Origin of the sequence: Tepidimonas aquatica, from assembly GCF_007556585.1 — a bacterium.
Lineage (GTDB): Bacteria > Pseudomonadota > Gammaproteobacteria > Burkholderiales > Burkholderiaceae_C > Tepidimonas > Tepidimonas aquatica.
Genome location: NZ_VJNA01000001.1, coordinates 1 through 55,410 on the forward strand (window position 1 = coordinate 1; position 55,410 = coordinate 55,410).

Sequence of the window (55,410 nt, forward strand, 5' to 3'; positions counted from 1 at the left end):
CTGTTCCGCCGTCTGAAAGGGTTCCGCCGCATCTTCAGCCGCTTCGACAAGCTCGACGTCATGTTCGCGGCCTTCATCCACTTCGCACTGATCGTCGAATCGTTGCGATAGTGTTAACAGGCCCTAGGCGATGGCTATGTGGACGCCGTGCGCGCCACCTGGCCGGAAGTACCCGAATCCGCCGACTTCGTCATGTACTGGTGGCACATCGCCGCCGAAACCGTGCGCGCAGGTCAGGCCAAACGCTTTGGCTTCATCACCACCAACAGCATCAAGCAGACCTTCAACCGCCGCGTGCTCGAAGCCCAGCTTGGGGCGAAACAAAACCCGCTGGCGCTGGCCTTTGCCATCCCCGACCACCCCTGGGTGGACGCCGCCGACGGCGCTGCCGTGCGCATCGCCATGACCGTGGGGGTACAAGCCCCTCCCCCGCTTGCGGGGGAGGTTGGGAGGGGGACCCTCCTCACCGTCACCGCCGAGCGCGAAACCGGCGAAGACGCCCACGAAGTCACCCTTGCCGAACGCGAAGGCACCATTCATGCGGATTTGACCATCGGTGCGAATGTGGCGGGGGCGGTGGCCTTGTGGGCCAATGCCAATATCGCTTCTCGTGGTGTTCAACTAATAGGCGCGGGCTTTATTGTCACTCCGGAAGACCTGCCTGCGCTTTCCCCCTCTCCCCAACCCTCCCCCGCGAGGGGGGAGGGGGCAGGCCGTGTTCCGTTACTGGATGCGTCACAACTAACTGCCGGCAGTTTTCTCCCCTCCCCCCTCGCGGGGGAGGGGCTGGGGGAGAGGGGGCTGAACCTATCCAACCACAGCGTCATCCGCGCTTACCGCAATGGCCGTGACCTGACCGACAAACCCCGTGGCGTACTGGTCATTGACCTCTTTGGCCTGACCGAAGACGAGGTACGCCGCTGCCATCCGGCCATCTACCAATGGGTACTGGAGCGAGTCAAACCGGAACGCGACCAGAACAAGCGCGCCAGCTACCGCAATAACTGGTGGATTTTTGGTGAACCCCGTCGCGAATGGCGCTCAATGTCTGCCGGCCTGCCCCGCTATATCGCCACGGTGGAAACTGCCAAGCACCGCCTATTCCAGTTTCTTGAGGCCGACATCCTGCCGGATAACATGCTGGTCAATATCGCCATAACCGATGCCTACCACCTGGGCGTGCTCTCCTCCCGAATCCATGTCGCATGGGCGCTGGCGGTGGGCGGCACGCTTGAAGATCGTCCGCGCTACAACAAAACCCGCTGCTTTGAAACCTTCCCCTTCCCCGACGAAGACACCGGCCTGAGCCCCGAGCTTCGCCAGCGCATTGCCGAGCTGGCCGAACAGATCGACGCCCATCGCAAGCGCCAGCAGGCCGCCCATCCGGAACTCACCCTCACCGGCCTCTACAACGTGCTGGAAAAACTGCGCATAGGTGAACCCTTGAGCGCCAAGGACAAGGCCATCCACGAGGCCGGGCTGGTGAGCGTGCTCAAGGCCCTGCACGACGACCTCGACCGCGCCGTGTTTGCCGCCTATGGCTGGGATGATCTGGCCGCTTTGCTCATCGGCCGCCCCGGCGCCACCACGCCGCTGACCGACAAAGCCCCCGAACAGGCGGCGGCAGAAGAAGAGCTGCTGTCCCGCCTGGTCGCCCTCAATGCGCGCCGCGCCGCCGAGGAGGCACAGGGCAAAATCCGCTGGCTGCGCCCGGAGTATCAGAACCCTGCGGCAGCGGAGCCTGCTACGACTACGTCCACCCCTGTGCAGACCGAGGTCGACCTGGGCGAGGACGAGGCAACCGCCAAGGCCGCTCCAACCACCGGCGCGAAGAACTGGCCCAAGGACCTGCGCGAGCAGATTCAGACCGTGCGCGACCTGCTCACCAACCAGCCGCAGCCGCTGGAGGTGTTGGCCGCGCACTTTAAGCGCCAACCGGCGCGCGCGGTGGAAGCGGTACTGCATGCGCTTCAGGCGCTGGGGCTGGCCAGCCACGGCCCGGCCGGCTGGAGCACGTGGCAAGGGTCAGGGGAGGCAGCCCCGCCATGAACCGCACCGAGCGCTTCTACAAAATCGACCAACTGCTGCACGAGCGGCGGGTGGTGTCCTTCGCGACGCTGCTGGAAGAACTTGGCGTGTCGCGCGCGACGCTGAAGCGCGACCTCGAATATCTGCGCGAGCGGCTGCATGCCCCCATCGTCTGGGACCGGCAAGCCGGCGGTTATCGTTTTGACGGCGCGCCGGCCACGGGTCCCGCTTACGAACTGCCGGGGCTGTGGTTCTCGGCAGGCGAGCTGTATGCGCTGCTGGCCGCGCAAAAACTCCTGGCCGACATCGAGCCTGGGGTGCTGGCCGCCCATGTGGCCCCGCTGACGGCGCGGTTGGCGGCATTGCTCGAAGCAGGCGGCCACAGCGCCGAAGCGATCGCGCGGCGCGTGCGGCTGCTATCCGTGGCGCGGCGGGCGGTGGAGCCACGCTTTTTCGTCGAGGTGAGCCAGGCGCTCTTTGAGCGACGGCGGCTGGAGATCGCCGCCTACAGCCGTGCGCGGGATGAGACCAACACGCGCATCATTTCGCCCCAGCGGCTGGTGCACTACCGCGACAACTGGTATCTGGACGCCTGGTGCCACTGGCGGCGGGGGCTGCGCACCTTTGCGCTGGACACGCTGCAGCGGGTCAAGCCCTTGCGGCCAGCCGCCAAGGAGATCCCCGACGCCCAGCTCGATGCGCATCTGGCCAGTGCCTACGGCATTTTTGCTGGCAAGCCCAAAGCGAAAGCCGTGCTGCGCTTTTCTCCCGAGCGCGCACGCTGGGTGCGGGAGGAGCGCTGGCATAAGGATCAGGTCGGCACGACGCTGCCCGATGGCAGCTATCGCCTCGAAGTGCCCTATGCCGACGAGCGCGAGCTCATCATGGACATCCTGCGCCATGGGCGGCATGTGGTGGTGGAGCGCCCCAAGGTGCTTCGCCGCCGCGTGGCCGAGGAGGCGGCGGCGGTGGCCCGGCTTTACGCCAAAAGTAGCCGTGCATAGGCTCATGATTTGAGCCTGTCCCCCGCGCACAATGGGCCGGTCTGCAGAGGAGGCCCCATGATCACCGATCTCTTCCTTGCCCTCATCGCCGGCATCGCCACGGAAAGCTTCGTTATCTTCGGGCTGGTTTTGCTGCTGGGTGTCTTCTTCTGGCGCGCCGACCGGCCGTTTTCCAGCGGCGTTTTCAAGTTCGCTTTCATCGCGTTGGGGATTTCCGCGCTGTTTTCGCTCTTCGGTGGCGGGGACGACTGCGATTGCGATTGGTAGGTGGCAACGGTTCAAGTCGGCAGGATAGACAGACACATCGGGGTGATCCCGCTCTGCTACGTAAAAAAGCCTTTATGCGGTGGCATGCTCAACCTCCGGTGTCACGGTGGCCGCCTGCACCACAAACTCCACCCGCGCCCAAGGGTCGGCGGCGCGGTCAACGGCGATAATGCGCGCTTGCAGGCGCTCACCACGCGCCAGCCGCGCGGCTATATCGGCATTTTTCCGCCGCGGCACGTAGCCGAGTTTGTGGTCATGCCAGTCAATGCGCACCGCCTGCCGGTCGTGCGGGTTGTCAGGCTCGCGCACCAGATCAAGCGGCTGGCCGGGGGCAAGCTCATCCTCGAGCTTGGGGCCTTCGTGATACTGGAAGCCGGCAATGAAGTCGGCAAGGATGACATCCTGCGGCACCGGGGTGGTGCCGAACCAGGCGAGCACCGCGGCCAACTGGCGCTCGGTCTTGGCATCGAGCACGGCAGCCTCTTGGCGGGCATCGCGCCAAACATGATTCAGCGCCAGGCTTGCATCGTAGGCTTGCGCGCGGGCATCGGCGCGCTGCGGGGCATTGAGCTCTGTTAGGATGCGCGCCGCCCAGGCCTGCATGGCCCGGCTCACCTGCCGGTTGAAAGGCCCGCGCAACTGCACCAGCTCGTAGCGCGTTCCCTCGTCGGGCGCATACGGCGGATCCACGGCATACTGCGCCGTGGCCCGCTCGCCATCGGAAAGTTGCAGCGCAAACAGCCGATCTCCGTTCACCACCTCCGGCCAATAGTTTGCCACGCAGTGATGCATGGCCGCGCCTTCCTCGGCGAGCGCCTGCGGGGTGAGGAGTTCGCGCGCGCTGTGCCCGTCGGCCGTGTATTCGCCCAGGATCGCCGGCAGGCGGAAGCCCTCCGGCACACGCCAGCGTGGATCGCGCGCGGGCTGATACCGGTGCCAGCGTTGGGAGGCCTCAAGCAGCCCCAGCAGGCCATGGCAGGCCAGCCAGCCGGCGGTCAGCCGCCCGCTGGAGGGGCCATAGGGTCGGCGCAATAGCGCCGCCGCCCGGTTGCGCACGGCGGCGAGGAAGTCGCGGCAATCGGCCAAGGCCGGGTGCAGGTTGCCATAGCGCCGCGCCGCCGTCTCCCAGGTGCGCGTCCAGCCCAGGCGAAACGCGCCGCGATGCACCGCCGGCGGCTGCGGCAGCGGATCGCCCCTCTCCGTCTCGCCCAGCAGCGCAAAGTAATTGGCCAGATACAACTGCCAGCGCTCGAACTCGACCACATCCGGGCGCTGGTTGGCCGGCAGCGCATCGAGCATCGCCAGATACCCGCGCCGGGCGACATGGCTGGGCGCCGGCCACAGCAGGGTGTTGACCGGCGCGCGCACCAGCCCCCGCGAAATCCCGTAGTGCTGCGCCAGCGCGCCGGTGAGGTCGCGCCCCTGGTCGATCACTGCCTCCATCGCCTCGTCCTTCTCGCGCCAGGCGTGGCGCTTGCCACCCTGCACATTGGGCGAATGGTGGAAGGTGAGCAGAATCGGTGCCACCAGCGCTGGAAAGCGCCGCAAGGCCTGCATGCGCCGCTCGCGCAGCACAGGCGGCAGCGTGGCGAGCCGGTTGTAATTGCGCACCGAGACGAGAAAGCGGAAAGGCACCGGGTGCGGCGCCTCACCAGGTCCTGGCGCCACGGCCGACGGCGTAGGCGCGCGTTCCAGCCACAGCAGCAGCCGCATCACCTCGGCATCAAGCTGGGTGACAAAACGCTGGTAGTCGGCATCGAACACAAAGCCCGCATGCGTGCGCGAAGGCAGCGGCAGCACCGGCGCGGCATAGAGCACGGCCACCGGCCCCAGGCCCGCAATCTCCACCTCCCAGCGCGCGCCGCGCAGATCATCGGCCAATGCCGCCACGATAGGCGCAATCAGCGCGTCATCCGGCTGCGCGCCGTAGGGCAGGCGCAAGGCCAGCACGCGCCCATCGGCGAGCAGCAGCCACAACCGAAAGAAGCGGTCCTCGGGCGCAAAGGCGTACCCCGGCAGCCACAGCCGCGCGCGTATCGAGGGCGCAGCGCAGCCCGGCGCAGGCGAGACGACGGCAGAAATGTTGGCGACGAAATCCTCCATGCCGCCGATGATGCGGCAGGAGGTGGCTCATGGGGTGAGCCCGGTGGAGACCAGCGGCTGACTGTTCATTCATCCTTCCCCCACGCCTGCCCGATCCACAGCCCCAACAGCAACGGCCAGACCCAGTGGATGGGCTGGCTGGGGGGAGGCGGCGTGTGGGCCTGGGCCGTGTGGACAGGCATGGCGCGCTGCGCCTGCCACCGTGCCACAGCCGCCTGCCGCGCAAGCGGCGTCATCCCCGCGCCAACAAGCAGTGTCGTAGCGAGCGCCAGCACCGCAGCGGCAAGCGGTATCACCAGCAGCAGGTTACCGACAAACGACAAAATCAGGGTGAGGAACAGCGCGACCAGAAATGTTTGATCCGCGATCAGCCACAACCACAACAGGATCCACAGCGGTGCGCTGATCATCCACAACGTCCAGTGATCCCCGAAAGCCTCGACAACGTAGGTGAACAGCCCGTCGGCCGACCAGGCTGGCTGACAGGGTGCGCGGGTGAACTCGCGTGCCTGTGCCTTGGGCACCGCCGCACGCGGAAAAGGAATGACAGAGGCCGCAGGCCGCCCCGTTTTTCGGGGTCGGCGCAGGCGGCTCAACCGCCGTCGTTGCCACCACGCAAACGGATTGCTCAGCCAGCGCTCGCGCGGCTGCGGTCGGCGCCGCCAGGGGCGGTGTAAAAGCTGCCGCAGCGCCCATTCCACGGCCATCGAAGCCAGGGTCAACGGCATCCACAGCCACCAGGGCAAGCGCAGCAGCGCCGAAAGCGCCACCACAAGACTCACCACGAACAGCGCACTCAGGAACGAAGCCGGCCAGGCCAGCCACGGCGGCTCGTTGGGCAGCGTGCCCACATAGGCCACTGTAATCGCCCCGACGGATGCGAGCAGCCAGCCCTGTACATGGGCGCGGTAGCGGTGGCGCAGGAATGCGGCCAGAGGGGAGCGGACAGCGCGCTGCATGGTTCATCGGCAACTGTGCAGGGCCCGCACGGCGGGCGTGGACACATTGTCCGCCGCCATCAGGCTCAACAGGTGAGCCCGATGCCGCTGGCCGGCTCCGCGCACGCTGCTGGCCCAGCCGGGGCCGGCGCCGCCTGCCAAGCGCGGGGGCCATAATCGGGTGATGGATCGCACTGCCCCCGAACTGTTGCTGCCCGCTGGGTCGCTGGCGCACCTGCGTGCCGCGTTTGATTTTGGCGCCGACGCCGTCTATGCCGGTCAGCCGCGCTACTCCTTGCGGGCGCGCAACAACGCGTTTCGGCTCGAGCAGCTGGCTCAGGGCATTGCCGAGGCGCATGCGCGAGGCAAGCGTTTCTTTGTCACCAGCAACCTGATCGCCCACAACGACAAGGTGCGCACCTACCTGCGCGACCTGGCGCCGGTGGTCGAGCTGCACCCGGATGCCCTCATCATGGCCGATGCCGGCCTCATCATGCTGGTGCGCGAGGAGATGGAGCGCGGCCGCTGGCCCGAGATACCGATCCACCTGTCGGTGCAGGCCAACACCACCAACTGGGCGGCGGTCAAGTTCTGGCAGCGTGCAGGCGTGGCGCGCATCATCCTGAGCCGGGAGCTGAGCCTGGAGGAGATTGCCCAGATCCGCGAGGCTTGCCCCGACGTCGAGCTGGAGGTGTTTGTGCATGGCGCGCTGTGCATCGCGTACTCGGGGCGCTGCCTGCTGAGCGGCTACTTCAACCGCCGCGACCCCAACCAAGGCACCTGCACCAACGCATGCCGCTGGCGCTACCGCACCCATGCGGCGGATGAGACCGAGACCGGCAATGTCGAGCCGCTTGCCGGCGCGGGTTGCGGCAGCGGCTGCGGCGGGGCGCAGGCACCCGACGACGATACCACGGCGGGCCGATTGAGCGCCGATTTTGACTTTGCCTACGAGCAGGCGCAGGCCGAGGCGATGCGGGCCACCACCGGCGACGGCCGGCGCCACCCGTTGGCCGACCGCGTGTGGCTGCTGGAGGAGGCGTCGCGCCCCGGCGAGCTAATGCCGGTGATGGAAGACGAGCACGGCACCTACATCCTCAACAGCCGCGACCTGCGCGCGGTGGAGTATGTGCAGGATTTGGTGCGCATCGGCGTCGATTCGCTCAAGATCGAGGGGCGGACCAAGAGCGTGTACTACGTGGCGCGCACCGCCCAGGTGTACCGTCAGGCGATCGATGACGCAGTGGCGGGCCGGCCGTTTGACCCGGCGCTGCTGCACGCCTTGGAGGGCTTGGCCAGCCGGGGCTACACCAGCGGCTTGCTGGTGCGCCGTCCCGCGCAGGCCTACCAGAACTACGACCAGGGGCATTCGACCCCGACGCGCAGCCAATACGTGGGCGATGTGCTCGACGTGCGCGCCGACGGCTGGGCGCTGGTCGAAACCAAAAACCGCTTTGCCGTGGGGGACGAGCTGGAGGTGATCCACCCCGCTGGCAACCGCTGCGTGCGGGTGGAGCGCATGCAAAACGCCGATGGCGAGCCCATCACCGTGGCCGCCGGTAACCCACTGCGGGTTTGGGTGCCGCTGGGCGAGCCGGTGCGCGGTGCCCTGCTGGCACGCCGGTTGGTGCCGCAGGGCGCCGAAGCGTAAGGGCTGTCGGTGCTGGTGCCGGTGTGCGTCAGGTCAGCTCGGCCAGCACGGCGCGGGCCGCGGTCAGCGTCGCTTCGATATCGGCGTCGGTGTGCGCGGCGCTCACAAAGCCGGCCTCGTACAACGCCGGGGCCAGGTACACACCGCGCTGCAGCATGCCATGGAAAAAGCGGTTGAAGCGCGCTGCGTCGCTGGCCATGACCTGGACGTAGTTGCGCGGCAGCTCGGACAAGAAGAAAAACCCGAACATACCGCCCTCGCAGTCGGCGCTGAATGGCACCCCTGCGCGGTTGGCTTCGGCTTGCAGCCCTTGCACCAGCGCGCGTGTGCGTGCTGCCAGGGCGTCGAAGAAACCCGGCTGTTGGATCAGGCGCAGCGTGGCCAGCCCGCACGCGGTGGCCACCGGGTTGCCCGAGAGGGTGCCGGCCTGGTACACCGGCCCTAGCGGCGCGAGTTGCTCCATCACCGCACGCTTGCCACCAAAGGCAGCCAGCGGCATGCCGCCGCCGATAACCTTGCCCAGCACCGTCATGTCGGGCGCAAAGCCCGGGATGGCCTGCGCATACAGGCTTTGCGCGCCGCCCAACGCCACGCGAAAGCCCGTCATCACCTCATCGAACACCAGCAGCGCGCCGTGCTGGCTGCACAGCTCGCGGCAACGCCGCATGAACGGCACGCTGGCGCGCACAAAGTTCATATTGCCCGCGATGGGCTCGATCATCAGCGCGGCGATCTGCGCGCCGTGCTCGGCAAACGCCGCTTCCAGCTGCTCGACGTTGTTGTACTCCAGCACCAGCGTGTGCTGCACCACCTCGGGCGGCACCCCGGCGCTGGTGGGGTGCCCAAAGGTGGCCAGGCCCGAGCCGGCCTTGACCAGCAGCGCGTCGGCGTGGCCGTGGTAGCAGCCTTCGAACTTGATGATTTTGGGCCGCCCGGTGGCGCCTCGGGCCAGGCGGATGGCGCTCATGCCCGCCTCGGTGCCGGAGTTGACCAGCCGCACCATCTCCAGGCTGGGCACCAGCCGCAGGATTTCCTCCACCAGCTCGATTTCCCGCTCGGTGGGGGCTCCAAAGGACAAGCCTTCCTGCACCGCGGCCTGCACCGCACGCAGCACCTCCGGGTGGCCGTGGCCCAGGATCATCGGCCCCCACGAGCCGATGTAGTCGATATAGCGCTGGCCGTTGGCGTCCCACAGGTAGGCGCCTTGCGCACGGGTGATGAAGCGCGGTGTGCCACCGACGGCCTTGAAGGCACGCACAGGCGAGTTGACGCCACCGGGAATGACGGCCTTGGCACGGTCGAACAGGGTCAGGTTGCGGTCGCTCATGGGTTGTCGTCGTGGTCGTCGTCACTGGGCGCATCGGCCCAAAACAGGCGCTGCGGCACGGCGCCGCCCATGCCGGGCACAAAGCCGTGCGCCAGCGCTTGGTCCAGGTACGCCAGCGCCTGCGTGGCCGCCTCGCCAAGTTCGGCCTCGTGCGCGAGCAAGCCCGCCAGTGCCGCGGCCAGCGTGTCGCCCGCACCCACAAAGCCGACGTCGATGCGCTCAAACGGCGCGCTGGCCAGCACGACCTCGGGCGTGGCCAGCTGGTTGTCGATGCGCTCGCCGCTGGCCAGGCCGGTGACCAAGGTGGCCGCTACGCCGTGGGCCGCTGCTGCCCGTGCGATATCACGCGGGCCGGGGGCGCGGTCATCGTCCCAGTCGGGCAGCAGCCAGCGCGCCAGGGTGTGGTGGTTGCCCACCAGCACGTCGGTTTGCGGCAGCACCAGTTCGGTGCCGGCTTCCAGCAGCGCTTCACGGCTGGGGTCATCCAGCGCCGCCAGCTCCGGCACGTAGGTCACCACGGGCAGCTCGTCGTAGTCGCTCAAAATGGCGCTGATGGCCGCCATGCCCTGGGCACTGCCGGCCAGTGTCAATTTGACGGCGTGCACGGGCATATCCTCGAGCACCCCGCGGGCTTGCTCGTCGATCCAGTCGGCGTCCAGCGGCAGCAGGTGGGTGCGCTGGCGCGTGTCGCCCAGCCACACGGCCGTCAGCACCGGCAAGGCGTGGCACGAGGCACTGGCCAAAGCCGTGATGTCGGCAGCCACACCCGCCGCACCACACGGATCGTTGGCGTTGAAGCACAGCACGCAAGGCATGCCGGGGGCGTTGTCGTGGTCGGCGGTGGTCATGGGCGGCACTACAATGCCCGCCATTCTATCGACAACCCCTTGCGAGCTTGCTGGTGGCCATGACGACCCCTTACCGTACCTGGATGTGCCTGATCTGCGGCTGGATTTATGACGAAGCCGCGGGTGACCCCGAGCACGGCCTGGCGCCCGGCACCCGCTGGGAAGATGTGCCCGTCAACTGGACGTGCCCGGAGTGCGGCGCGCGCAAGGAAGATTTCGAGATGGTGCCGCTGTGACGGCGGTGCCGCTTCAGCCGGCTGCCTTGATCACCGCGTAGCGCTGAAGGGTGCGCTGGCGTGCCTCGGTGTGGTCCACGATGGGCCGCGGGTAGGTTTTGTCCAGCGTCACGCCGGCAGCAGCCAGCACGCCCGGGCTGCACAACCAGGGGGCGTGGATGGCCTCGTCGTCCAGGCCGGCCAGCTCTGGCACGTAGCGCCGAATAAATTTGCCGTGGGGGTCGAACTTGCGGCTTTGCGTCACTGGATTGAAGATGCGGAAATACGGTTGCGCATCGCAGCCGCTGGACGCCGCCCACTGCCAGCCGCCGTTGTTGGCGGCGAGGTCGAAGTCCAGCAGGTGGTCGGCAAAATACTGCTCGCCGCGGCGCCAGTCCAGCCCCAAATCCTTGGTTAAAAAGCTCGCCACCATCATGCGTAGCCGGTTGTGCATGTAGCCGGTTTGGTTCAGTTGGCGCATCGCGGCGTCCACCAGCGGGTAGCCGGTGCGCCCCTCGCACCACGCGGCCCACAGCGCGTCGGCGTGGCGGCCGCGCTCCCAGCGGATGCGGTCGTACTCGGGCTTGAACGCATGCCCCACCACATGGGGAAAGTTGGCCAGGATCTGGTGGTAAAAGTCGCGCCAGATCAGCTCGTTCAACCACGCGCTGCCGCCCGCTTGCCCCTGCGTGTGCAGCGCGTGGGCGGTCGCCGCCACGGTGCGGATGCTGAGCGTGCCAAAGCGCAGGTGGGTGCTAAGGTAACTCGGGCCTTTGACGCCGGGGTAGTCGCGCGTCAGGTGGTAGCGCTCGATGCGGCCTAAAAAATCCTCCCACATGGCGTACGCGCCGCGTGTGCCGGTGCGCATCGGCAACTGACGCAGGTTGGTGGCGGCAAAGCCCAACGCGGCCAGCGTGGGCAACGACTGCGCCAGGTGCGCGGGTACCGGCGCCAGCGCCGCGCCGTAGCGCTCTACCGGGTAGGCCTTCAGATGAAACGGCGTCAGCTGCCGCAGCCAGGCGTTTTTGTACGGGGTGAAGACGGTGAACGGGCGCCCGTTGGCGGTGAGCACCTCGCGCCGCTCGAAGATCACGTGGTCCTTGTAGGTGTGCAGCACCGCGCCCTGGTGCGCCAGCGTGCCCAACACGCGCGCGTCGCGCTGCAGCGCGTAAGGGTCGTCGTCGTGGTTGGCAAACACCGCCTGCACGCCCAACTCCGCCGCCAGGCGCGGAATGGCCTCGGCCGCGGCCGCGTGCCGCACGATCAGGCCCACCCCCTCGGTGCCGTGCGCGCGGCCCAGCGCGCGCAGCTGCTCGTCCAGGTCCAGCAGGCTTTCGTGGATGAACTCCACGCGCCGGTCGGCGTTCAGGCCGCGCTGGCGCAGCGGCTCCAAAATCGCCGTGTCAAAGACAAACGCGCACCACACCTTGCGGCACTGGCGCAGCGCGTGGTACAGGGCGGCGTTGTCCTCGACGCGCAAGTCGCGCCGAAACCACATCAGGCCGCTGTCGTAACGTGGGGTGTGCTGCATGGGGTGGACCGTACAATCGGACGCCTATGAGTTCGGATTCTGCCCCCATCAACCTCACGCATCATTTTTTGATCGCCATGCCCGGGCTCAACGACGAACTGTTTGGCCGCAGCGTGGTGTACGTGTGCGAGCATTCGCCGCAGGGGGCGCTGGGGCTGATCATCAACAAACCCGCTGGCGTGACGCTGGGGGAGCTGTTCGAGCGGCTGGAGCTGCCGCTGGGCCGTCCCGACTGGGCCGACATGCCGGTGCTGCGTGGCGGCCCGCTGCAAACCGAGCGCGGCTTCGTGCTGCACGAAGCTATCGGCGAGCCGGTACCGCTGGCCGGCGCTGCGGATGACGACGCCGGGCAGGAGGGGACCGCGCCCCCCACCGCCTACGCGTCCACGCTGCGGGTGGCTGGCACCCGGCTGGAGCTGACCACCTCGCGCGACGTGCTGGAAGCCGTCTCGGTGGGCGCCGGGCCGCGCCAGATGCTGCTGGCGCTGGGTTACTCGTCGTGGGGCGAGGGGCAGCTGGAGTCTGAGTTGGGCGACAACGCATGGCTGACCGTGCCGGCCGACGAGTCGCTGCTGTTTGATGTGCCGCTGGCGCAGCGTTACGAGCGCGCGCTGGCCCTGCTGGGGCTGCAGCCGTGGATGCTGACGCCAAACGCAGGGCGGGCCTGACCGTGTGGGGCGTGGTGCCCGCGCGGGCGCAAACCTTCCTTGGCTTCGACTGGGGGCTGCGCCGCATCGGCGTGGCCAGCGGCAACCGCATCACACGCACCGCCAGCCCACTGTCGACGCTGCACGAGCAAGGCGACGCGCGTTGGCAGCGCGTGCAGGCGTTGCTGCGGCAGTGGCAGCCGGACGCGCTGGTGGTGGGGGTGCCGTACCATCCCGACGGCGCCGGGCACGACAACACCCGCGCCGCGCAGCGGTTTGCACGCCAGTTGCATGGGCGCTTTGGCCTGCCGGTGGTCGAGGTGGACGAACGCTACAGCACCACGCAGGCCCACGCACTGGGCGCGCACGATGCCGACGCCGCCGCCGCCTGCATCATCTTGGAACAATACCTGAGGAGCCTGCCATGACCGCCCCGCCGACATCGGGCACCCTGGCGCTGGACGCCGAGTCGCTGTACGCCGAGCTCAAGCGCGCCGTGCAAGGCTTGTTGGCCACGGGGCCGCAGCCCACGCACTTGGTGGGCGTGGCCTCGGGCGGCGCCTGGCTGGCCGAGCGGCTGCAGCGCGAGCTGGGCCTGCCCGGCCAGGCGGGCGTGGTCGCCTCCACGCTGCACCGCGACGACTACGCCCAGCGCGGGCTGGCGCCGGCCGGTGCGCGCACGCAGTTGCCGTTCGACGTCGAAGGCGCGCACATCCTGCTGATCGACGACGTGCTGTACACCGGCCGCACGCTGCGCGCCGTGCTCAACGAACTGTTCGACCACGGCCGCCCGGCCAGCGTGCGCCTGGCGGTGCTGGTGGACCGCGGTGGGCGCGAGCTGCCGGTGGCCGCCGATGCGGCCGCCGTGCGCCTGCCGCTGCCGCCCGAGCAGTCGTTCGAGCTCACCCGCAGCGTCGACGGCCGCTTTGGCTTTGCTCTGCTGCCGCGCCGCGCGCAAGGAGCGCCCCGATGAACCGCCGCAACCCGCAGCTCAACCGCCACGGCGAGCTGATCCACCTGCTGTCCACCGAAGGGCTGCCGCGCGACATCCTGCTGCATATCCTCGATACCGCGCAGCAGTTCGTCAGCGTCAACGACCGCGAGGTCAAAAAAGTCCCGTTGCTGCGTGGCAAAAGCGTGTTCAACCTGTTTTTTGAAAACAGCACGCGCACGCGCACCACGTTCGAAATCGCCGCCACGCGCCTGTCGGCCGACGTGTTCAACCTCGACATCGCGCGCTCGTCCACCGCCAAGGGCGAAACGCTGCTGGACACGATCGCCAACCTGTCGGCCATGGCGGCCGATATTTTTGTCGTGCGCCACAGCGAATCCGGCGCGCCGTACCTGATCGCGCAGCACGTCGCGCCACACGTGCACGTCATCAACGCCGGCGACGGACGCCACGCTCACCCCACCCAGGGCCTGCTGGACATGTACACCATCCGCCACTACAAGGGTGACTTCCGCAACCTGTCGGTGGCCATCGTGGGCGACGTGCTGCACTCGCGTGTGGCGCGCTCCGACATCCATGCGCTGACCACCCTGGGCTGCCCGGACGTGCGGGTGGTGGGGCCGCGCACGCTGGTGCCGTCCGACCTGGCGCAGCTGGGCGTGCGCGTGTGCCACTCGCTGCAAGAAGGCATCCGCGACTGCGACGTCGTCATCGCGCTGCGGCTGCAAAACGAACGCATGAGCGGCGCGCTGCTGCCTTCCAGCCAGGAATTCCACCAAAGCTTTGGCCTGACGCCGCAGCGCCTGCGCTGGGCCAAGCCCGACGCCATCGTCATGCACCCGGGGCCCGTCAACCGCGGGGTGGAAATCGACTCCAGCGTCGTCGACGGCGCGCAAAGCGTGGTGCTGCCGCAGGTCACCTTTGGCATTGCGGTGCGCATGGCGGTCATGGGCATCATCGCGGGCAACGAAGCATGAAGCTGCTGATTCGCAACGGACGTGTCATCGACCCCGCCAGCGGCACCGACCGCGTGGCCGACGTGGCCATCGCCGCGGGGCGCATCATCGGCATCGGCAGCGCACCGGCCGACTTCGCCCCCAACCGCGTGCTGGACGCCAGCGGCTGCTGGGTGTTGCCGGGCCTGGTGGACCTGTGCGCGCGCCTGCGCGAGCCCGGCGGCGAGCACGCCGGGCTGCTGGAAAGCGAAACCGCCGCCGCCGTGGCCGGTGGCGTCACCAGCCTGGTGTGCCCGCCGGACACCGACCCCGTGCTGGACGAGCCGGGCCTGGTGGACATGCTGCGCCAACGCGCCGAAGCCCTGCACCGCTGCCGTGTGCTGCCACTGGGGGCGCTCACGCGCGGGCTGGCCGGCGAGGTGCTGGCCGAAATGGTGCAGCTCAGCGACCGTGGCTGCGTCGGCTTTGGCCAAGCCGACCGCCCCATCGTCAACACCCAGGTGCTGCTGCGTGCGCTGCAGTACGCCGCCACCTTTGGCTACACCGTCTGGCTGCGGCCCGACGAGCCGTGGCTCGGTAAAGGCGTCATGGCCAGCGGACCGCTGGCCACACGGCTGGGGCTGCCGGGCGTGCCTGCGGCGGCCGAAGTCATCGCCCTGCACACGGTGCTGGAGCTGCTGCGCAGCGTCGTTGGCCAACCGCCCAGCGCCACCGTGCGGCTGCACATCGCGCGCCTGAGCACCGCCGCCGGCGTCGAGTTGGTGCGCCGCGCCAAAGCCGAAGGTCTGCCGGTCACCGCCGACGTCAGCATCCACAACCTGATGCTGACCGACACCGACATCGGCTACTACGACACCCGGCTGCGCCTGCAGCCGCCGCTGCGCCAGCAGCGCGACCGGGAGGCGCTGCGCCAAGGCCTGGCCGACGGTACGCTGGACGCGCTGGTGTCCGACCACACCCCGGTGTCGGCCGACGACAAGCTGCTGCCCTTTGGCGAGGCCACGCCCGGCGCCACCGCGGTGGAGCTGCTGGCGGCGGTGGCCCTCAAGTGGGCCGAGCAAGACCGGGTGCCGCTGGCGCGCGTGGTCGAGGTGCTCACCCTCGGCCCGGCGCGTGTGCTGGGCGCGCGCCTGGGCACGCTGGGCGCCAGCCTGGGGCGGCTCGCCGTGGGCGGCGTGGCCGACGTCTGCGTGCTGGCGCCGCAGGACCCGTGGCGGGTCGAGCCCGCCGCGCTCGTCAGCCAGGGCCGCCACACGCCGTTCGAAGGGCACGAGCTGCCGGCGCGCGTGCGTGCCACGCTCGTGGGCGGCCACCTGGCTTATGAGGTCCAGCCATGATCCGTCACTTTGGGTTTTCGTTGGCGTTTTCGGCGCTGTGCCTGGCGCTGGCCGCGTGGTGGGGCCTGAGCACACCGCAGGGGCTGTGGACGGCGCTGTGGATCACCGCCGTGCTGGCCGTGCTGGAGGTGAGCCTGTCGTTCGACAACGCGGTGGTCAACGCCAGCGTGCTGCGCACGATGAGCCCGCTGTGGCAAAAGCTGTTCCTCACGGTGGGCATTCTGATCGCCGTCTTTGGCATGCGGCTGGTCTTTCCCATCGTCATCGTCGCCGTGTCCGCCGACCTGGGTTGGCTCGACACCGTGTGGCTGGCGCTGCGCGAGCCGGACGCCTACGCCCGTGTGCTCACCGACGCCTACCCGGTCATTTCGGCCTTCGGCGGCACGTTTTTGCTGCTGGTGTTTCTCAATTTTCTTTTCGACGCCGACAAAGAAACGCACTGGCTCGGGCCGCTGGAGCGGCGCATGGTGCGTGCGGCCAAGTTCGATGAAATCAGCGTCTTCATCGCGATGCTGGTGGTGTTCTCGACGCGCTGGTGGGTGCCCGACGCGGAGCAGATGCGGGTTTTCGTCGCCGGCATCGGTGGCATCGTGCTGTACCTGGCGGTGGACGCGGTGGGGGCGCTGTTCGAAAGCGAAGAGCAGGGCGACGCCGCCGTGGCCACCGTGCAGCGCAGCGGCGCGGCCAGCTTTTTGTATCTGGAAGTGCTGGATGCGTCGTTTTCGTTCGACGGTGTCATCGGCGCCTTCGCCATCACCAAGGACGTCGTCGTCATCATGCTGGGACTGGCCATCGGCGCCATCTTCGTGCGCTCGATGACCGTGTACCTGGTGCAGCGCGGCACGCTGCAAGCGTACCGCTACCTGGAACACGGTGCGCACTACGCCATCGGCGCGTTGGCGGCTATCATGCTGATGGGCACCGTCGTGCACGTGCCCGAAGTCGTCACCGGCCTGGTCGGCGTGGCGTTGATCGTGGCGTCGGTGTGGTCGTCGGTGCGCGAGCGTCAGCGCGGCGCCTGAGCGGCGGCGCCATCGGCCGCCATCCCGTCCGACAGCGCCACCGCAGCCCCTTGGGCGCCAGCCCTGGCCGTGCTGCGCGAGCGTGCCTTGACTTTGGGTTTGGCCGGCGCGGTGGCCGGCAGCCGGTCCAGTTGACCTTCGGTCAACGTGTCCAGCTGGAAGCGCCCGCTCTTGTCCCACAACCACGTGTCGGTGTACACCACGCTGCCCAGCCGCCGCGCCGCCGGAAACGGCGCCGCCGCCTGCACCATGCGCTCGATTTCGGCCTTGACGTGCGGCACGTGGTCCGGCGCACGCATCCACTCCAGGCGCTGCAGCTCACCCTGGGAGCCGATCGTCAGCCGCATCACCCCCACCGCCTGCAGCAGCGGCGGCAACTTGCCGCGGTAGATGCGGTTGGCATAACGCTCATACAGATGGGCGGCACCGTCGCGGCGGTATTCACGCTCGGTGCTGGCCAGCGACACCTTGCCGGTGAATTCCGGCACTGGGGCAGGCAGCGGTGCGGGCGGCGCCACCACCACCGGCGCGGGCGCCTGCGCCGCCGGTTTGGGCGGCGTGCTGCACCCCGCCAACGCCAAAGCCAGCCCCAGCGTCGCCCAGGCGGCGCACGTTGCCCCGTGCCGTACTGTCATCATGGGTCGCATTGTGGCGCAAAGGACGGGACGTGGCAATAGGACTGTCCCACGCTTTGGGTTGATATCAATGTGTGCGCGGGTTTTGGTTTTATGCTCTGGTGGGTCCTGTAGGATTCGAACCTACGACCTACGGATTAAGAGTCCGCTGCTCTACCAACTGAGCTAAGAACCCACGTGGTGGACCGAAGGAGGATCGAACTCCCGACCTCCGCATTGCGAACGCGGCGCTCTCCCAGCTGAGCTATCGGCCCGTGAGGTGCGCATTATAGCTCAGGTTTCGGTGCTTTTGACGTCCATGACGCGCAGGCTGACGCCGCCCGCCTGGCGCGCGGCTTTGTCGCCGATGACGGGTTTGTTGGCCCACGACTGGTAGCGTGTGCGCAGTGGCTGCAGCCGCGCGGCCAGCGCCTCGGCGTCGTCGATGCAGGCTTGGTAGCGTTTGAGGGTGCCCCAGGCGGACTCGATGATTTTGGCGTTGCAGGTGGCGTGGCCGTGGGCGAGCAGCTCCAGCACCGCGGCGCGCGGGTTGCCCGCCAGGCTGTGGCGCATGGCGCCTTCGATGAGGCTGAGCACGTCGTTGTACAGGGCGCTGAGCCGCTCGGCGTAGGGCGGGTGGGCGCTGGCCGCCTGGGCCAGCAGGGCCGTCAGCGCCTTGGAGGTGCAAAAGCGCCGCCCCAGCACGGTCAGGCGCTCTTCGACTTCGTCGATCTGGATGGCGCGTGCCGCGGTGTACGCCAGCAGCGTGGCGAGGTTGCAGGCGGCTTCGAAGTCGAAGCCTTCGTCCAACAGTTGCGCCATCATGGCGCGCAAGCCCTGCAGCACGCGCGCGACTTGCGCTTCCAGCAGCAACTGGGCGATGTGCAGCACCTGCACCAGCCGTTGCAGGCGCTGCGATTCGGGGTGGCGCTCCAGGATGCGGCCGGCGTCGTCGATGCAGCGCTGCAGGCCCTTGCGGTCGCTGGCTTCGAAGCGCATGAAGCCCAGCAGCACCAGCGTCTGGGCGTCGAACATTTTGGAGTCCAGCCCCAGGCGCACGCTGCGCGCCAGCATCTGTTCGGCCAGCTCGCACTGGCCGCAGTAGTGCGCCAGCATGCCGTGGCGTTGCAGCCGGCTGATCGAGTACGGCGTGAGCTCGGTGGCCATGCGGTAAGCGGCCAACGCGGCGTCGAAGTTGCCCAGCTCGATTTGCGCGCGGCCCATGACGTCGTAGGCGTCGGCGTAGCCGGAATCGCTGTCCAGCAGGGCCTGCAGCGTGCCGCTGGCTTTTTGCGGTTGCCCCGCATCCAGTTGCGCGCGCGCCACGCCCAGCCGGGCCCACGGCAGGGCTTTGGCCTCGACGACGGCTTCGTACAGGTGCTGCGCTTCGTCGTAGCGGTGCAGCCGCAGCAGCAGCTCGGCACCCACGCGCGCGGCGTAGAGCCAGTAGTCCTGCCGGGCGTGGAAGCGTTGCAGGCACAGCTCGGCGGCGCGCTCGAAGTCCTGCGCTTCGACGGCGCTGAAGATGTCGCGCAGCACGGTTTTGCGGTGGCGGGCGTACCCGATGCGCTCGGCCAGCTGACGCGCCGTGAACGGCTTGAGCAGGTACGAGTCCAGCGCCGATTCGGCGGCTTCGGCCACGCGGGCGTACGTGGCCTCGGCCGTGACCATGATGAACACGGTGGCAAAGGGCAGCAGCCCGGCGCGGCGCAGGTCGTCCAGCAGCTCCTGCCCGGTGCCGTGGTCGTTGGGGAAATTTTGCTCGCACACCACGATGTCGAAGGTGCGAAATTCGAGCTGGCGGCGCGCGTCGGCGATGCGCGGCGCCTGGGCCACGGTGGCCGCGCCCAGGTCGCGCAGTTGCGCCACCAGGATGGAGCGCGAGGTGGGGTTGCCATCGACCACCAGGGCCGTGGCGCCGTACAAGTCCCAAGGGTTCATGCGGGCTGGTCAGGGCGTGGGGGCAGGGGGCGGCGGTCCAGCGGCCCCAGGGCGATGCCGCCGGCGGGGCGCAGCCGGGGGTCGCCCAGCGCAGCGCGGTGGCGCGCGGTGCCGTAGGCGGCGCGCAGCGTGGTAACCTGCTGGTGCCAGCGCTCGCCGTTGGGCAGTTGGTTGCGGTGGCGCTGCAGCACCAGCCAGGCCGATTCCACCGCGCGGGCGTTGTAGGTCTGCTGCGCCAGGGTCACCAGCTCCGCCAGGCCCATGACGGGGTCACCGTCGCCAACGCGGCGCAGCGCCGCCTCGATGCGCTGCACCATGGTGGTTTCGCACTGGCGCAACTGCTCGGCGTAGGGGGTGTGGTGGCGCGCGGCGCTGGCCAGCAGTTCGCCCATCGCCTTGGAGGTGACCCAGCGCAGGCCGACACGCTCCACCAGCGCCGGCTGCGGCGCGAGCTGGCCGCGGTGCGTCAGCGCCGCCAGCGCCGCCAGGAGGTTGCAGGCGGCTTCCATCGTGAAGCCGGGCGTGGCAGCGTCGTCGTGCCAGCGCGCAACGTCGTCGTCCAGCGCGTGGCCGGTCTGGGCACGCTGCAGCGCGTCGGCCAGCTGGACGAAACGCTGCAGGCGGGCGTCGTCGGGGTCGGCGGCGGCGCGCTTGTGCAGCTCGGCGCGGTGGCGCTGCAGCTCGTCGGCGTCGTCGCGCTCGTAGGCAGCGATGGCCAGCAGCACCAGGCTTTCGGCGTCGAACATCTTGGAGTCCAGCCCCAGTGTGGCGGCGCGTTGCAGCAACTCCACCGCCTTGTCGCGGTTGCCGATCAAAAACGCCAGCATGCCCAGCCGCTGCTGGCGGCCGATGGCCAGCGGCGTAGCCTCCAGCGCCCGCTCCAGGCTGTCCAGCGCCTGGGTGAACTGCCCCAGCTCCGTTTGCACGCGCGCCAGCACGTCCAGCGCGTCGGGGTCGTCGGGGTGCAGCTCCAGCAGTTGGCGCAGGGTTTGTTCGGCCGCCGCGGGGGCGCCGTCGTCGAGCTGGCAGCGCGCCACGCCCAGCAGCGCCCACGGCTTGGGATCGGCGTCCCAAATCGATTGGAACAGCGCTTGCGCCTGCCCTAGCCGCCCCAGGCGCAGCAGGATTTCGGCGCCCCAGCGCGCCGCCTGCAGCCACTGCGGGCCCCGGCTGGCGAAGCGTTGCAGGCACAGCTCGACGGCATCGTCGTGCCGGCCTTCTTCCAGCGCGCGGTGGATGTCCCACAGGGCGACTTTGCGCCGTTGCGCCTGCTCGATGCGGTCGTACAGGCTGCCGGCGGAGTACGGACGCACGATGTAGCTGTCCACCGACGATTCGGCAGCCTCGGCCACCTTGAGGTAGGTGGCCTCGTCGGTGATCAGGATGAACACGGTGCCAAACGGCAGCAGGCCGCTGCGGCGCAGGTCGTCCAGCAGCGCCTGGCCGGAGCCGCCGCGCGGGAAGTTGTCGCCGCAGACCACGACGTCGAACGGGTGGCGCTCGATTTCGCGCCGCGCATCGGCGATGCGGCCGACCTGGGTGATGGAGCTGAAGCCCAACGCGCGCAGCTGGCCGGCCACCGTCATGCGGGCGGTGGGGTTGGCGTCCACCACCAGCGCGGCGCTGCGCCGCATGTCCGGCGGCAGCGGCGCGACGGTCCCGCCAGCGACGGCTGTGGTCACACGACGGCCCCGAGTTTGAAAATCGGCAGGTACATCGCCACCACGATGCCACCGATGATGGTGCCCAGGATGACGATGATGATGGGCTCCATCAGGCTCGAGAGGCCCGCGACCATGTCGTTGACCTCCTGCTCATAAAAGTCGGCGGCTTTGCCGAGCATATGGTCGATGGCGCCCGACTCTTCGCCGATGGCGCACATTTGCAGCACCATCGACGGAAACACCCCGGTGTTGGTCATGGCCTGGGTCAGCGCCGTGCCGGTGGCGACTTCTTGCTGGATTTTTTCGGTGGCTTCGGCGTACAGCGAGTTGCCGGCGGCGCCCCCCACGGAGTCCAGCGCCTCCACCAGCGGCACGCCGGCGGCGAACATCGTGGCCAGCGTGCGCGTCCAGCGCGCGATGGCGGACTTTTCGACCAGCGGCCCAAAGATGGGCAGCCGCAGCAGCAGCCTGTCCATGAAGCGCTGCACTTTCTCGCTGCGCCGCCAGGCCTGGAAGAAAAAGTACAGTCCGCCGCCCAGTACGCCAAAAATCAGCCACCAGTAGGCGACGAAAAATTCGCTCATCGCGATGACGGCCAACGTGGGCGCGGGCAGGTCGGCACCGAACGAGGTGAACACCTCCTTGAACGCGGGCACGACAAAGATCATGATGACCGACACGACGATGAAGGCCACCACCAGCACCGCGGTGGGGTACATCAGCGCCGACTTGACCTTGCTTTTGATGGCTTCGGTTTTTTCCAGGTAGCTGGCCAGACGGTCGAGGATTTCTTCCAGGATACCGGCCGCCTCGCCCGCTTCGACCAGGTTGCAGTACAGGGCGTTGAAGTACATCGGGTGCTTGCGAAACGCCGCCGACAGCGAGGTGCCCGTCTCGACGTCGGTGCGAATGTCGTACAGCAGCCGTGCCACGCTGGGGTTGGGGTTGCCGCGGCCGACGATGTCGAACGCCTGCAGCAGCGGCACGCCGGCTTTCATCATCGTCGCCAGCTGCCGCGTAAAGATGGCGATGTCCTTGGGCTTGATGCGCTTGGCCGAGGCCAGGCGGCGTTTTTTGACCTTGCTGACCACGATGCCCTGACGGCGCAGCTGCGCCTGCACCTGGGCTTCGCCAACGGCGCGCATTTCGCCTTTGACCGCTTTGCCGTTGCGGTCCTTGCCCTCCCACTCGAAGATGTGTTCGCGGGCGGTTTGGGTTGCCGTGGCCATGCGCGTTCCCCGATGGTGTGTGGCGGTGGGTGGTGGTGCCGCTGGGAGCCCTGAGGCTAGTCGTTGGTGACCGACAGCACCTCTTCCAGCGAGGTGATGCCCATCTTAACCTTGCGCAGCCCGCTCTCGCGCAGCGTGCGCACGCCTTCGCGGCGCGCCTGTAGCGCGATGTCCACAGCGCTGGCGCCGCGCAGGATCAGCTGCTGGATGGCTTCGGACACCGGCATTACTTGGTAGATGCCGACGCGGCCTTTGTAGCCGTCGTGGCAGGCCGAGCAGCCGACCGGCTTGTACGGCTGCCAATCGCCGGCCAGGTCGTCTTCGGTGAAGCCGGCGTCCAGCAGCGCCTGGCGGGGGATGTCGTGGTGCGGTGCTTTGCATTTGGGGCACAGCCGCCGCGCCAGCCGCTGGGCGGTGATGAGGTTGACGCTGGCGGCGATGTTGAACGGCGCCACGCCCATGTTGACCAGGCGCGTCAGCGTCGAGGGCGCGTCGTTGGTGTGCAGCGTGGACAGCACCAGGTGGCCGGTTTGCGCAGCCTTGATGGCGATGTCGGCGGTTTCCAGGTCGCGGATTTCGCCGACCATGATGATGTCGGGGTCCTGGCGCAGGAAGGCGCGCAGCGCGGCCGCGAAGGTCAGCCCCGCCTTTTCGTTGACGTTGACCTGGTTGACACCGGGCAGGTTGATTTCGGCCGGGTCTTCGGCGGTGGAGATGTTGACGCCGGGTTCGTTGAGGAGGTTGAGGCAGCTGTACAGCGACACCGTCTTGCCCGAACCGGTGGGGCCGGTGACCAGCACCATGCCGTAAGGGCGGCGGATGGCGGCCAGCAGTTTTTCTTTTTCGTCGGGCTCGTAGCCCAGCGCGTCGATGCCCATTTGCGCGCTGCTGGGGTCGAGGATGCGGATGACGACCTTTTCGCCAAAGAGGGTGGGCAGGGTGCTGACGCGAAAGTCGATCACCTTGTCCGGCCCGACCTTGAGCTTCATGCGGCCGTCCTGCGGCACGCGCTTTTCCGATATGTCCAGCCGCGAGATGACCTTGATGCGCGAGGCGAGCTTTTCCTTGACGGCGATCGGGGGCGTGGCCACCTCGCGCAGCTGGCCGTCGATGCGAAAGCGCACGCGGTAAAAATGCTCGTACGGCTCGAAGTGCAGGTCCGACGCGCGCATGGCGTAGGCGTCGAGCAGCATTTTGTGCAAAAAGCGCACGATCGGGGCGTCTTCCACCTCCGAGGGCGTGTCCTGCTCCTGCTCGGCGGGCGCCATTTCGATGCCGGCGGCGGCAAAGTCGAACTCGGTGCCAACGATGTGTTGCAACGCTTGGCCGGCGCCGGTGGTGTAGGACTGCACCAGGTGGTCGAGCTTGTCGACCTCGGCCACGATCCAGTCGACGGTGAGCTGGGTTTCGAACTTGACCTTTTCGGCCGCTTGCAGGTCCGACGGGTCGGCGGTGGCCAGGCTGAGCCGGTTGCCGCGCCGCGCCAGCGGCACGATGCGAAACTGCTGGCAGGTGCGCGCCGACAGCACGCCCTGTGGCAGGCGCTGCGGGTCGACGGCGTCGAGGTCGATCAGCGGCGCGGCAAACGCCTGCGACATGGTGTGCGCCAGCTCGCGCGGCGACACGGTGCGGCTGTCGATCAGCTCGGCGATGAAGCCCGTGCGCTTGCGCTGCGCTTCGGCGTAGAGGTGCTGCGCCTGCTGCTGGGTCAACTGGCCCTGCGCGATGAGGGCGCGTGCCAGCCCGGGCAGCGCCATCGTCGGCACGGCGTCAGCGGCTTCGATCATCGAGTCCTCCGTTCAGGGGGGTGGTGTGGGTGGGGTCGGCTTCGTGTATATTGCGCCCTCCTTGCGCGCCGTTGCCGGCGCGATGCCTGCCAGTTCGGAGCATATACGGAGTCACCATGGATCTGCGCAAGCTCAAAACGCTCATCGACCTGGTCTCGGAGTCCAACATCTCCGAACTCGAAATCACCGAGGCCGAAGGCAAGGTGCGCATCGTCAAGGGCGCACCAGCCGCCCAAGCCGTGGTTGCGGCCCCCGTGGCCATGCCCGCGCCCGCCGTGTTGACGGTGCCGGCGCCGGCCGAACCCGCGGCGCCCGCCACCGCCCCGACCGCCGCACCCGTGCCGCAGGGCCATGTGATCAAGTCGCCCATGGTGGGCACCTTCTACCGCGCCCCCAGCCCCGGTGCCAAGCCCTTTGTCGAAGTGGGCCAGGCGGTCAAGGAGGGCGAGCCGGTGTGCATCATCGAAGCCATGAAGATTCTCAACGAGATCGAGGCCGATCGGGCGGGCATCATCAAAGAGATTCTGGTCGAAAACGGCCAGGCCGTGGAATACGGGCAACCCCTGTTCGTGCTCGAGTGAGTCGCTGCGGCCATGTTCAAGAAGATTCTGATCGCCAACCGCGGGGAGATCGCGCTGCGCGTGCAGCGCGCCTGCCGAGAGCTCGGCATCAAGGCCGTGGTGGTGTACTCCGAAGCCGACCGCGAGGCCAAGTACGTCAAGCTGGCTGACGAAGCGGTCTGCATTGGCCCGGCGCCGTCGGCGCAAAGCTACCTCAACATGCCGGCCATCATCTCGGCCGCCGAGGTCACCGACGCCGAAGCCATCCACCCGGGTTACGGCTTCCTGAGTGAAAACGCCGACTTTGCCGAGCGGGTGGAAAAGAGCGGCTTTGTCTTCATCGGACCGACGCCGGAGTCGATCCGCCTGATGGGCGACAAGGTGTCGGCCAAACAGGCCATGATCAGGGCCGGGGTGCCCACCGTGCCGGGGTCCGATGGGGCGCTGCCCGACGACCCGGCCGAGATCAAGCGCATCGCGCGCAGCATCGGCTACCCCGTCATCATCAAGGCCGCCGGCGGCGGTGGTGGGCGTGGCATGCGCGTCGTGCACACCGAGGCGGCCCTGCTGCACGCGGTGCAGACGACCAAGAGCGAGGCCGCGGTCGCCTTCAACAACCCCGAGGTGTACATGGAGAAATTCCTCCAAAACCCTCGGCACATCGAGATCCAGGTGCTGGCCGACCAGCACCGCAACGCGGTGTACCTGTTCGAGCGCGACTGCTCGATGCAGCGCCGCCACCAGAAGGTCATCGAGGAGGCGCCCGCGCCCGGCATTCCGCGACGGCTGATCGCGCGCATCGGCGAGCGCTGCGCCGCCGCGTGCAAAAAAATCGGCTACCGGGGCGCGGGCACCTTCGAGTTCCTGTACGAAAACGGTGAGTTCTACTTCATCGAGATGAACACGCGCGTGCAGGTCGAGCACCCGGTGACCGAAATGATCACCGGCATCGACATCGTGCGCCAGCAGATCCTGATCGCCGCGGGCGAGAAGCTGCCGTTCACGCAACGCCAAATCGAGCTGCGGGGGCACGCCATCGAGTGCCGCATCAACGCCGAAGACCCGTACAAGTTCACGCCGTCGCCCGGGCGCATCACCGCCTGGCACGCGCCGGGTGGCCCCGGGGTGCGGGTGGACTCGCACATCTACACCGGCTACAGCGTGCCGCCCAACTACGACTCGATGATCGGCAAGATCATCGTGCACGGCGACACGCGCGAACAGGCGCTGGCGCGCATGCGCGGCGCGCTGGCCGAGGTGGTGGTCGAGGGCATCAAGACCAACGTGCCGCTGCACCGCGAGCTGATGGTGGACGCCAATTTCGAGGCCGGCGGCACCAACATCCACTACCTCGAGAGCTGGTTGGCCCAACGTGAGCGTGCCTGAACCCACCGCCGGCGCGGCAGCGCGCTGGTTCGAGCTGGTGCTGCGCGTGCCCGAGCCGCGCGTGGAAGACGTGTGCGACGCGCTGGAAGCGTTGGACGCGCTCAGCGTCAGCGTGGAAGACGCCGACGCCGACACACCGGCGGAGCGGGCGCTGTTTGGCGAGCCGGGGCTGCCACCACCGGCGGCGGGCTGGCAGCATTCACGCGTGGTGGCGCTGTTCGACACCGAAGCGCAGGCGCGCGAAGCGGCGGCGCTGCTGGCGCCGCAGGACTTTTTTGCCGAGTGCGCGGTGCTGGGCGTGCGGCCGGTGGCCGACACCGACTGGGTGCGCCTGACGCAGACCCAGTTCGACCCGGTGCCGATCACGCCGGCGTTCTGGATCGTGCCGAGCTGGCACGAGCCGCCGGCGCAGGCGCGCACCGTGATCCGGCTCGACCCCGGGCTGGCGTTTGGCACCGGCACGCACCCCACGACGCACATGTGCCTGCGCTGGATCGCCACCCACGGGGTGACGGGCTGCAGGGTGCTGGACTACGGCTGCGGGTCGGGCATTTTGGCCATCGCCGCGGCCAAGCATGGCGCGGCGGCGGTGGACGCGGTGGACATCGACCCCGCGGCGGTGCAGGCCACCGAAGCCAACGCCGCGGCCAACGGCGTGACGCTGCGCGCGGGACTGCCCGAGCGTGCCCAAGGCCCCTACGACGTGGTGCTGGCCAACATCCTGGCCACGCCGCTGAAGGTGCTGGCGCCGCTGCTGAGCAGCCTGGTGGCGCCGGGTGGCCATCTGGTGCTGGCCGGCATCTTGCAGCGCCAGGCTGACGAGCTGCGCGACGCCTACGCGCCCTGGCTGGCGTTGCAGGTGCACGACGCCCTGGACGGCTGGATCCTGATGACGGGCACACGAACCGCGGCCGCGTGAGCGCGCGCGCCGGCACGCCACCGCGTGCGGGCACCGTCATAATCGCGCCATGCGCTTCGTCACCCGCTGCCCCTCGTGCGGCACGTCGTTTCGCGTCGTCGTCGATCAACTCAAGATCGCCGACGGGTGGGTGCGCTGCGGCTGGTGCCAGCACGTGTTCGACGCCACGCAGGATTTGCAGCCGGAGCCAGCCCCGGCGCCGAGTCAGCCGCCCGACGCGCGGGTGCTGCCCGAGACCGCGGCAACGCCAGCCCCCACGGCGGCGCAGCACCTGGTCGAACCGCCGCCCGCGGGGGCGCCGGCCGAACCCGGGCCCCAGCCACAGTCCGTGGCGGCGCCTGCGCAGCCCGAGGCGGCACCCCAGCCGCCGGCGCCTGCCTGGGCGCCTGAGCCTGAGCCGGCGTCGCGGCCGGACGAGCCCGTTTCGCAGCCTGAGCCTGAGCCGGCGTTTGTGCGCCAGGCGCGTCGCCGCGCGCGCTGGCAGCACCCGCTGGTGCGCGCGGTGCTGGCGGCGGTGGCGCTGGGGCTGACCGGTCTGTTGCTGGCGCAACTGGCCTGGCTGGGGCGGGCGGCGGTGCTGGCGCGTTGGCCGCAAGCCCTGCCGTGGTACGAACTGGCCTGCCAGCCGCTTGGCTGCACGGTGGGGCGGCAGCGCCCGGCCGGGGCGGTGGTGGTCGAGGGGTCGGTGCTGCTGCGCCGTGCCCCCGACCGCTACAGCTTCCACCTGGTGCTGCGCAACCAGGCCGACGCCGAGGTGGAGGCCCCGGCGCTGGAGTTGACGCTGGTCGACGCGCAGGGCGAACCGCTGGCGCGCCGGGTATGGTTGCCGCCGCAGTGGCCGCAACCGACCGAACGGCTGGCCGCCGCGACCGAGTGGCCCTTGCAGTTCGAGCTGGCCTTCGACCACCCCCAAGCCAGCCGCATGAACGGCTACCGGGTGGTGCTGTTTTACCCCTGATCCCCTGACACCATGACCATTCTTGTTTGCGGCTCGCTGGCGTTTGACACCATCATGGACTTCGAAGGCCGCTTTGCCGACCACATCCTGCCCGATCAGCTGCACATCCTCAACGTGGCCTTCGTGGTGCCGGCGCTGCGGCGCGAGTTCGGCGGCTGCGCTGGCAACATCGCGTATGGGCTGCGCCAGTTGGGCGCCGCCGTGCGGCCCGTGGCCACGCTGGGCGAGGACGGCCGGCACTACCTGCAGCGGCTGCGCGCGCTGGGTGTGGACACCGGCGCGATCCGGGTGCTGGGCGAGCACTACACCGCCCAGGCCATGATCATGACCGACCGCGACAACAACCAGATCACGGCCTTCCACCCCGGCGCGATGGCGCTGGCGCACACCAATCCCGTGGCCGACACCTCGGGCGTGCCGCTGGCCATCCTGTCGCCCGACGGCAAGCAAGCCACCTGGGAGCACGCCCACCAACTGCACGCGGCGGGCGTGCCGTTCGTGTTCGACCCCGGGCAGGGGCTGCCGATGTTCAGTGGCGAGGAGCTGCTACGCCTGGTGGAGCTGGCCGACTGGGCGGCGCTGAACGACTACGAAGCGCGGCTGCTGTGCGACCGCACGGGGCTGACGCTGGCGCAACTGTCACGCCACCTGCGTGCCCTGGTGGTCACGTTGGGCGAGCTCGGCTGCGACGTGTGGGTCGAGGGCACAGCCACGCGCGTGCCGGGTGAGCCGGCCAGCGCCATCGTCGACCCCACCGGCTGTGGCGACGCTTTCCGCGCCGCGTTGCTGTACGGCTTGGCCCAGGGCTGGCCGGTGCTGCGCGCGGCCCGGCTGGGCAACCGCATCGGGGCCATCAAAATCGCCACCCGTGGTGGCCAGAACTGGAGCCTGCCGCCCGGCTTTGACGTGCAGGCCTGACGCGGCGGGCGGGGCGGGTGCCGCGCCAGCCGCGCGGCGGCCTCAGGGCCGTGGACCGGTCGGGAAAGGCCACGCCGCCGTCGGCGCAAGTTTGGTCTGCGCCGCCGGTGCAGGGGCAGCGGACTTTTGGGCGGCGGTTTTGGCGCCGCTGCCAGCCTTCGACGGGGCGGCCTTCTTGGCCGGCGCCGCTGCGGCCGTGGTGGCCTTGGCAGACTTGGCGGGAGCGGCCGCCTTCTTGGTCGCCGCCGCCTTGGCCCGGGCCGCTGGGGGCTTGCTGGCTGCGGCCTTGGCCGGCGTAGGCTGGGCGGCACCGGTCTTGGCCTTGCTGGTGGCGGCCGCGGCTTCGGCGGTCACTTTCTCGGTTGGCGAGGTCTTGGCCGTGGTCTTCGGGCTGGCAGACTTCTTCGCGCTCGCGGGGGCCGCCGCGGCTGTCTTGGTGGCGGTCTTTGCGGTGGCTTGGGTGTCGCCCACCGCCGACGTGCGGGCCTTGGCGGCCACGGCCTTCTTGGCTGGCGCCGCTGCGGCCTTGGTGGCCTTGGTGGCCGCGGCGGGGGCTGGGGTGGCGGCGCTGGCCGCCTTGCTGGTGCGCTTCTTCGTCGGCGCGGCTGCTGTGGCGGGCTCGGCGGTGGGCTGCGCTGCCGTCTTCGTGGTGGCCGTCTTTTTCTTGGCGGGCTCGGTGGCCGCAGCGGCGGCCTTCTTCGCGGTTGCCATGAGGTTCTCCTGTCTCAGGTTGGCGGGTGGGAACACGGTGACGGCGGCGCAGCGCTGCGGCGGACCTGGCTCAGGGGCCGGGTCTCAATCCCACGACAAGGCGCCGCCGGACTGGTACTCGATGACGCGGGTCTCGAAGAAATTGCGCTCCTTTTTCAGGTCGATCATCTCGCTCATCCACGGGAACGGGTTGTCCTCGTTGGGGAACAGCGGCTCCAGACCGATTTGCGTGGCGCGACGGTTGGCGATGTAGCGCAGGTAGCCCTTGAACATGCTGGCGTTGAGGCCCAGCACCCCGCGCGGCATCGTATCTTCGGCGTAGCGGTATTCCAGGTCCACCGCGGTGAGGAACAGCTCCTTGATCTCGCGCTTGAACTCCGGCGTCCACAGGTGCGGGTTCTCCAGCTTGAGCTGGTTGATCATGTCGATGCCGAAGTTGCAGTGCATCGACTCGTCACGCAGGATGTACTGGTACTGCTCGGCCGCGCCGGTCATTTTGTTTTGACGGCCCAGCGCCAGGATTTGCGTAAAGCCGACGTAGAAAAACAGCCCCTCCATCAGGCAGGCAAAAACGATCAAGCTCTTGAGCAGCTTTTGGTCGTTTTCCGGCGTACCGGTTTTGAACGCCGGGTCCATGATCGCGTCGATGAACGGGATCAGGAACTCGTCCTTGTCGCGGATCGATGGGATTTCGTGGTAGGCGTTGAAGATTTCGCCTTCGTCCAGTCCCAGCGACTCCACGATGTACTGGTAGGCGTGGGTGTGGATGGCTTCTTCGAACGCTTGGCGCAGCAGGAACTGGCGGCATTCCGGCGCGGTGATGTGGCGGTAGGTGCCCAGCGTGATGTTGTTGGCCGCCAGCGAGTCGGCGGTGACAAAGAAGCCGAGGTTGCGCTTGACGATGCGGCGCTCATCCTCGGTCAAGCCGTTGGGGTCTTTCCACAGCGCAATGTCGCGCGACATGTTGATTTCCTGCGGCATCCAGTGGTTGGCGCAGGAGGCGAGGTATTTTTCCCAGGCCCACTTGTATTTGAACGGCACGAGCTGGTTGACGTCGGTCTGGCCGTTGATGATGCGTTTGTCGGCCACGTTGACGCGGCGAAAACTGGCCGCCTGCGCGCGCGACGCCTGCGTGGGGCCGCTGGCGGGCGGCGTGGCGGTTGCGCTGGCGGCCACATGGGCCGCGACGGGGGAGACGTAGTCCAAGCCCGCGGCGGCCGCTGCGGGTTGCACGCCCAACACCCCGCCGGCATTCGGGGGGGTGCCGGCACCGCCAGCAGCGTGGCGCGTGGGGTTGGTTGTCACGGTCGGGGTGGTGTCGTCCCAGGTCAACATGGTCGATTCCGTTTCGTTTCCATTATTCAAAGATGGCTGTGCCTTGACAAGGGAAGGCCGGCAAAAACGCTGCGCGGGCGGCTGCAGCAGTGTGGCCGAGGCGGCGTTGTTGGATCGACCTTCCCTTGGACGTACAGACCGGCTGCTTATTGGCAGGCTTCGCAGCCGGGGTCGTCGATGGCGCAAAACTTGATGTCGGTGGCCGGCTCGACCGCGGCCGCCACAGGCGGCGCGCCGGTGGCGGTGGGCACGGCGTTGAGCGCGCCGCTGCGCACGGTGGACTTTTCGGCGTGGGTGGCGCCGGTGGTGCGCAGGTAGTAGGTGGTCTTGAGCCCGCGAATCCACGCGAGTTTGTAGGTTTCGTCGAGCTTTTTGCCCGAGGCGCCAGCCATGTAGATGTTGAGGCTTTGCGCCTGGTCGATCCATTTCTGGCGCCGCGCGGCCGCTTCCACCAGCCACACCGGTTCGATTTCGAACGCGGTGCGGTACAGCTCCTTGAGCTCGCGCGGCACGCGGTCGATCGGCCACAGCGAGCCGTCGAAGTGCTTGAGGTCCATGATCATGACCTCGTCCCACAGGCCCAGGCGCTTGAGGTCACGCACCAGGTAGTGGTTGATGACGGTGAATTCGCCCGACAGGTTGGACTTGACCGACAGGTTGCCAAAGCACGGCTCGATCGAGGCGTCCACGCCGACGATGTTGGAGATGGTGGCGGTGGGGGCGATGGCGATGCAGTTGGAGTTGCGCATGCCGTCGCGCTGGATTTTGGCGCGCAGCGCGTCCCAGTCCAGCGTGCGCGAGCGGTCCACTTCCAGATAGCCACCGCGCTGCTCGGCCAGCAGATCCAGCGAGTCGATCGGCAGGATGCCGCGGTCCCACAGCGAGCCTTTGTAGGTGGAGTAGCGCCCACGCTCCACCGCCAGGTCGCTGCTGGCCCAGTAGGCGTAGTAGCAGATCGCCTCCATCGAGCGGTCGGCGAATTCGATCGCTTCGGGCGAGGCGTAGGGGATGCGCAGTTCGTACAGCGCGTCCTGAAAGCCCATCAATCCCAGCCCCACCGGACGGTGGCGCAAGTTGGAGTCGCGCGCCTTTTTGACCGCGTAGTAGTTGATGTCGATGACGTTGTCGAGCATGCGCATCGCGGTCGTGATGGTGCGCTTGAGCTTGTCGTGGTCGAGCTCCTTGCCGTGGGGGCCGTCTTTGAGGTGCTGCGCCAGGTTGACCGAGCCGAGGTTGCACACCGCTGTTTCGGTGTCGCTGGTGTTGAGCGTGATTTCGGTGCACAGGTTGGACGAGTGCACCACGCCGACGTGCTGCTGCGGGCTGCGGATGTTGCACGGGTCCTTGAACGTGATCCAGGGATGCCCGGTTTCAAACAGCATCGTCAGCATCTTGCGCCACAGGTCGACCGCGCGCACCTTTTTGAACGGCCGGATTTCGCCGCGCTCGGCCTTGGCTTCGTAGGCGACGTAGGCTTCTTCGAACGCCTTGCCGACCTTGTCGTGCAGGTCCGGCACGCTGGACGGCGAAAACAGCGTCCAGTCGCCGTTGTCCATCACGCGCTTCATGAACAGGTCCGGGATCCAGTTGGCGGTGTTCATGTCGTGCGTGCGGCGGCGGTCGTCGCCGGTGTTTTTGCGCAGCTCCAGGAATTCTTCGATGTCCAGGTGCCACGTTTCCAGGTAGCAGCACACGGCGCCTTTGCGTTTGCCGCCCTGGTTGACGGCCACCGCCGTGTCGTTGACGACCTTCAGGAACGGCACCACGCCCTGGCTTTCGCCGTTGGTGCCCTTGATGTGGCTGCCCAGCGCGCGCACGCGCGTCCAGTCGTTGCCCAGGCCGCCGGCGAATTTGGACAGCAGCGCGTTTTCCTTGATGGCGTCGTAGATGCCTTCGAGGTCGTCGGGCACCGTGGTGAGGTAGCAGCTCGACAGTTGCGAGCGCAGCGTGCCGGAGTTGAACAGCGTGGGTGTGCTGCTCATGAAGTCGAAGCTGGACAGCACCTCGTAAAACTCGATGGCGCGCGCCTCGCGGTCGATTTCGTTGAGCGCCAGCCCCATGGCCACGCGCATGAAAAACGCCTGCGGCAGTTCGATGCGGCGCTTGCGCACGTGCAGGAAATAGCGGTCGTACAGGGTTTGCAGGCCCAGGTAGTCGAACTTGAGGTCGCGTTCGGGCTTGAGCGCCGCGCCCAGCTTGGCCAGGTCGAAGGTGAGCAGCTCGGGGTTGAGCAGCTCGGCCTCGACCCCCTGCTTGATGAACGCCGGGAAGTACTCGGCATAGCGCTCGCGCATCTGCGCGTGCGTGGTTTCTTCGCCCAGCACCTCTTTGTAGATGGTGTGCAGCAGCAGCCGCGCGGTGGCGTAGGTGTAGTCCGGGTCGGTTTCGATCTTGGTGCGCGCGGCCAGGATGGCGGCTTTGTGCACCTCGTCCAGCGGCACGCCATCGTAGAGGTTGCGCAGCGTTTCGGCGACGATGGGTTCGGCCTGCACGTCGGGCCCCAGGCCTTCGACGGCGGAGTGGATCAGCGCCTTGAGCCGATCCAGGTCCAGCGGGAGGCGCTCGCCGCCGTCGAGCACGTGGATGGTGGGCTGCACCGGCGCGGCCGGCGCTTCACCACGCGCGGCACGCTCCTGGGCACGGCGCTCGCGGTACAGCACGTAGGCGCGCGCGACCTCGTGGTGGCCGTCGCGCATCAGGCCGAGCTCGACCTGGTCTTGCACGTCTTCGATGTGGAAGGTGCCACCCCCGGGGCGCGAGCGCATCAGCGCGCGCACCACGTTTTGCGTCAGGCGTTCCACCGTTTCGCGCACGCTGGCGCTGGCCGCGCCTTGCGGACCGTGCACGGCCAAAAAGGCCTTGGTCATCGCGATGGCGATCTTGGCCGGCTCGAACGGCACCACCGCACCGTTGCGGCGGATGATCTGGTAGTTGGGCAACGTCGTGGGGCTGCTGGCGCGCGGGGCCTCGGTGCTGGCCACAGGGGTGACGGTGGGGGAGGAGAGGGTGGTTTGCATGGTTCCTCGCGGATCGTCGGCGGATCAGGGTTGTGTGCGGCGCAACACTAGATCTAGTGTGCACGGCGGCCGAAAAACACTACCGCTAGTGTAGCGGGGCTGGCGCGGGGTGCAAGCGCGTGGGGGTAGAAATTTTTTACGACGCCGCGTGGCGGCGATAGCCTGGGGTCAACCCGAGGTGGGGGCGGCCGGCGCCGTGCTGGCAAACCAGGCCGCGGGCCAGCCGGTCAGCCGCACTAGCCGTGCCCAGTCGAACCCCGGGCCGGGGTCGGCCTTGCGCCCGGGGGCGATGTGCTCGTGCCCGGCCACCGCGCGCAGTGTCGGCAGGTGCGCGCGCAGCGTGGCCAGCAGCGCCGCCAGCGCGGGGTACTGCGCGTCGGCAAACGGGGTGCCTTCCAAGCCTTCGAGCTCGATGCCGATGGAGTAGTCGTTGCAGTTGTCGTGCCCCTGCCAGCAGGAGCGGCCAGCGTGCCAGGCGCGGCGCTCGCAGGCGACGAACTGCACCAGCTCGCCGTTGCGGCGGATGAGGAAGTGCGCCGACACCTCCAGCCCGCGGATGGACTGGAAGTACGGGTGCGCGTCCCAGTCGAGCGTGTTGGTGAACAGCTGCTCGATGTACGGGCCGCCGTAGTGCCCGGGCGGCAGACTGATCGAGTGCAGCACGACCAGCCACGGTTGCACACCGGCCGGCCGCGGCCCGTGGTTCGGCGACGGCACGTGGCGGGCGGTGGGGAGCCACAGGCCCGCTGTGCCCGCTGCGGTGGTGACGTCAGTGGCCATGGCGTGTGTCAGCGCACCAACTGGTTGAGTTGGATGATCGGCAGCATCACCGCCAGCACGATGACCAGCACCACGCCGCCCATGGCGATGATCAGCAGCGGCTCCAGCCACGTGGTCAGGCGCAGCGTGCGGCGTTGGGCGTCGTCGGCCATCTGCTGCGCGGCGCGGTGCAGCATCGTGCCCAGCTGGCCGGTTTGCTCGCCCAACCGGGCGAAGGTGACGACCAGGCCACCCAGGTCGGGCTGGGTGGCCAGCGCTGCGGCCAGCGGGGCGCCTTCGCGCACCAGCGCCAGCGCCGCGTCGGCTTGGCCACGCAGCACGTGGTTGCGCAGGGTTTGGTTGGCGGTGTGCAGCGCACGCAGCAGCGGCACGCCGGCTTGCACCAACAGCGCCAGCGTGGCGGCCCAGCGGCTCAGGTCGTACTGCCGCGCCAGGCGGCCCAGCAGCGGCAGGCGCAGCCACGCGCGGTCGGTGCGCAGCCGCCCGGCAGGCCAGCGGCGCACCGCGCGCCACCCCAAGCCGACCGCGACCCCGAGCGGCAGCAGCAGCCAGCCCCATTGGCGCAGCAGGTGGCTGGCCTGCAGCACCACGGTCGTCAACCACGGCAGGGCACGCTTGCTGCTGGCAAACGCCTGCGCCACCTGGGGCACCACGTAGGTCATCAAAAACACCACGATGGCCAGCGCGAACACGGTCAGGATGGCTGGGTACAGCGCTGCCGACAGCACTTTGTGGCGCAGCGCGTCGGCCGCCTCACGCTCGTCGGCCAGCCGTTGCAGCACCGTGCCGAGCTGGCCGCTGGCTTCCCCCGCCGCGACGACGGCGCAGTACGGCGCATCGAACAGGTGGGGCTGGCGTTGCAGGGCTTGGGCAAGGGTGCTGCCGCCGCCGACGTCGGCCCGCAACTCGGTCAGCACCGCGTGCTGGCGGGGGTCTTCGACCTCGTCGGCCAGGGCGGCCAGCGCGCGCTCCAGCGGCAGGCCCGAGCCGACCAGCACCGCCAGTTGGCGTGTCCAGTTGGCCAGTTCGGTGGCCGTCCAGCCGCGCCGGGCGCGGCCCAACCGCCGTGGTGCTCGCGGTTGCACCTTCAGCGGCACCCAGCCTTGGGCACGCAGCTGCGCCCGCGCCGCGCGGTCGTTGTCAGCGCTCAGGGTACCGCGCCGCGTCCGGCCGTCGGCGTCCAGGGCCTGGTAACGAAAGCTGGGCATCGGGTCGTCCTGCCAACGGTCAGTCGCGCGTGACGCGCCACACTTCCTCGGCCGTTGTCAGCTCCTGGTCGACCAGCGCTTGCCCGGCCTGGCGCAGCGGCGTCATGCCGCCGGCCAGCGCACGCTCGCGCAGCGCTGCTTCGGGCGCCCGTTCATGGATGAGCGAGCGCATGGAGTCGTCAACGACCATCAACTCGAACATGCCGGTGCGCCCTTGGTAGCCGCTGCGGCCGCACGCGTCGCAACCGGTGCCGCGGCAGCTGGGGCAGACCTTGCGCACCAGGCGTTGCGCCAGCACGCCCAGCAGCGAGCTGGACAGCAAAAAGGGCTCGATGCCCATGTCGATCAGCCGGGTCACGGCGCTGGGCGCATCGTTGGTGTGCAGCGTGGCCAGCACCAAGTGGCCGGTCAGCGACGCCTGGATGGCGATCTGCGCGGTCTCGTGGTCGCGGATCTCGCCGATCATGATGACGTCGGGGTCCTGGCGCAGGATCGCGCGCAGCGCCTTGGCAAACGTCAGGTCGATCTTGGGGTTGACCTGCGTCTGGCCGATGCCGGGCAGCTCGTATTCGATCGGGTCTTCCACCGTCATGATGTTGAGCCGCTGCGCGTCCAGGCGCTGGAGCGCCGCGTAGAGCGTGGTGGTCTTGCCGCTGCCGGTGGGGCCGGTGACGAGCACGATGCCGTGCGGCTGCGCGACCAGGCGCTCGAACGCCTGCAGCGTTGCGCCCTGCATGCCGACGGCTTCCAGGCTGAGCACGCCGTCGGACTTGTCCAGCAGGCGCAGCACGGCGCGCTCCCCGTGGGCGCTGGGCAGGGTGGAGACGCGCACGTCCACCGCGCGGCCACCCAGCCGCAGCGCGATGCGCCCGTCCTGCGGCAGGCGCTTCTCGGCGATGTCGAGCTCGGCCATGATCTTCAGGCGCGAGATCAGCGCCGCGTGCAGCGCCCGGTTGGGCTGCACCACCTCGCGCAGCGTGCCATCGACGCGAAAGCGAACGCTGGAGTGGCGCTCGTACGGCTCGATGTGGATGTCGCTGGCGCGCTCGCGCACCGCCTGCGTCAGCAGCGCGTTGAGCATGCGGATGATGGGCGCGTCGTCGGCGGCTTCGAGCAGGTCCTCGATCTGCGGCAAATCCTGCATCAGCTTGGAAAGGTCGGCCACGCTTTCGACCTCGCTGACCACGGCAGCCGCAGTGGATGCCGTGCCGCCCGCGTAGGCAGCCTGCAGCCGTGCGTCGAAGTCCTGCGCGGCACACAGTTGCCAGCGGCACGGGCCGTGCACGCGCTGCACCTCGGCCACGGCGGCCGCGGTGGCGGCGCTGGGCGGGCCATCGTGGCGCACCAGCAACCAGCGCTCGCCGCGGTCCAGCTGCAACAGCACGCCGTGCGCGCGCGCCCACGCGTACGGCAGGGGGTGGGTGGCACTGCTCATTGCTCGGGCGGCGGGGGTGAGGCGGCATCCGGCGGGGACGTTGGCGTCGCCGCGTCGACAGCGGGCGCCACAGCGGGCGTCAGTGGCCACTGCGGCGGCAACACGGGGGCGTCCTGGATCGGGTGCCAGCGGCTGGGCTCGGGCTGGGCTTGTTGCTGCAGGCTGCGCATCCACTGGTAGCGGTCCATGGCCAAGGCGTCGCCGGCGCGCGCGTCGCGCACCACCACCGGGCGCAAAAAGACCATCAGGTTGGTCTTTTTGCGCGAGCGCTTTTCGCTGCGAAACAGGTTGCCCAGCACCGGCACGTCCCCCAGGCCGGGCACCTTGTCCTGGTTGCCGCCGTACTCATCTTGCAGCAAGCCACCCAGCACGACGATGCCGCCGTCATCCACCAGCACGGTGGATTCGATGGCGCGTTTGTTGGTGATGAGGCCGCTGGGGTTGTTGACCGAGCTGGGCAGCACGCTGCTGACCTCCTGGAAGATTTGCAGCTTGACGGTGCCGTTTTCGTTGATCTGTGGGCGCACCCGCAGCGTCAGGCCGACGTCACGCCGCTCGATGGTCTGAAACGGGTTGACCGCGCCCTGGTTGGTGTTGTTGGCGGTGTACTGGCCGGTGATGAAGGGGACGTTTTGCCCGATGACGATCTTGGCTTCCTCGTTGTCCAGCGTCAGCAGGTTGGGGGTCGACAGGATGTTGGCGTCGCCTTCGGTTTCCAAAAACCGCGCCAGCGCGCTGAGCACATAGACCCCGCCGATGCGCTGAGCCACCCCGACGTTGAAGCCCGCGGCAGGCAGTTGACCCTGGCCGCCATTTTGCGTGGCCAGGTTGAGGATGTTGGCGCCGCCGGTGCCGAAATTGGTGCCCAACAGCCCGATGGCGCTATCGCCGGAGCGGCCCAGCACGGTTTGCCACTGCACGCCGATCTCGGAGGCCTTGTCCGCGCTGACCTCGGCGATGAGGCTCTCCACATAAACCTGCGCGCGGCGCACGTCGAGCTGGTCGATCACGCGGCGCAGCTCGCGGTACAGCGGCTCGGGCGCGGTGATGATGAGGGCGTTGTTGGCGGGGTCGGCCTGCACTTGGCCGCCGGTTGCCTGAGCGCTTGCCATGGTGATCGCTGTCCCCGCGGCACGCGAGGCGGCGCCGCTGGTGGCACCGGCGGTCGGCGAGGTGTTGCCACCCAAGCCGCCTGGTGCTTGGGCGGTCGGCGCCGGCGTGGGGCTCGCTGCGGCGCTGTCGCCGGCGCTGGCGGTGGCCGCCAGCGCGGCGCGCAGCGTTTGCGCGAGCTGCGTCGCGTCGGCGTTGCGCAGGTAGACGACGTGGATATTGGCCGCCGCGGTGGCGGCGCTGGGGCGGTCCAGGCGCTCGATCAGCGCACGCGCCAGCGCCAGCCGCGCCGGATGGCTGGCGCGCAGCAGCACGCTGTTGGAGCGGGAGTCAGCAAGCACCGTCGTGCGCGGTCCCCCGGGTTGACGCTGTGCGCCGGGCAGACCGTCGTCATCCAGCAATTGCCGCAGCCAGCCGACGATGTCGCTGGCCACCGCATGCTGCAGCGGGATGACTTCGAGGTCGGTCGCCGTGCCAACATCCAGCGCCGCCACGATGCGTGCAATACGCCGCAGGCTGTCGGCGTAATCGGTAATGATGAGCGCGTTTTGCGTGTTGTTGACGGTGATCGGGTTGTTCGGACTGATCAGCGGGCGCAAGATCGGCACGAGCTGGTTGGCGTTTTCGTGCTGCAGCCTAAAGATTTGCGTCACGAGCTGGCCTTCCCCCGCGCCTGGGGCGGCGTCGGTCAGCACAGGCCCCCCCAGCAGCTTGGCTTCGGCCTCCGGCACGATTTTGAGGATGCCGGCGGACTCCACCAAGGCGTAGCCGCGCAGGCGCAGCTCGGCGCCGAACTGGGCCAACGCCGCAGGCAGGCGCACCGGGGCGTCGGTCACCAACGTCAGCGTGCCTTTGACGCGCGGATCGACCACGATCGCACGACCCGTGGCCGCCGCCAGCGCGCGGGCGACCGCCTCGATCTCGGCGTCGTTGAAGTTGAGGGTAATGGCCCCAACGGCGCGCGCCGCCGCGGCGGGTGTTTGTGCCGTGGTGACCAAGGGGATGGCCAGGGCACACCAGCCCAACCATGCGCCAACGCACCATCGGGTCCAAGGCAGGCGGTTTGAGATGGTCATGGGGGGGATCCAATGCTCAGGTGGGCCCGCGTTCCATCACGGCGCCCCAGCAGGTTGAGAAGGTTGGACAAGGCGTCGAGCCGCTGCGGGTTGGCCTCGGCCACGCCGCGCAGGTACAGCCGCCCGCTGGCCCAGCCACCTTCGGCCTGCAGCTGCAGGTCACCGTGCAGTGTGGTGACGGTCATGCGAGGCGGTTGGGAGGCTTGTCCCGCGAACGTGAGGTGGTAACTGCCCAAAGGCCGCAACGGGCTGGCGGCGCTGGCCACGTCGAGCACCACCACCTCGACTTGCCACGCCGGGGCCGAGGCTGTGCCACCCAGTGGCCAGCGCATGGGCTGCAGGTCGAGCACCGCGCGGCCTTGCAGGCCCAGCGTGTTCCAAGGGGCACCGAGGGCTTGCAACATGTCCAACGCCAGGGCCGCCTGCCACGCTTCGGTTTGCAGCCATGTGGCGCCCGCGGTGCGGCCGACAAAGCCCTGCAACGGTTGCGGTGCGCAGCACGGCAGGTGCAGCGTCCAGGCCAACCCCTGGGCCGCTCCCGTCAGCGTGGGGTGCAGCGTCCATTGCAGCGGTCCGGGCAGGGTCAGGGCGCCGCCGTCGCCGCGCAGCCACAGCGTGCCACTGCCTTGCCACAGCGTGCCTTGGGGGTGCAGCAAGCGCAGCTGGCCGGCGCTGGCGCGCTGCAGCGCCAGATCGACCCAGCGTGCGGGGGCGTACACGAGGGTGGCGAGCGCGCCTCCAAGCAACGCACCGGCCAGCGCGGCCCACCCGAACCTTCGGCGGGCGGGCGTCATCGTGCTCCTCCTGGTGATTGCAACCGGGCCTGACCGCGCCAGGAGCCGTCGGCGGCATCGTGTTGCGCCTGCAGTCCGGTGGGTACCAGCCGCAACTGCGTGCGCACGGCGGGCAGCCAGGTCGCCAAACCTTCGGCGCGGGCGCGCTGCCATTGCACCACCCACCCATCGCCGTCACGGGTGACACGCGTCTCGGGTCCCAACCAGCGGGTGCTGAGGTCCAGCAAGGCCGCCGTGTCGACGGTCACGGCGGCGGCCGCGGCGGGGCCGGTGGTGGCGCTGCGGCGGGCGTCGGCCAGCGCTTGGGCCAGGGCCGTGACGCGCTGCAGTTCGGCCCGCGCGCGCGCTTGCGCGTCGGGTGCCTGCTGCAGCGTGCGCCAGGCTGGCACCACGACGCCGATGCCGTACAACGCCAACAGCACGGCAGCGATGACGGCCCAACGGCGCGGCGCAAGGGCGGTGAGCGCCGCTTTGGTCGCGGGCAGCGATGGTACGAAGCGGCGTGCACTCATCGGCGCGCCTCCTGCCAGGTCCAGCGCCAAGTGTTGCCGTCGCCTTGCGGCGGCGGCAGCTCCGCGGCCAGAGCCGCACGTTGCAACGCTGGCGGCGGCACGGGTGCGCTCCACACCATCGTCAGGTGGGTGCCGTCGAGCTCGATGCGCTGTGGCGCGGCACCGCCCAGCGTCCCCCAGGTGTGCAGCCAGCGCTCCAGCGCGGTGGGTGGGGGGGCTGCGGCGGAACGTTGCAGGGCCTGCTGCAGCTGACGAACCGGGTCGAGCACCACCGGCGCGCCCGGCAAGGCCTGGCGCGCCACACGCTGGGTCTCGGCGCGTAGGGCCTGCTCGGCGCGCTGCGCTTGCCATGCAGCCAGTGGCAACGCGCCCAGGCCGATCAGGGCGGCCACGCCGACCCCCCCGCGCGCGCCAGCCCATGCCGGCGCCGTGGCCACATCGCGCAGCGCGCGCGCAGCCCGCTGCCGCCAACCACCACCGACGCGGCGGCGCCAGTGGAAATGGGCCAGATCGACCCCACTGTCCAGCGCGTCACGCCAGACGAGGGCGTTGGGCATCACCTGCCAGGGCAATGCGGGCAGTGCTTCGCGGGCCAGGTCGTAGCAGGCCGGGTCGGCCCATGCTTGGATGGGTGTGGCGTCGTCCAGCAACCAGGCGCACACCGGGCCGGCGTCGGCCAGCGGCGCGCTGAACACGCCATGGGCGCAGGCAAGCTCCACGCGCGGTGTGCCGTCCAACAGGTGCGCCCACAGCCTGGGCGTTGGGCAGGGGGCCGCCTCGGCCACCAGCTGCTGCACCGTCCAGCCCAAGGTCTCGAGCGCGGCCACCGCAGCGGCCAGGTCGGCGTCGCGCACAGCGGCTGCCCACGCGCTGCCCGGCCCGTCGGGGCCCTGAGGGCCGATGGCCCAGTGCAGCTGCGCAGGGTCTTGCAGCAGGTGTTCTTCCAGCAAGCCCGCCAGCGCCTCGGCCTGCCGTGCGACCCGACCGCCGGGCCATTGCACCAAGTGCCAGGCGATCCAGGCGCTGGGCACCAGCAGCGCGACGGTCTGCGCGGACCCCAGCTCACCCAACGCCTCCGAGCCCGCGCGTCCCTGCGCCAACACGGTGGCGCCCGCGTCATCAAGCCGCGCCCAGTGCCACGCCGAGATGGCTGGGGTACCGCCGCTGGCGGTGGGGGGCATGGTCAGGCAAGGACGAAGGATCAGCATGGGCGGCCAGGGTGCAGCGCGGCGTGGCGCGGCAAGCATAGCATCGGCATCAGTCGGGCAGCGCACTGGCCAAGGGGATGGTGCGGCGCGTACGCCACAGCACGGTCACGCGTGTGCCATCGCGGCGCAGCAGCGCGTGTTGTTCGACCTCCAGGTCGTCCAGGCGCAACTGACCCGTGACGACGAAGTAGCGGCTGCTGACCGTCAACTGGGTCGGTTGCAGCACCGAGGCCAGTCGCGGCAGCTGGGCGCTGAGGGCTCCCAGTGAGTCAAACGGGCGCTGGTTGCGCACGGTGACCAGGCGTTTGGCCTCTTCCGGTTCCAGGCCCGCGATGACGGCGCGCAACACCGGCGCGGGGGCCGTGTTGACGTTGACCGGTGTCGGTTCGGGCAGCCACGTCGTCCACGGTTGCAAAGTGGTCAGACTCGTTGTGCTCAACCCCAGGCTGCGCAGGTCCTCCAGGCGTTGCGGTGGCAGGTTCCGAGCGGGCTGCGTTGCGCTTGGCCTGGCGGCCAGCAACTGCTGGGCCACGCTGTGCAGCTCCGCGCTGGGGAGTCCAAGCACGGCATACAACCGCTCGAACGCGGCCAGTGGCAGCGGTGCCAGGCGGGGGGGTTGCACCCCGGTGTCGATGAGGTTGCGCCAGTTCAAACGTGCCTGGGCGTCTTCGATGCGGCCCGACAGCCACGCCGCCTGCGCGGGGTCGTCGTCGGCCACCGTGGGGTCGGTGCGCAAGAATGTGCCCAAGCGGGTCGGCTGCAGCGGCACGGCCCATGGTTCACCCAGATGATCGATGGTGGATGCGCGCCCGTCTTCACGCACGATCAGGCGCGCCCAGTCCAGCGCACCGGTCAGCAGCCACGAGGCATGCGCCTGCTGGCGCTCGGCCCGCTCGACGGCCCAGGCACGCCACTGCCACGACCACGCCGCGGCCCCGAGGGCAGCCACCACGGCCATCAGCAACAAGGCTACCAGCAGGGCGGCCCCGCGCGCAGCGTGGATCATGGGGTTTTCCCCCCGGCGACGCTGGCGGCCAACCAGTCCACTGTCAGCGGGCCGCGCCAGTGGCTGTCGGGCGCGGGCGTCAGTTCAAGCCGCACCGCTTTCGGGGCGGACGAGGCCGCGGCAGGGTCTCGGGGCGACTCTTTCCAACCGTTGTCACCCCATACGTGCACACGCACCGCAGCGATGGCGACCGTGCGCACGCCCTCGGCGCGCGCGCGCTGCGGGGCTTGTGCCCACGCGGCTTGCACGGCGGGTAGTGACGTCAGCGGCGGGGACGCCCACCTGGCCCAGCGTCGCCCTTCGTCGACAGCGGCCCAGGCTACCACCACCCAGCCAGGCGTCGCATCGTCTGGATCCGGTGGGCGGCGCAGTATACGCACCGTGCCAGCATCGCTCGACCACACCGCAGGCGCTGCGCCGCCAGCCGCCGGGTCGAAGGTCAGCATATGGTCCAGGTCCGTCTGCCATTGCGCCAACACGCTTTGCCAGCCCAGTTGTTCGCTGCTGCGGGCTTGCACGGTGTCGCGGGTGTGCAACAGTCCATCGAGCGCGCGCCAGCCCAGGGTGGCCAGCACCGCCAGCACGGCCAGCGCCGTCAGCAGCTCGATCAGGGTCAGGCCACGGGCGCAGCGCATGGCAGGGTCAATGCCGTCCGAGCACCGTGGTCAGCGTGGCCAGCGCATAGCCACTGTCCGGCTCGCGCACGCGCACCTGCACGCGCCGAAAACTCGGGTTGGGGGTGGTGTCGATGTCGACCGTCACCGCCAGCGCATGGCCGCCTTGGGTGCAGGTGGTGGTGGTTTGACCCGGGGGCGGGTAGGTGGGCGCCAGGCGCAGCGCCACCTGGGCGTTGTGCGCGCACAGCTGCGCCAGCCACTGCAGCGGCTCGCGCTGCGCCGTGCGCACCAGCGCGTCGGCGGCGTGCTGGGCCGCCAGCGCCGCGGTGGCGACGATGGTCAACGCCACCAACACCTCGACCAGCGTGATGCCACCGAGGCGACACTGTGGGTTGCTACGGCACATCGACGCCGCTCCATCCGTCGAACACCAGCGTGCGCTGGTGCGTGTCCGTTTGCAGCGTCAGCCGCCACGGCGATCCCATCGGTTCGGGATCGATGACCAACGACGTCAGCGCCGTGGGCTCCAGCCACGCGTGGGTGCCCGCGCGCAGCCAGGGTTGTTGGCGCGGCAGCTCGGGCAGGGCGTGCTCGGGTAGCCCCGTCCAGCGCACGCCGTTGTCGTCCCACTCCAACGTGGCGGTGATACCGGCTGCGCGGGCGTAGGCCCGCACCGCCTCGATCTGGGCTTGCAGCTGCGCCGCTTGCCGATCCAGCGCACGGTCGGGGCTCGAGCTCCAAGCTTGCAACACGCCAGCGCTGGCCAAGGCGACGATGGCCAGCACCACCAGCAGTTCCAGCAGCGTCAAGCCCACCGCCCACGGGCCGCCCAAGCGTGGGTGGCTCGGCTCACTGCCAGCTGCCAATGTCAGCGTCGAGGCCGTCACCGCCGGGCTGGCCGTCGGCGCCGAGTGAGAAGACATCCACTTCGCCATACACGCCGGGGTTCAGGTATTGGTACGGGCGGTCCCACGGGTCGTTGGGCAGTTTGTCGAGGTAGGGACGCCAGTTGGGGGCGGGAGGGCCGCTGGTGGGCCGCTGCACCAGCGCTTGCAGCCCCTGCTCTTGCGACGGGTAGCGCTGGTTGTCCAGACGGTACAGCTTGAGCGCCTGCATCAGGTTGCCGACGTCGGCACGGGCTGCGGTGACCCGGGACTCGTCGGCCCGACCGATGACATTGGGCACGATCAGCGCGGCCAGCACGCCGATGATGACCAGGATGACGAGCAACTCGACCAGGGTGAAACCGCCGGTGACTCGGCGGCTGCGGGTGACGGTGGACCAACGTGTGACAGCGGACATGGGCGCGATGATAATGCAGGGCCATGCGTCGACATGCTCCGTCCACTCCGTTCCAACGCCCTACGTCAGGAGGGGTGTGGCCATGGCTGGGCACGCTGCTGGCCTGGGCCGTGGCGGGTTGGTGGGCGGCTGCCCTAGGGTGGCGCGTGTGGGGGCAAGTGCAGCCCGTGCTGGACGGGCCGCAGGGGTTGGTGCCGGTGGCGGCCGTGACCGAGGTGGACGCCATGCGCATGGCCAGCGCGCTGGGGTCGGGGCGCGTCGCCACCGGCGGCGATGCGCCCGCGCCGACCGCACCAACACCTGTTGCCAGCGCGGGCACCTGGCGTGTGCTGGGGGTGGTGGCGGATACCCGCGGCCGCGGCGCGGCGTTGTTGGCGCGTGATGGCGACCCGCCACGTGCTTACCGCGTGGGCGCGGCGCTGCCCGGTGGCGGGCGGGTTGAGCGCGTCGAGCGCGATGCCGTTTGGTTGGCCAGCGGCGATGGCACACCTGCGGTGCGCCTTGCGGTGCCACCTCGCACGCCGTCGCCACGTTAACAGGCCGTTGAACAACGTCGCGAGGATGGCCAGATGCAAGGCGCACGGAGCACAGCGACCGAAGCCTATCAAACAGATAGGCGAGGGAGCGAGCATCGCGCAACGCCGCAGATGGCCTACCGCTGCAGTTTTTCAACCGCCTGTTAAGCAGAGCCGCGCAAAAACAACCGGTACACCGGGTTGTCGGTTTCCTCGACGTAGGGGTAGCCCAGCTCGCGCAGGAATCGCTCGAACGCTTTGCCGTCCTTGGGCGGCACCTGCAGGCCGACCAGGATGCGGCCGTAGTCGGCGCCTTGGTTGCGGTAGTGGAACAGGCTGATGTTCCAGCTCGGGCGCATCAGGGTGAGGAACTTCAGCAGCGCGCCGGGGCGCTCCGGGAAGATGAAGCGCAGCAGCCGCTCGTCCTGCGCCAGCGGCGAGTGGCCGCCGACCATGTGGCGGATGTGCTCCTGCGCCAAGTCGTCGTGGGTGAGGTCCAGCGTGGCAAAGCCCTGTTTTTCGAACGCGGCGGCGATCTTGACGCTTTCGCCGCGGCCGTGCGTGGTCAAGCCCACGAAGACGTGCGCCACGCGCGTGTCGTGGATGCGGTAGTTGAACTCGGTGACGTTGCGCGGGCCGCCGGGCAGCGTGCCGATGGTCTGCAAAAAGCGCAGAAAGCTGCCGCGCTCCTCGGGGATGGTGACGGCGAACAGCGCCTCGCGCTCCTCGCCCACCTCGGCGCGTTCGGCCACGAAGCGCAGCCGGTCGAAGTTCATGTTGGCGCCGCACAGGATGGCGGCGTAGGTTTCGCCCTTGGTTTTGCGCTCAGCGACGTATTTTTTGATCGCGGCCACGGCCATCGCGCCGGCGGGCTCGACGATGCTGCGGGTGTCGACGAACACGTCTTTGATGGCGGCACAGACCTCGTCGGTGTCGACGGTGACGTAGCCATCCACCAGCTCGCGCGCGATGCGGAAGGTTTCCTCGCCGACCAGTTTGACCGCGGTGCCGTCCGAAAACAGCCCGACGTCGGCCAACTGTACGCGCTGGCCCGCCTGCACCGAGCGCAGCATGGCGTCGGAGTCGTCCATTTGCACCCCGATGACGCGGATGTCGGGCCGTACCGCCTTGAGGTAGTTGGCCACGCCGGCGATGAGCCCGCCGCCGCCGATGGCGACGAACACGGCATCCAGCCGGTTGGAGCCCAGCCCCTGCAGCTGGCGCAGCATCTCCATCGCGATGGTGCCCTGGCCGGCGATGACGTCGGGGTCGTCGAAGGGGTGCACAAAGGTGAGACCCTCGCGGCGCGCCAGCTCCGCGGCGTGCTGCGCGGCATCGGAATAACTGTCGCCGTGCAGCACCACCTCGCCCCCGAGCGCCCTTACGGCGTCGATCTTGACCTGCGGCGTGGTGGTGGGCATGACGATGACGGCGCGCGCGCCGAGCTTGTGCGCGCCCAGCGCCACGCCCTGCGCGTGGTTGCCGGCCGAGGCACAGATGACCCCGCGCTGCAGTTGTTCGGGCGACAAGTGGGCCAGTTTGTTGTACGCCCCGCGCAGCTTGAAGCTGAACACGGGCTGCTGGTCTTCGCGCTTGAGCAGGATTTTGTTGTGCAGCCGGCGGCTGAGGTTGCGCGCCGGCTCCAGCGGCGTTTCGCGCGCCACGTCGTACACGCGCGCGGTGAGGATTTTTTTCAGGTAGTCCTGTGGGGTCAGGGCGGTGCGGGGGGTGTCGGCCATCATCGTATGATACGCGGCGCCTCGGGCTTGGCCGCGGCGGGCCGGGCTCGGCAAAAAAAGACCCGAACGCCGTCAGACGTCCGGGTCATGAACCACCCATAGAGGGCAGAGGAGACAACGGTTCGTATTATACACGGCTTATATTGCGCTGCAACATCCCCGCGTGTGGCGGGGTGCAGGAGGTGGACACGATGGAATGCACGGTGGCGTGGAGCGGCCCGCTGGGGCTGGGCTCGGGCATGGGGTTTGTGGCGCGCACGGGCAGCGGCCACGTGGTGGCGATGGACGGCGCGCCCGCCGCCGCGCGGCCCGAGCTGGGCGGGGCCAACCTGGCACCGCGCCCGATGGAGCTGCTGCTGGCGGGCACCGGCGGCTGCACGGCCTACGATGTGGTGCTGATCCTGCGCCGCGGACGCCACGACGTGCGCGGCTGCCAGGTGCAGCTCAAGGCGGTGCGCGCGGACACCGACCCCAAGGTGTTCACCCAGATCCACATGCACTTCGTGGTGCAGGGGCGGGGGGTGCCGGTGCAGGCGGTGCAGCGCGCCATCGAGCTCAGCCACGACAAGTACTGCTCGGCCAGCGTGATGCTGGGCAAAACGGCGCAGATCACAACGAGCTTTGAGGTCGTCGAGGTGGACGGGCCGCCGCCCGCCTCGGCGGACCCAGCGGCGGCTTGACCGCTGTCCGCGGCCGCCAGGCCGCGGCCCGGCGCCGGGTGAGCGTGGGCGCGGTTCGCGGCGGGGTCAGATCCGGTACGCCACCGTCGTCATGACCTTGGCCGCGGCGCGCATGGCCCACTTGACCGGGGTGGGCAGCTCCACGCCGCCGGCGTGCAGCGCGTCGCGCGCGTGGCGGATTTCGTCGTCTTTCATCTGCCGCACGATGGCGCGCGAGGCATGGTCGTGCGCGGGCAGGCGGTCCAGGTGGCCGTCCAGGTGCGCTTCGACCTGGCGCTCGGTTTCGACGACGAAGCCCAGGCTGACCCCGCGGCCGGCCAGGCCGGCAGCCACGCCGATGGCAAACGCGCCGGCGTACCACAGCGGGCACAGCAGCGAGCGGCGGTCGCCCAGCTCGTCGAGCCGTTGCTGGCACCACGCCAGGTGGTCGGTTTCGTCTTGCGCGGCGGCTTCCAGGTGGCGCGTGGTGCGCTCCTGGTCCGCCGCCGCTGCGCCGGGCGCGATGCGCGCGGCGTAGGCCTGGCCGGTGTACAGCGCCTGGGCGCAGATTTCGCCGACGTGATTGACGCGCATCAGCGCGCCGCTCAAGCGCTGCTCGGCGTCGCTGAGCGCCGCCGGGTGGGCGGCGAGTTCGGCCGGCGGCTGCGGGGTGGGGCGCGCCGCGCGGTGCGGCGCCAGCAGCGTGCGCAGCGCGTTGTCGGCGGCGATCAGGGTGGCATCGACGAAGCTGTTCATGATGGCGGCCATCGTAGCGCGGCGCTCACGGTGCGGGCTTGATCTCGGTCACGAAGTACCCGCCGCCGGCTTGCTCGGCCCGAAAGCGCACCCGCTGGCCCACTTGCAGGCCTTGCAGCAGCGCGCGCTCGCGCACCTGGAACACCATCGTCATCGGGGGCATGTCCAGGTCGGGGATGTGGCCGTGGCGCAGCGTGATTTTACCCGTGGCGGGGTCGATGCGGCGTACCTCGCCTTCGGCCCAGCGGTCGGCGGTGGCCGCCGGGGCGGCCGACTGCGTCTGGTGGTAGCTGGCATACACCCGGGTGGAGCCGTCGCGCTGCACGAGCAGCACGTCGTAGGGGTCGCGGCGGTTGCCGTACTCGGGGCCGTCCATGCCGGGGCTGCCCACCGGCATGCGCGGCACCGACAGGCCCAGCGCCGCAGGCCGCTCGCGCAGCAGGCGCTGGATGTCCCCCGCAGGCACATGGCCCTCGACCACATAACCACCCACCCGGGCCGTGTGGCAGGAGCCGAGCGCCTGCGGCATGCCCAGCCGCTGGCGCATGCCGGCGTTACCGCTGTCAAAGGCCTGGACTCGAAAACCGTTGGCCTCCAGGTGGCGAATCCAGTCGTTGCAGCAGCCGCATTGGGGGTCTTTCCACACCTCCACCAGGGGGGCGGCGGGTTGGGCCATGCCCAGCCCCGTGCCCGAGGCGGCCAGCCATACTGCGCCCCAGCGTATCCAGTCGCGTCGTTTCATGGTGTCTTCTCCTGTGCAGCGGGCTCGACCCGGATGCGGCCGACCATGCCCGCTTCGAAGTGGCCGGCGATCAGGCACGCAAACGCGAAGTCGCCGGGGCGGTTGAAGTGCCAGACGATATCGCCGCGCCGCCCGGGCGGGACATGGGCCATGTGCGGTTCGTCGTGCTCCATGCCGGGGTGTTTTTTCATGAGCTCTGCGTGGGCGGCGAGTTCCTCGGGCGTGCCGATCACGATCTCGTGCATCACCCGCCCGCGGTTGACGGCGCGCAGGCGCAGTGTCTCGCCTTCGCGCACGGCCAGGCGGTCGGGTTGAAAGCGCATGTCGTCGCCCATGCGGATTTCGATGGTGCGGGTCACGCGCGCGGGGTCACCCGCGATGCCCCAGGGCTTTTGCTCCGGGGGCAGCGCGGCGGCGCGGGGATGCGAGGCGTGGCTCTGTGGTCCATGGGCGGTGGCCAGCAGGGGCAGGGCCGACAGGCCGGCCAGCAGCGCACGGCGCAGGGGGTCAGTGGGGGTGGCCATGGTGTCCTCCGGTGGGTTTGCGGGCGTCGAAGGGGGCGGGCGTGGTGGGAGCGGCGGGGTTGGCATGGTGGCCATGGTGGCCATGGTGGCCGTGGCCGGCGCCCTGCGGCGCACCGGCAGGCGCCAGAGCGGGGGCCTCGGTCATCTCGACCGGGCGCGCCTGGGTGCCCGGCGGTTGGCGGTACCAGCCCGGGTCACGGTAGTCGCCCGGGGCCTGGTCGCGGCGCACCTTCAGGGTCGTGAACATGCCGCCCATCTCGACCGGGCCGTAGGGGCCGGTACCGGTCATCATCGGGAAGGTATTGTCGGGCAGGGGCATTTCCATCTCGCCCATGTCGGCCATGCCGCGTTCGCCCATGACCATGTAGTCGGGCACGACGCGCTGGATGCGCTGCACCAGGCCGCGGTGATCCACGCCGATCATCGTGGGCACCCCGTGGCCCATGGCGCCCATGGTGTGGTGGCTCTTGTGGCAGTGCATGGCCCAGTCGCCTTCCTCGTCGGCGACGAATTCGATCTGCCGCATCTGCCCGACGGCCAGGTCCACGGTGACTTCGGGCCAACGTGCCTCGGGGCGAACGGGGCCGCCGTCGGTGCCGGTGACCTCGAACTCGATGCCGTGGATGTGGATGGGGTGGTTGGTCATGGTCAGGTTGCCGATGCGCACGCGCACACGCTCGCCCAGGCGCGCCACCAGCGGGTCGATGCCGGGGAAGACGCGGCTGTTCCAGGCCCAGATGTTGAAGTCGAGCATGGTGTTGACGTTGGGGGTGCGCGCGCCCGGCGTGACGTCGAAGGCGTTGAGCAGGAAGCAGTAGTCGCGGTCCACCTCGGCGATCCAGGGGTGTCGGCCCTTGGGGTGCGTGACCCAGAAGCCCATCATGCCCATGGCCATTTGCACCATCTCGTCCGCATGCGGGTGGTACATGAAGGTGCCCGGGCGGCGGGCGACGAACTCGTAGACGTAGGTCTTGCCGGGCGGGATTTGCGGCTGGTTCAGGCCCCCCACGCCGTCCATGCCGTTGGGCAGGCGCTGGCCGTGCCAGTGGATGGTGGTGTGCTCGGGCAGCCGGTTGGTGACGTAGATGCGCACCCGGTCGCCTTCCACCACCTCGATGGTGGGGCCGGGACTGGCACCGTTGTAGCCCCACAGATTGACCGTGAAGCCGGGCGCAAACTCGCGCACCACCGGTTCGGCCACCAGGTGGAACTCCTTGACACCGTCCTTCAGTCGAAACGGCAGCGTCCAGCCGTTGAGCGTGACGACGGGGCGGTAGGGACGGCCGGCGCCGGTGACACCGGGCGGGATCCACGGCCCGGCGGTGTCGGTGCCGGTGCGGATGACGGGCTCGGGCAGGCCGGCCAGGGCGTGGCGGGCCACGGCGGCACTGGCCACGGCAGCGGTGCCGGCGAGTGCCTGCGCAAAAAATCGGCGGCGTTCCATGGTCAGTGGCCTTTCGCGGGGGTGGCGGGGGCATCGGCAGGGGCGGACATGGCCCGTTCGCTCAGCGGCAGGCCGGCCAGCACGGCTTGCAGGTCCAGCCAGGCCAGCCAGGCGTCGCGTTCGGCGGTGACCGCCGCCTGCTGGGCGGCGATGCGCTCGCGCGCGGCGGCGAGCACCTCCCAGGTGCTGGCCAGCATGCCGTTGTAGCGCAGCAGGGTTTCTTCCTCCAGCGCCTGCAGGGCGGGCAGGACGCGGTGGCGCTGGCGTTCGGCCCGTTCCGCGGCGCGTCGGGCGTTGGCCCATGCGAGGTCGAGGTCGCCGTCCAGCCGGCGCTCCAGCCGTGTCAGCGCGGCGTGCGCCGCCAGCGCCTGGTCCCAGGCGTGCGGCCAGCGCGGGGCGGTCGGATCCCACCGCGGAGCGTCCGGCAGGCCGCGCGCGACGGCCTGCGCCCAGGCGGTCTGTAGTTCGTCCCAGGCACCCGGGGGCAACGCGGCGCGCTGCCGCTGGGCGTCGAGCTGCAGGCGGCGCCAGTCGGGGTGCCGCTCGCGTACCTGGGCGGCCCAGGTGGCGCGGACATCGGTTGCCGCCAGGCTGGGCCGCGCGGGCAGGGTGTCGGGCAGGTGGCGCGCCAGGGCTTCGGGGGATTCGCCGCCACCGATCTGCTGCCACAGCCGCACCACGGCCTGCTGTTCGGCCGCGATGGCGTGCTCCACACGCGCGTCGGCGTCCCACAGCGGCAGGGTTTCGCGCCCTTGCCGCTCGGCGCTGAAGTTGCCGGTCTGGCGCATGCGCCGGGCCAGCTCGGCTCCCGCGTCGGCGGCGGTGTGGGCGTCCTGGGCCAGCCGGCGCACCTGGCGCGCCGCCACCGCCTCGATCCAGGCGGCTTGCGCATCCCGGACGACGGCCGCCGCGGCCTGCGCCAGGCGCAGCCGCTCGGTCGTCCCCAACCCTGGGGTGACGAGCAGATCGGGACGCGCCAGCAGGGCGCGACGGACCACCTCGTCCAGGGACCAGGTGGCGGTGTCGGGCGCGGGTGCCGGGCGCGGGCCAAGGCCCTGGGCCTGTTCCCAGCGCAGGATGTCGGCGTGTCCGCGCGGGAAAGCCCCGACGGCGTCGTTGGCCGCGCGCCACGCGGTGGCGGGGTCGGTGGAGGCGTCCCCCGCCGGCGGAGGGCCGGATGGCGGGGCCGTTGGAGCCGATGGGGCCGCACGGGCTGCGGGGGTGGACGCACCGGGGGTCGAGCCACCGGGGTGAACATGGGGGGTCTGGGCGTGCGCGCTGGTCAGGGCCGCCACCAGCAGCGGACCCAGCCAGCGCCGCCCGGGAAGGGCACGGGGCATGAACGATCTCCGGAAACGGGACGGGCGCGCGGCGGCGCACCAGACCGCCGGCGACGGAACGCGGGCCGGTTCAGGCGATCGGGGGTTTGTGCGGCGGGGCCATCGCCGGGGTCGGCGGCAGGTGCGCCTGAGTCAGGCCCCAGCGATGCGGGACAGGGTTGCCAAATGCTGCCGTCGCGGGCGCCGCCATCGCCGTGTTGTGACAAATGTCACACAGGGAGCATCCCGCGTGGAGGCTATGGGCCGAGTCGTGAGCAGCGGTCCCATCCGACGGCGTGTGCGCCGCGTGCCGTGCGGCATCGTGCGCGGGCGCCTCGGCGTGCATCGCATGGTGCGAGGCCGTATGGTCCTGCGGGGCCATGGGTGTGGCCACCGATGGCGTTGGCGCGTGCCAGGGCTGCAGCGCCATGGCATCCGCTGCCCACAACCGCCAGGGCAGCAGAGCCAGCAGCAACCACACCAGTGCGCGACGCATGGCCGCCATTACATAGCGGTGGCGGGTGTTCCGTGCTGCCGCGCCCCCGTTCAGCCCCACGCGCCGGGCGCCATTCAACGCGGGCGCGGACCCGGCGGCGGTGCCGTGTTGACCGCCAGGGTCAGCAGCGCCGCGGCGACGAAGACCGCGCCCAGCCACGCCAGACGCTCGAACCCCACGACGGGGATGGCCGCGCCGCCGATGGCGGAGCCCAGGGCCGTGCCGATGTAGACCATCGAGGCGTTCAGGCTCAACAGCAGGGGGGCTTGGGTGAACGCCAGCTCCGCCAAACGGGACTGCTGCGGGGTCATCAGCCCAAAGCCGCAGACGGTCCACACCGCAAAGGCGACGGCCGTCCAGGCCAGGTGCCCGGCTGTCCAGGGGACGGCGATCATGGTCAATAGCAGACAGGCCAACAGCAGCGCGATCGTGCGCCGAGGCCCCAGTTGGTCGGCCGCCCAGCCCCCGCCCAGGGTGCCCACCACGCCCGCCGCGCCGATGCCGGCCAGCAGCGCGCTCAGCCCGCCCGGCGTGAGCGGATTGAGCGCGAGCTGCACCGGCCCCATGTAGGCGGTCACGACGAAGATGCCCGTGAAGTACAGCAGCGTCAGCAGCAGCGCGAGCACCACGTCGCGCCGGCGCAGCACCGCGCCGATGCCGCGCAGCGAGGTCCCGCCGGCGTCCATGCCGGCGCGCAGGCGGCGGTGCAGCAGCCAGCCGATCAGCAGCGCGGCCGCCCCCACGCTCAACAGGGGCCAGCGCCAGCCCCATTGCAGGCCCAGCCAGGCGCCATAGGGCATGCCGAGCACATAGCTCAGGCTCATGCCCAAAAAGGTGCGCGACAGCGCCCGTCCGCGCTGCTCGGGGGCCGCCAACTGCACGGCCAGTCCGGCGGCAATCGGGGTGAACACCGCGCCCGCGCCCATCAGCACCCGTCCCACCATCAGCACCGTCAGATTGGGCGCCGCGGCGCCGAGCAGCGTGCCGCAAGCGAACAGGCCCAGCGCCCCCTGCATCACCCACGCCCGTGGCCAGCGGGCCGTGAGCGCCATCAGCAGCGGGGCCAGCACCGCGTTGGCCAGCGCGTAGACGGTCATGGTCTGCCCCGCGGCGCCGACGCTGGCCCCCAGCCCGTCGGCCACCGGTCCCAGGTAGCCCGTCATGCCAAAGGCCCCAGTGCCGATCACGAAATTGCACGCCGCAAACAGCCACAGCAGCCCCGGCAGGGGCGCGGCGGGCGCCGGGGCCTGTGGTGTCGGACCGGAGGAGGGCGCGGGGTTGGCCATGGGGGGACATGGTAGTCGGCGGCTGCGGTGCGGCCTGGCACGCGGGTGACGGTGTGCCTGTCTCGCACGAGACAGGCCCGTCCTTGGCGAGCGGGCCCCGCGCTGTCTATGCTGCGCGCTGGCGGCACGGCCCCACCGTGCCGCCCCACGACTGCATGACAAGATTCGAGGAGACTGCCCGATGACCACCGCCGAGTCCGCGACCCATCCCCCCAGCGATGCCCCCAGCGCCGGCGACGACCGGCCGCATGCCCGCGTCTGGCCCGCGCGTGTGCCGCGGACCATCCAGCCGCCCCAGACCTCGCTCTGGTTCAACCTGGAGGTGAGCGCGCGGCGGTACCCGGACAAGGCGGCGACGGTCTTTTTCGACCGGGTGATGACCTATCCGGAGCTGCAGCGCCAAGCCGAGCGCATCGCCGCCTGGCTGGCCGCGCGCGGTGTGCGGCGGGGCGACCGCGTGATCCTCTTCCTGCAGAACTGCCCGCAGTTCATCGTCGCCTACTACGGCATTCTGCGGGCCAACGCGGTGGTGGTGCCGGTCAATCCGATGAACAAGGCCGACGAGCTGGGCCACTACATCACCGATCCGCAAGCCCGCGTGGCCATCGCCGCGGCCGACCTGGCCCCTGCGTTGTGCGCGGCCGACGCCGCCCTGCCGCCCGAGCAGCGCCTGCGCGACCTGCTGGTGCTGCATTACCGCGATGCGATGCCCGACGATGCCTTCGACGGCGAGGCCGTGCCCCCCGCGTGGCGCGAATGGCTGGCCACGCGCCACCCCCTGCCCACGCTGACGCATGGCCAAGTGGCGGATTGGGCCCAGGCCCTGGCCTGCACCGATCCCCTGCCGCCGCACGAGGTGGGGCCGGACGATCTGGCCGTGCTGCCCTACACCAGCGGCACCACCGGGCTGCCCAAGGGCTGCATGCATCCGCACCGCACGCTGATGCACAACGCGGTGGCCGCCGCGGTGTGGACCAACGGCACCGCCGAAAACGTCGGCCTGCTGGTGGTGCCGAT

51 protein-coding genes, 2 tRNA genes and 2 pseudogenes (1 of these 55 only partly in view) are annotated in these 55,410 nt (G+C 69.5%); 20 read left to right on the forward strand and 35 right to left on the reverse strand.

The annotated features are described in order from the left end of the window. From Taqua_RS00005 to Taqua_RS00020, 4 genes and pseudogenes are all read left to right on the forward strand, one after another. Positions 1–111 (forward strand): annotated as a pseudogene (locus Taqua_RS00005) (IS5-like element ISCARN85 family transposase); the annotation flags it as partial. 27 nt (positions 112–138) lie between these two features. After that, a complete protein-coding gene (locus tag Taqua_RS00010) occupies positions 139–2,049 on the forward strand; it encodes a type IIL restriction-modification enzyme MmeI (RefSeq protein WP_144324014.1) in 1,911 nt (636 codons plus the stop codon). Continuing rightward, complete coding sequence (locus Taqua_RS00015) at positions 2,046–3,032, forward strand: helix-turn-helix transcriptional regulator (RefSeq protein ID WP_144324015.1); 987 nt, start codon at positions 2,046–2,048, stop codon at positions 3,030–3,032. Before Taqua_RS00010 ends, Taqua_RS00015 begins: the two co-directional genes overlap by 4 nt. 57 nt (positions 3,033–3,089) lie before the next feature. Beyond that, the gene (locus tag Taqua_RS00020) at positions 3,090–3,299 is read left to right on the forward strand and encodes a hypothetical protein (RefSeq protein ID WP_144324016.1); all 210 of its coding nucleotides are present in this window, start codon (positions 3,090–3,092) and stop codon (positions 3,297–3,299) included. Between the two features lie 72 nt (positions 3,300–3,371). On the opposite strand, the gene Taqua_RS00025 is transcribed toward Taqua_RS00020, so the two are convergent. Both Taqua_RS00025 and Taqua_RS00030 read right to left on the reverse strand, forming a co-directional pair. Then, complete coding sequence (locus tag Taqua_RS00025) at positions 3,372–5,402, reverse strand: HIRAN domain-containing protein (protein ID WP_144324017.1); 2,031 nt, start codon at positions 5,400–5,402, stop codon at positions 3,372–3,374. Positions 5,403–5,467: 65 nt separating this feature from the next. Further along, positions 5,468–6,361 (reverse strand): hypothetical protein, encoded by an 894-nt coding sequence (locus tag Taqua_RS00030; protein WP_144324018.1) that lies wholly within the window; start codon positions 6,359–6,361, stop codon positions 5,468–5,470. A 163-nt stretch (positions 6,362–6,524) separates the two neighbouring features. Between Taqua_RS00030 and trhP the strand changes: the two genes are divergently transcribed. Beyond that, positions 6,525–7,991 (forward strand): prephenate-dependent tRNA uridine(34) hydroxylase TrhP, encoded by a 1,467-nt coding sequence (gene trhP / locus Taqua_RS00035; RefSeq protein ID WP_144324019.1) that lies wholly within the window; start codon positions 6,525–6,527, stop codon positions 7,989–7,991. A 28-nt stretch (positions 7,992–8,019) separates the two neighbouring features. On the opposite strand, the gene hemL is transcribed toward trhP, so the two are convergent. Both hemL and Taqua_RS00045 read right to left on the reverse strand, forming a co-directional pair. Then, positions 8,020–9,318 (reverse strand): glutamate-1-semialdehyde 2,1-aminomutase, encoded by a 1,299-nt coding sequence (gene hemL, locus Taqua_RS00040; protein ID WP_144324020.1) that lies wholly within the window; start codon positions 9,316–9,318, stop codon positions 8,020–8,022. Continuing rightward, on the reverse strand, positions 9,315–10,166 hold the full coding sequence (locus Taqua_RS00045; protein ID WP_144324021.1) for a bifunctional hydroxymethylpyrimidine kinase/phosphomethylpyrimidine kinase: 852 nt from the start codon (positions 10,164–10,166) through the stop codon (positions 9,315–9,317). The genes hemL and Taqua_RS00045 overlap by 4 nt, the downstream gene beginning before the upstream one ends. Before the next feature lie 59 nt (positions 10,167–10,225). Here Taqua_RS00045 and Taqua_RS00050 point away from each other — a divergent pair, with 59 nt between their 5' ends. Continuing rightward, a complete protein-coding gene (locus Taqua_RS00050) occupies positions 10,226–10,402 on the forward strand; it encodes a rubredoxin (RefSeq protein WP_132961928.1) in 177 nt (58 codons plus the stop codon). Positions 10,403–10,415: 13 nt separating this feature from the next. Here Taqua_RS00050 and Taqua_RS00055 read toward each other — a convergent pair whose 3' ends face one another. Continuing rightward, positions 10,416–11,912 (reverse strand): cryptochrome/photolyase family protein, encoded by a 1,497-nt coding sequence (locus Taqua_RS00055; RefSeq protein ID WP_144324022.1) that lies wholly within the window; start codon positions 11,910–11,912, stop codon positions 10,416–10,418. Positions 11,913–11,938: 26 nt separating this feature from the next. On the opposite strand from Taqua_RS00055, the gene Taqua_RS00060 reads away from it, so the two are divergent. The 6 genes from Taqua_RS00060 to Taqua_RS00085 are packed head-to-tail and all read left to right on the forward strand — an operon-like array spanning position 11,939 to position 16,826. Then, positions 11,939–12,580 carry a YqgE/AlgH family protein gene (locus Taqua_RS00060; protein ID WP_144324023.1) on the forward strand — a complete coding sequence of 214 codons (642 nt, stop codon included), beginning with the start codon at positions 11,939–11,941 and terminating at the stop codon, positions 12,578–12,580. Next, a complete protein-coding gene (ruvX, locus tag Taqua_RS00065) occupies positions 12,547–12,987 on the forward strand; it encodes a Holliday junction resolvase RuvX (RefSeq protein ID WP_425472541.1) in 441 nt (146 codons plus the stop codon). The genes Taqua_RS00060 and ruvX overlap by 34 nt, the downstream gene beginning before the upstream one ends. Then, positions 12,984–13,532, forward strand: coding sequence for a bifunctional pyr operon transcriptional regulator/uracil phosphoribosyltransferase PyrR (pyrR, locus tag Taqua_RS00070; protein WP_144324024.1), 549 nt, complete (start codon positions 12,984–12,986; stop codon positions 13,530–13,532). The genes ruvX and pyrR overlap by 4 nt, the downstream gene beginning before the upstream one ends. After that, the gene (locus tag Taqua_RS00075; protein ID WP_144324025.1) at positions 13,529–14,488 is read left to right on the forward strand and encodes an aspartate carbamoyltransferase catalytic subunit; all 960 of its coding nucleotides are present in this window, start codon (positions 13,529–13,531) and stop codon (positions 14,486–14,488) included. The genes pyrR and Taqua_RS00075 overlap by 4 nt, the downstream gene beginning before the upstream one ends. Beyond that, positions 14,485–15,804 (forward strand): dihydroorotase, encoded by a 1,320-nt coding sequence (locus tag Taqua_RS00080; RefSeq protein WP_144324026.1) that lies wholly within the window; start codon positions 14,485–14,487, stop codon positions 15,802–15,804. Before Taqua_RS00075 ends, Taqua_RS00080 begins: the two co-directional genes overlap by 4 nt. Further along, a complete protein-coding gene (locus Taqua_RS00085; RefSeq protein ID WP_221933901.1) occupies positions 15,804–16,826 on the forward strand; it encodes a DUF475 domain-containing protein in 1,023 nt (340 codons plus the stop codon). Before Taqua_RS00080 ends, Taqua_RS00085 begins: the two co-directional genes overlap by 1 nt. Here Taqua_RS00085 and Taqua_RS00090 read toward each other — a convergent pair. From Taqua_RS00090 to pilB, 7 genes are all read right to left on the reverse strand, one after another. Next, complete coding sequence (locus Taqua_RS00090; RefSeq protein ID WP_185969520.1) at positions 16,811–17,464, reverse strand: hypothetical protein; 654 nt, start codon at positions 17,462–17,464, stop codon at positions 16,811–16,813. The two genes, Taqua_RS00085 and Taqua_RS00090, sit on opposite strands and share 16 nt — an antisense overlap. Positions 17,465–17,560: 96 nt before the next feature. Beyond that, positions 17,561–17,636 (reverse strand) — tRNA-Lys (locus tag Taqua_RS00095). A gap of 3 nt (positions 17,637–17,639) precedes the next feature. Continuing rightward, positions 17,640–17,715 (reverse strand) — tRNA-Ala (locus Taqua_RS00100). A gap of 19 nt (positions 17,716–17,734) precedes the next feature. Then, positions 17,735–19,381, reverse strand: coding sequence for a response regulator (locus Taqua_RS00105; RefSeq protein WP_144324028.1), 1,647 nt, complete (start codon positions 19,379–19,381; stop codon positions 17,735–17,737). Next, entirely contained in the window at positions 19,378–21,063 is a 1,686-nt protein-coding gene (locus Taqua_RS00110; protein WP_144324029.1) for a tetratricopeptide repeat protein, read from the reverse strand. Before Taqua_RS00110 ends, Taqua_RS00105 begins: the two co-directional genes overlap by 4 nt. Next, entirely contained in the window at positions 21,060–22,274 is a 1,215-nt protein-coding gene (locus tag Taqua_RS00115; protein ID WP_144324030.1) for a type II secretion system F family protein, read from the reverse strand. Before Taqua_RS00115 ends, Taqua_RS00110 begins: the two co-directional genes overlap by 4 nt. A gap of 56 nt (positions 22,275–22,330) precedes the next feature. Continuing rightward, the gene (gene pilB, locus Taqua_RS00120) at positions 22,331–24,061 is read right to left on the reverse strand and encodes a type IV-A pilus assembly ATPase PilB (RefSeq protein WP_144324031.1); all 1,731 of its coding nucleotides are present in this window, start codon (positions 24,059–24,061) and stop codon (positions 22,331–22,333) included. 116 nt (positions 24,062–24,177) lie between these two features. Here pilB and accB point away from each other — a divergent pair, with 116 nt between their 5' ends. From accB to Taqua_RS00145, 5 genes are read left to right on the forward strand one after another with little or no spacing between them, the layout of a single operon-like run. Next, positions 24,178–24,642 carry an acetyl-CoA carboxylase biotin carboxyl carrier protein gene (gene accB, locus Taqua_RS00125; RefSeq protein ID WP_144324032.1) on the forward strand — a complete coding sequence of 155 codons (465 nt, stop codon included), beginning with the start codon at positions 24,178–24,180 and terminating at the stop codon, positions 24,640–24,642. A 12-nt stretch (positions 24,643–24,654) separates the two neighbouring features. Beyond that, entirely contained in the window at positions 24,655–26,007 is a 1,353-nt protein-coding gene (gene accC / locus Taqua_RS00130; RefSeq protein WP_144324033.1) for an acetyl-CoA carboxylase biotin carboxylase subunit, read from the forward strand. Continuing rightward, a complete protein-coding gene (prmA, locus tag Taqua_RS00135; protein ID WP_425472545.1) occupies positions 25,994–26,926 on the forward strand; it encodes a 50S ribosomal protein L11 methyltransferase in 933 nt (310 codons plus the stop codon). The genes accC and prmA overlap by 14 nt, the downstream gene beginning before the upstream one ends. A 49-nt stretch (positions 26,927–26,975) precedes the next feature. Continuing rightward, on the forward strand, positions 26,976–27,884 hold the full coding sequence (locus tag Taqua_RS00140; RefSeq protein ID WP_144324035.1) for a zinc-ribbon and DUF3426 domain-containing protein: 909 nt from the start codon (positions 26,976–26,978) through the stop codon (positions 27,882–27,884). A gap of 12 nt (positions 27,885–27,896) precedes the next feature. Beyond that, complete coding sequence (locus Taqua_RS00145) at positions 27,897–28,802, forward strand: carbohydrate kinase family protein (protein WP_144324036.1); 906 nt, start codon at positions 27,897–27,899, stop codon at positions 28,800–28,802. A 42-nt stretch (positions 28,803–28,844) separates the two neighbouring features. Here Taqua_RS00145 and Taqua_RS00150 read toward each other — a convergent pair whose 3' ends face one another. The 15 genes from Taqua_RS00150 to gspG all read right to left on the reverse strand — a co-directional run bounded on the left by Taqua_RS00150 (position 28,845) and on the right by gspG (position 44,913). Further along, entirely contained in the window at positions 28,845–29,513 is a 669-nt protein-coding gene (locus Taqua_RS00150) for a histone (RefSeq protein WP_144324037.1), read from the reverse strand. An 84-nt stretch (positions 29,514–29,597) separates the two neighbouring features. After that, positions 29,598–30,848: a ribonucleotide-diphosphate reductase subunit beta gene (locus Taqua_RS00155; RefSeq protein ID WP_144324038.1), complete on the reverse strand. Its 1,251-nt coding sequence runs from the start codon at positions 30,846–30,848 to the stop codon at positions 29,598–29,600. Between the two features lie 146 nt (positions 30,849–30,994). Then, on the reverse strand, positions 30,995–33,865 hold the full coding sequence (locus Taqua_RS00160; RefSeq protein WP_144324039.1) for a ribonucleoside-diphosphate reductase subunit alpha: 2,871 nt from the start codon (positions 33,863–33,865) through the stop codon (positions 30,995–30,997). A gap of 168 nt (positions 33,866–34,033) precedes the next feature. Beyond that, complete coding sequence (gene ampD, locus Taqua_RS00165; protein WP_144324040.1) at positions 34,034–34,645, reverse strand: 1,6-anhydro-N-acetylmuramyl-L-alanine amidase AmpD; 612 nt, start codon at positions 34,643–34,645, stop codon at positions 34,034–34,036. 8 nt (positions 34,646–34,653) lie between these two features. Next, complete coding sequence (gspF, locus tag Taqua_RS00170; protein ID WP_144324041.1) at positions 34,654–35,853, reverse strand: type II secretion system inner membrane protein GspF; 1,200 nt, start codon at positions 35,851–35,853, stop codon at positions 34,654–34,656. 19 nt (positions 35,854–35,872) lie between these two features. After that, on the reverse strand, positions 35,873–37,288 hold the full coding sequence (gspE, locus tag Taqua_RS00175; RefSeq protein ID WP_144324042.1) for a type II secretion system ATPase GspE: 1,416 nt from the start codon (positions 37,286–37,288) through the stop codon (positions 35,873–35,875). Continuing rightward, positions 37,285–39,474 (reverse strand): type II secretion system secretin GspD, encoded by a 2,190-nt coding sequence (gene gspD, locus Taqua_RS00180; protein ID WP_144324043.1) that lies wholly within the window; start codon positions 39,472–39,474, stop codon positions 37,285–37,287. The genes gspE and gspD overlap by 4 nt, the downstream gene beginning before the upstream one ends. Next, entirely contained in the window at positions 39,471–40,268 is a 798-nt protein-coding gene (locus Taqua_RS00185; protein ID WP_144324044.1) for a type II secretion system protein N, read from the reverse strand. Before Taqua_RS00185 ends, gspD begins: the two co-directional genes overlap by 4 nt. Beyond that, positions 40,265–40,780, reverse strand: a complete 516-nt coding sequence (gene gspM / locus Taqua_RS00190) for a type II secretion system protein GspM (protein ID WP_144324045.1) — start codon at positions 40,778–40,780, stop codon at positions 40,265–40,267. The genes Taqua_RS00185 and gspM overlap by 4 nt, the downstream gene beginning before the upstream one ends. Next, positions 40,777–41,961: a type II secretion system protein GspL gene (gene gspL / locus Taqua_RS00195; RefSeq protein ID WP_185969521.1), complete on the reverse strand. Its 1,185-nt coding sequence runs from the start codon at positions 41,959–41,961 to the stop codon at positions 40,777–40,779. Before gspL ends, gspM begins: the two co-directional genes overlap by 4 nt. Positions 41,962–42,037: 76 nt before the next feature. Further along, positions 42,038–42,994, reverse strand: coding sequence for a type II secretion system minor pseudopilin GspK (gene gspK, locus Taqua_RS00200; RefSeq protein ID WP_144324047.1), 957 nt, complete (start codon positions 42,992–42,994; stop codon positions 42,038–42,040). Beyond that, positions 42,991–43,629, reverse strand: coding sequence for a PulJ/GspJ family protein (locus tag Taqua_RS00205; RefSeq protein ID WP_144324048.1), 639 nt, complete (start codon positions 43,627–43,629; stop codon positions 42,991–42,993). The genes gspK and Taqua_RS00205 overlap by 4 nt, the downstream gene beginning before the upstream one ends. Positions 43,630–43,636: 7 nt before the next feature. Continuing rightward, positions 43,637–44,017: a type II secretion system protein GspI gene (locus Taqua_RS00210; RefSeq protein ID WP_144324049.1), complete on the reverse strand. Its 381-nt coding sequence runs from the start codon at positions 44,015–44,017 to the stop codon at positions 43,637–43,639. Next, on the reverse strand, positions 44,007–44,534 hold the full coding sequence (locus Taqua_RS00215; RefSeq protein WP_185969522.1) for a prepilin-type N-terminal cleavage/methylation domain-containing protein: 528 nt from the start codon (positions 44,532–44,534) through the stop codon (positions 44,007–44,009). Before Taqua_RS00215 ends, Taqua_RS00210 begins: the two co-directional genes overlap by 11 nt. Next, on the reverse strand, positions 44,461–44,913 hold the full coding sequence (gene gspG, locus Taqua_RS00220) for a type II secretion system major pseudopilin GspG (protein WP_144324051.1): 453 nt from the start codon (positions 44,911–44,913) through the stop codon (positions 44,461–44,463). The genes Taqua_RS00215 and gspG overlap by 74 nt, the downstream gene beginning before the upstream one ends. Before the next feature lie 23 nt (positions 44,914–44,936). On the opposite strand from gspG, the gene Taqua_RS00225 reads away from it, so the two are divergent. Then, the gene (locus tag Taqua_RS00225; protein WP_144324052.1) at positions 44,937–45,449 is read left to right on the forward strand and encodes a type II secretion system protein N; all 513 of its coding nucleotides are present in this window, start codon (positions 44,937–44,939) and stop codon (positions 45,447–45,449) included. Between the two features lie 143 nt (positions 45,450–45,592). Here the strand turns inward: Taqua_RS00225 and ilvA are convergent, their stop codons facing one another. Continuing rightward, on the reverse strand, positions 45,593–47,167 hold the full coding sequence (ilvA, locus tag Taqua_RS00230) for a threonine ammonia-lyase, biosynthetic (protein ID WP_144324053.1): 1,575 nt from the start codon (positions 47,165–47,167) through the stop codon (positions 45,593–45,595). A gap of 191 nt (positions 47,168–47,358) precedes the next feature. Here ilvA and Taqua_RS00235 point away from each other — a divergent pair, with 191 nt between their 5' ends. Further along, positions 47,359–47,847: an OsmC family protein gene (locus Taqua_RS00235; protein ID WP_144324054.1), complete on the forward strand. Its 489-nt coding sequence runs from the start codon at positions 47,359–47,361 to the stop codon at positions 47,845–47,847. 66 nt (positions 47,848–47,913) lie between these two features. Here the strand turns inward: Taqua_RS00235 and coq7 are convergent, their stop codons facing one another. The 7 genes and pseudogenes from coq7 to Taqua_RS00265 all read right to left on the reverse strand — a co-directional run bounded on the left by coq7 (position 47,914) and on the right by Taqua_RS00265 (position 54,393). Next, entirely contained in the window at positions 47,914–48,582 is a 669-nt protein-coding gene (gene coq7 / locus Taqua_RS00240) for a 2-polyprenyl-3-methyl-6-methoxy-1,4-benzoquinone monooxygenase (protein ID WP_246094550.1), read from the reverse strand. Between the two features lie 25 nt (positions 48,583–48,607). Continuing rightward, entirely contained in the window at positions 48,608–48,883 is a 276-nt protein-coding gene (locus Taqua_RS13375; protein WP_246094561.1) for a copper-binding protein, read from the reverse strand. Continuing rightward, positions 48,869–49,324 (reverse strand): annotated as a pseudogene (locus Taqua_RS13380) (DUF411 domain-containing protein); the annotation flags it as partial. The pseudogene Taqua_RS13380 and the gene Taqua_RS13375, both read right to left, overlap by 15 nt. Further along, positions 49,321–49,848 carry a cupredoxin domain-containing protein gene (locus Taqua_RS00250; protein ID WP_068608512.1) on the reverse strand — a complete coding sequence of 176 codons (528 nt, stop codon included), beginning with the start codon at positions 49,846–49,848 and terminating at the stop codon, positions 49,321–49,323. The gene Taqua_RS00250 and the pseudogene Taqua_RS13380, both read right to left, overlap by 4 nt. Continuing rightward, positions 49,832–51,292 (reverse strand): multicopper oxidase family protein, encoded by a 1,461-nt coding sequence (locus tag Taqua_RS00255; protein ID WP_144324057.1) that lies wholly within the window; start codon positions 51,290–51,292, stop codon positions 49,832–49,834. The genes Taqua_RS00250 and Taqua_RS00255 overlap by 17 nt, the downstream gene beginning before the upstream one ends. A gap of 2 nt (positions 51,293–51,294) precedes the next feature. Further along, positions 51,295–52,632 (reverse strand): TolC family protein, encoded by a 1,338-nt coding sequence (locus Taqua_RS00260; protein ID WP_144324058.1) that lies wholly within the window; start codon positions 52,630–52,632, stop codon positions 51,295–51,297. Between the two features lie 549 nt (positions 52,633–53,181). Then, positions 53,182–54,393 (reverse strand): MFS transporter, encoded by a 1,212-nt coding sequence (locus Taqua_RS00265; RefSeq protein WP_246094551.1) that lies wholly within the window; start codon positions 54,391–54,393, stop codon positions 53,182–53,184. A gap of 181 nt (positions 54,394–54,574) precedes the next feature. Here Taqua_RS00265 and Taqua_RS00270 point away from each other — a divergent pair, with 181 nt between their 5' ends. Then, positions 54,575–55,410: the 5' portion of a long-chain fatty acid--CoA ligase gene (locus Taqua_RS00270; RefSeq protein WP_144324059.1), read on the forward strand. The gene runs 925 nt beyond the window's last position; only the first 836 of its 1,761 coding nucleotides appear in the window; it begins with the start codon at positions 54,575–54,577; its stop codon lies beyond the right edge, outside the window.

Excerpts from the sequence above, each read along its gene's own strand:
- Taqua_RS00015 (WP_144324015.1), top strand. The coding sequence starts at position 2,046 with ATGAACCGCACCGAGCGCTTCTACAAAATCGACCAACTGCTGCACGAG.
- Taqua_RS00020 (WP_144324016.1), top strand. The coding sequence starts at position 3,090 with ATGATCACCGATCTCTTCCTTGCCCTCATCGCCGGCATCGCCACGGAA.
- Taqua_RS00025 (WP_144324017.1), bottom strand. The coding sequence starts at position 5,402 with ATGGAGGATTTCGTCGCCAACATTTCTGCCGTCGTCTCGCCTGCGCCG.
- Taqua_RS00030 (WP_144324018.1), bottom strand. The coding sequence starts at position 6,361 with ATGCAGCGCGCTGTCCGCTCCCCTCTGGCCGCATTCCTGCGCCACCGC.
- trhP (WP_144324019.1), top strand. The coding sequence starts at position 6,525 with ATGGATCGCACTGCCCCCGAACTGTTGCTGCCCGCTGGGTCGCTGGCG.
- hemL (WP_144324020.1), bottom strand. The coding sequence starts at position 9,318 with ATGAGCGACCGCAACCTGACCCTGTTCGACCGTGCCAAGGCCGTCATT.
- Taqua_RS00045 (WP_144324021.1), bottom strand. The coding sequence starts at position 10,166 with ATGACCACCGCCGACCACGACAACGCCCCCGGCATGCCTTGCGTGCTG.
- Taqua_RS00050 (WP_132961928.1), top strand. The coding sequence starts at position 10,226 with ATGACGACCCCTTACCGTACCTGGATGTGCCTGATCTGCGGCTGGATT.
- Taqua_RS00055 (WP_144324022.1), bottom strand. The coding sequence starts at position 11,912 with ATGCAGCACACCCCACGTTACGACAGCGGCCTGATGTGGTTTCGGCGC.
- Taqua_RS00060 (WP_144324023.1), top strand. The coding sequence starts at position 11,939 with ATGAGTTCGGATTCTGCCCCCATCAACCTCACGCATCATTTTTTGATC.
- pyrR (WP_144324024.1), top strand. The coding sequence starts at position 12,984 with ATGACCGCCCCGCCGACATCGGGCACCCTGGCGCTGGACGCCGAGTCG.
- Taqua_RS00075 (WP_144324025.1), top strand. The coding sequence starts at position 13,529 with ATGAACCGCCGCAACCCGCAGCTCAACCGCCACGGCGAGCTGATCCAC.
- Taqua_RS00080 (WP_144324026.1), top strand. The coding sequence starts at position 14,485 with ATGAAGCTGCTGATTCGCAACGGACGTGTCATCGACCCCGCCAGCGGC.
- Taqua_RS00090 (WP_185969520.1), bottom strand. The coding sequence starts at position 17,464 with ATGATGACAGTACGGCACGGGGCAACGTGCGCCGCCTGGGCGACGCTG.
- Taqua_RS00105 (WP_144324028.1), bottom strand. The coding sequence starts at position 19,381 with ATGAACCCTTGGGACTTGTACGGCGCCACGGCCCTGGTGGTCGATGGC.
- Taqua_RS00115 (WP_144324030.1), bottom strand. The coding sequence starts at position 22,274 with ATGGCCACGGCAACCCAAACCGCCCGCGAACACATCTTCGAGTGGGAG.
- pilB (WP_144324031.1), bottom strand. The coding sequence starts at position 24,061 with ATGATCGAAGCCGCTGACGCCGTGCCGACGATGGCGCTGCCCGGGCTG.
- accB (WP_144324032.1), top strand. The coding sequence starts at position 24,178 with ATGGATCTGCGCAAGCTCAAAACGCTCATCGACCTGGTCTCGGAGTCC.
- accC (WP_144324033.1), top strand. The coding sequence starts at position 24,655 with ATGTTCAAGAAGATTCTGATCGCCAACCGCGGGGAGATCGCGCTGCGC.
- Taqua_RS00140 (WP_144324035.1), top strand. The coding sequence starts at position 26,976 with ATGCGCTTCGTCACCCGCTGCCCCTCGTGCGGCACGTCGTTTCGCGTC.
- Taqua_RS00145 (WP_144324036.1), top strand. The coding sequence starts at position 27,897 with ATGACCATTCTTGTTTGCGGCTCGCTGGCGTTTGACACCATCATGGAC.
- Taqua_RS00150 (WP_144324037.1), bottom strand. The coding sequence starts at position 29,513 with ATGGCAACCGCGAAGAAGGCCGCCGCTGCGGCCACCGAGCCCGCCAAG.
- Taqua_RS00155 (WP_144324038.1), bottom strand. The coding sequence starts at position 30,848 with ATGTTGACCTGGGACGACACCACCCCGACCGTGACAACCAACCCCACG.
- Taqua_RS00160 (WP_144324039.1), bottom strand. The coding sequence starts at position 33,865 with ATGCAAACCACCCTCTCCTCCCCCACCGTCACCCCTGTGGCCAGCACC.
- ampD (WP_144324040.1), bottom strand. The coding sequence starts at position 34,645 with ATGGCCACTGACGTCACCACCGCAGCGGGCACAGCGGGCCTGTGGCTC.
- gspF (WP_144324041.1), bottom strand. The coding sequence starts at position 35,853 with ATGCCCAGCTTTCGTTACCAGGCCCTGGACGCCGACGGCCGGACGCGG.
- gspE (WP_144324042.1), bottom strand. The coding sequence starts at position 37,288 with ATGAGCAGTGCCACCCACCCCCTGCCGTACGCGTGGGCGCGCGCGCAC.
- gspD (WP_144324043.1), bottom strand. The coding sequence starts at position 39,474 with ATGACCATCTCAAACCGCCTGCCTTGGACCCGATGGTGCGTTGGCGCA.
- Taqua_RS00185 (WP_144324044.1), bottom strand. The coding sequence starts at position 40,268 with ATGACGCCCGCCCGCCGAAGGTTCGGGTGGGCCGCGCTGGCCGGTGCG.
- gspM (WP_144324045.1), bottom strand. The coding sequence starts at position 40,780 with ATGAGTGCACGCCGCTTCGTACCATCGCTGCCCGCGACCAAAGCGGCG.
- gspL (WP_185969521.1), bottom strand. The coding sequence starts at position 41,961 with ATGCCCCCCACCGCCAGCGGCGGTACCCCAGCCATCTCGGCGTGGCAC.
- gspK (WP_144324047.1), bottom strand. The coding sequence starts at position 42,994 with ATGATCCACGCTGCGCGCGGGGCCGCCCTGCTGGTAGCCTTGTTGCTG.
- Taqua_RS00205 (WP_144324048.1), bottom strand. The coding sequence starts at position 43,629 with ATGCGCTGCGCCCGTGGCCTGACCCTGATCGAGCTGCTGACGGCGCTG.
- Taqua_RS00210 (WP_144324049.1), bottom strand. The coding sequence starts at position 44,017 with ATGTGCCGTAGCAACCCACAGTGTCGCCTCGGTGGCATCACGCTGGTC.
- Taqua_RS00215 (WP_185969522.1), bottom strand. The coding sequence starts at position 44,534 with ATGTCTTCTCACTCGGCGCCGACGGCCAGCCCGGCGGTGACGGCCTCG.
- gspG (WP_144324051.1), bottom strand. The coding sequence starts at position 44,913 with ATGTCCGCTGTCACACGTTGGTCCACCGTCACCCGCAGCCGCCGAGTC.
- Taqua_RS00225 (WP_144324052.1), top strand. The coding sequence starts at position 44,937 with ATGCGTCGACATGCTCCGTCCACTCCGTTCCAACGCCCTACGTCAGGA.
- ilvA (WP_144324053.1), bottom strand. The coding sequence starts at position 47,167 with ATGGCCGACACCCCCCGCACCGCCCTGACCCCACAGGACTACCTGAAA.
- Taqua_RS00235 (WP_144324054.1), top strand. The coding sequence starts at position 47,359 with ATGGAATGCACGGTGGCGTGGAGCGGCCCGCTGGGGCTGGGCTCGGGC.
- coq7 (WP_246094550.1), bottom strand. The coding sequence starts at position 48,582 with ATGAACAGCTTCGTCGATGCCACCCTGATCGCCGCCGACAACGCGCTG.
- Taqua_RS00250 (WP_068608512.1), bottom strand. The coding sequence starts at position 49,848 with ATGGCCACCCCCACTGACCCCCTGCGCCGTGCGCTGCTGGCCGGCCTG.
- Taqua_RS00255 (WP_144324057.1), bottom strand. The coding sequence starts at position 51,292 with ATGGAACGCCGCCGATTTTTTGCGCAGGCACTCGCCGGCACCGCTGCC.
- Taqua_RS00260 (WP_144324058.1), bottom strand. The coding sequence starts at position 52,632 with ATGCCCCGTGCCCTTCCCGGGCGGCGCTGGCTGGGTCCGCTGCTGGTG.
- Taqua_RS00265 (WP_246094551.1), bottom strand. The coding sequence starts at position 54,393 with ATGGCCAACCCCGCGCCCTCCTCCGGTCCGACACCACAGGCCCCGGCG.